This window comes from Streptomyces sp. NPDC051569 (genome assembly GCF_044454085.1).
GTDB lineage: Bacteria > Actinomycetota > Actinomycetes > Streptomycetales > Streptomycetaceae > Streptomyces.
In genome coordinates, this window is sequence record NZ_JBITDJ010000015.1 from 114,851 (window position 1) to 169,983 (window position 55,133).

Here is a 55,133-nt window from a genome sequence, read left to right on the forward strand (position 1 = left end):
CGCGGGCTGGGGGACGGAGCGGGCTGTGCGGCCTCACCCTGGTGGAAAGCGTCCCGGATGGCCTCCTCGGTCGCTTCGTAGGCGCGCTTCGTCGCCCGGAGCTTGTCCTCGATCCGGTCCACCCCGTCCGCGATCTTCCCGATGGCGTTGTCCCAGCTGTCGTGGAACTCGTCGCAGGCGTTGTCGAGTTCTTCGGCGCCCGTACTCTTCGGGCCGATGTCCTTCATGGACCGAAGAGCCGACCGCATATCGGTCTGACCGCTGTGCAGCTGCTTCAGCAGGTGGTCGAGGCCCCCAACCTCGACCTGGAAGTATCCGCCGCTCACATTGCCTCCCGATTGGATCAACCACTTTTTCTGGCCGTTTAGTTGGGGAAGATGTCAGGACAGGGGCGTAGCCGGATCCGTGTGCTCACCCGGGCCGAAACGCGTCGCGAAGGCGGCCGCGTCCCACCGGCCGTCCAGCCGGGGCGCCAGCCAATGCGCCGCCCGTGCACGGAAGTCCGGCGGCGCCAGCGCTCCCGCGCCCTGCGGTACGGCTCCGAGCAGCGGCGCCCCCGCCACGTCCGGCAGATCCGCCAGATTGCAGCGGGCCGCCAGGTCGGGTGCGGCAGGCCAGCTGCCGACCACGACACCGAGCGGCTCCAGCTCGCGGGCGCGCAGCGCCTCGGCGGTGAGCGCGGTCGCGTTGAGCGTGCCCAGCCCGGCCGGCGCCACCACGAGAACCGGAGCGCGCAGCAGCCGGGCGGCGTCCGCGAGGGTGGCGCCCGTCCCGTCGAACCGTACGAGCAGACCGCCCGCGCCCTCGATCAGCACCAGATCGTGCTCGGCGGCCAGCTTCTCGGCGGCCTCGGCCACCTCGTCCGGCCGTACCGGCGCGGCCCCGGCCCGGCGCGCGGCGGTCGCGGGGGCCAACGGGTCCGGGAAACGGGCCAGTTCGACCGCGGTGACCTTCCCGGCCAGCCGGGCCACCTCGGCCGCGTCGCCCGGCTCGCCAGGGCCGAGGCCGGTCTGCGCGGGCTTGAGTACCGCGACCGTGCGTCCGCGCGCGAGTGCCACCGCGGCGAGCGCCGCCGTGACGATCGTCTTGCCGATCTCCGTCCCGGTCCCCGTCACGATCACTACCGGCATGTCAGCCCTCCCGTGCCGCCGCGCCCACCGCGCGGCAGATCTTGGCGATGTCCTCGTCGTCCGTGACGTACGGCGGCATCGTGTACACCAGATCGCGGAACGGCCGCAGCCAGACGCCCTCGCGGACCGCCGCCCGGGTCGCGGCGGCCATGTCCACCTCGTGGTCGAGCTGGACGACCCCGATGGCGCCGAGTACCCGTACGTCCCGGACGCCCGGCACGCTCGCGGCTTCGGCGAGCCCGTCGCGCAGCCCTGTCCCGATCCGCTTGACCTCGCTCTCCCAGTCCTGGCCGAGCAGCAGGTCGATCGAGGCGTTGGCGACGGCCGCCGCGAGCGGATTGCCCATGAACGTCGGCCCGTGCGCCAGTACGGGCACCTCGCCGCGCGAGATGCCCTCGGCCACCCGCGACGTGCACAGCGTCGCCGCCATCGTGAGATAGCCGCCGGTCAGCGCCTTGCCCAGACACATCACATCGGGTGAGACGTCCGCCTGCCCGGCTGCGAAGAGCGTGCCCGTACGGCCGAAACCGGTGGCGATCTCGTCGAGGATCAGCAGCACGCCGTACGCGTCGCAGGCCTCGCGCAGGACGCGCAGATACGCGGGGGAGTGGAAGCGCATTCCGCCCGCGCCCTGCACCACCGGCTCGACGATGACGGCGGCCAGTTCATCCGCGTGGCGGGCGATCAACGCGCGCAGCCCGTCCGCGTACGTCTCCTCGTACTCGTCCGGTGGCGCGTCCGCGAAGATCTGGCGCGGCAGCACCCCGGACCACAGGTCGTGCATGCCGCCGTCGGGGTCGCACACCGACATCGGCTGCCAGGTGTCACCGTGGTAGCCGCCCCGCCAGGTCAGCAGCCGCTGCTTCGCGGGACGGCCCACCGAACGCCAGTACTGGAGGCACATCTTCACGGCGACCTCGACCGAGACCGAGCCCGAGTCGGCGAGGAAGACATGCCGCAGCGGCTCCGGGGTGATGTCGACCAGTCTGGCCGCGAGCCGGACGGCGGGCTCATGGGTGAGCCCGCCGAACATCACATGGCTCATACGGTCCAGCTGGCCGCGCGCCGCCTCGTTGAGCACGGGGTGGTTGTAGCCGTGGATCGCCGACCACCAGGACGACATGCCGTCGACCAACTCGTCATGCCCCTGGGCGGGTTCGGCGAGCCGCAGCCGTACCCCGGACGCGGACTCCACGATCAGCGGCTCCGTACGGCCCGGCATGGGACCGTACGGATGCCAGACGTGGTCGCGGTCCAGGGCCAGCAGTTCGGCCGGGGCGGGATTGCGCGGCTCAGGCATTGGGCGCGAGATCCGTACCGGCGCCACGGCGGCGTACGGTCACCAGATCCGTACGGGCCGACTGCTCCGTACGGGCCGCCGGGACCTCGTCAGGGACCGGTGCGCTGTCGTGCCCACCGCACGCCGCGTCCTCGAACCCTCCGCACGGGGCGTTCTCGTGCCCTCCGCAGGAGGCGCTCTCGCCGCACGGGCCGCAGCCGCCGCCCTCCCCACGGTGAGCGGGCAGCGTCGTCGTGTCCGCGCCCTCCACCTCGAAGCCGGCGTCCGCGATCATCTCCAGGTCGGCCCTGCCCTCCTGGCCCTCGCTGGTCAGATAGTCGCCGAGGAAGATCGAGTTGACCAGGTGCAGCGCGAGCGGCTGCATGGTGCGCAGATGCACCTCGCGCCCGCCCGCGAGCCTGACCTCCACGTCCGGGCAGACGAACCGCGTCATCGCGAGAATGCGCAGGCAGCGCTGAGGAGTGAGGTTCCACTCCTTGGCCAGCGGCGTGCCCTCGAACGGGATCAGGAAGTTGACCGGCACCGAGTCCGGGTCCAGCTCGCGCAGCGAGAAGACCACGTCGACCAGGTCCGCGTCGCTCTCCCCCATCCCGGCGATCAGCCCGGAACAGGCGGACAGGCCCGCCCCCTGGGCCTGACGCACCGTCTCCACCCGGTCGGCGTAGGTATGCGTGGTGGTGATGTCCCCGTAGGTCCCCTCGGACGTATTGAGGTTGTGGTTGTACGCGTCGGCGCCGGCTGCCCGCAGCCGCTCCGCCTGTCCGTCCGAGAGCAGTCCGAGGCAGGCACACACCTCGACACCCTCGTTCTGTTCCTTGATCGCCTCGATGGTCCCCGCGACCCGGTCGACGTCCCGGTCCGTCGGCCCGCGCCCGCTCGCGACCAGACAGACCCGCTTCGCGCCGCCGGCCACCCCCGCGGCCGCCGCCTTCGACGCCTCGTCGGGCTTCAGCCAGGTGTACTTGAGGATCTCCGCCGTCGAACCGAGCCGCTGCGAGCAGTACGAGCAGTCCTCCGGACACAGACCGGACTTGAGGTTGACCAGATAGTTGAGCTTCACCCGCCGGCCGAACCACTGGCGGCGTACCTTCCCGGCCGCGGCCACCACGTCGAGCAGCTCGTCGTCGGAGGTCGCCAGCACGGCGAGCGCTTCTTCGCGGGTCGGCAGCTCGCGCCGCAGGCCCTTCTCCACCAGCGTCTTCAGCAGATCCATGGTGCCGATCCTGGCTTACCCGGTACCCCGGGGCAAAGGAGGAAAGCGACAACACCGTCTGATCGAGATGTGTGCATGGCCACACCGCGACCCGGTCCGGCCGCGGTTAAAGTCTGTGCGCCGCCTACACGAAGGACCGCATCCATGGAGCAGGACCGGCAGGACCGGCACGATCAGCTGGGCCCCCTCCACCGGACCGGAGATCCGTTCGCGTGGACCGACGACGAGGCGCGCCACCGCGAGCGGTCGGGCCTCGTCCGTACGCTCCGGCCGCGCCCGGCCGACGCGGGCCCGCTGGACCTGGCGAGCAACGACTACCTCGGGCTGGCCCGCCATCCGGCGGTCACCGGCGCCGCGGCGGACGCCGCCCGCCGCTGGGGCGCGGGCGCGACAGGCTCGCGGCTGGTGACCGGCAGCACCGCGCTGCACGCCGAACTGGAGCGGGAGCTGGCGGACTTCTGCGGCTTCGAGGCCGCGCTCGTGTTCTCCTCCGGATACGCGGCCAACCTCGCCGCCCTGACCGCGCTCACGGCCCGGGGCTCGCTGATCGTGTCCGACGCGGGCAACCACGCCTCGATCGTGGACGGTTGCCGGCTCGCCCGCGCCGACACCGTGGTCGTACCGCACGCGGAGCCCGACGGCGTACGCAAGACACTCGACGCGCACAGCGGGCGGCGGGCGCTCGTGGTGAGCGACGCGGTGTTCTCGGTGGACGGGGACGCGGCGCCGCTGCGCGAGCTGGCCGGGATCTGCCGTACGCGCGGCGCGGCGCTGCTCGTCGACGACGCGCACGGACTGGGCGTGCTCGGAGCGGGCGGCCGTGGCACGCTCGACGCGGCGGGCATCGCGGGCACGGCCGGAGTGGTCGCCACCCTGACGCTCTCCAAGTCCCTGGGGAGCCAGGGCGGTGCGGTCCTCGGACCGGCCCGGGTCATCGACCATCTGGTGAACGCCGCCCGTACGTTCATCTTCGACACCGGACTGGCCCCGGCGGCGGTGGGCGCGGCGCTGGAGAGTCTGCGCCTGCTGCGCCGGGAACCTGCCCGCGCGCAGCGTGCCCGCGCGGTCGCCCGGGCCCTGCACGGGGGGCTGACGGCGGCGGGGCTGACCGCCGTGCGGCCGGACGCCGCCGTGGTCTCCGTGCGGGCGCCGTCTCCGGAGACGGCCGTGGCCTGGGCGGCCGACTGCCGCGCCGGGGGTGTGGCGGTGGGCTGTTTCCGCCCGCCGTCGGTGCCGGACGGGATCTCCCGGATCCGGCTCACGGCCCGGGCCGACCTGACGGATCGCCAGGTCGCTTCGGCGGTAAGGACCATCGCGGCGGCCGCACCGGCGGACGCGTTCGGCTGAGTCCCGGCGGAGTGCTTCCCGGTGGACTTCCTCCGGCGGACAGTCCCCGGGCGGACGGTCCCCGGCCGGTGCGAGTCGCGGGCCGATGCGAATCCCGGTTCCCAAATACGTTCTCGCGTAGCAGAGTTCACCGATTCGAGCGACAGATATGTCCATATCTCGGCGGATCGGCGGTGCGGAGTGCACCATAAGTGGCACTCTGGCGCGAGCACAGTCCGAGGCCGACCGCGCAGTCATCCGCTTCTGCGCCGGAGTCCGGTCCGGTGGGAAAGGGACAGCGTCGCCATGGCAGACCAGCAGGAAGCATCCATCACGCTGCCGAGTGAGACCGCGTCAGTACCCGCGGCGCGAAGATATACGGCGGACGTGCTGGCCGAATGGGGTATGTCCGGCGTGGCGGAAACTGCTGAAACGGTCCTCCTGATCGTCTCGGAGCTGGCGACCAACGCCGTACTGCACACCCTTGGCCAGTCGCCCACCTTCACCGTGGAGCTCCGGCTGGAGCGCCACGAGGAGTTGCGCGTGGGCGTCACCGACAGTCATCCGCGCTGGCCGCAGCGGCTCCCGGCGGCGGTGCAGCAGGACAACGGCCGCGGCATGGTCATCATCCGTTCGCTGACCGCCGCGTGCGGCGGCCGGCTGGCGATCGTGCCGACGCCCGAGGGCGGCAAGACGGTCTGGATCACCCTGCCGTGGACGGCGCCCGTTCAGAGCTGAACCGCTCCAGAGCTGAACCGCGGAGCTCCGACCAGCTCCGCGGGACACAGCACGCCGTACACAGCACGCCGTACACAGCACGCCGTACACAGCGCTCCATCAAGCACAGCGCTCCATCAAGAAGCGTCGCGCGGTGCACACCGGTACAGCGGGAAACGTCGCGCGAGACCGGAGCGGGACGCCCGACGCGCCGTCAGCACGCCTGTGGTGACGGCGCCGGCCCCCGCGTGCTCACCCCACCCGGCCGTACCAGACGCTCCGGGACCAGATCCGCTCCAGCCGCACCACGGCCCCGGTCTTCGGCGAATGCCAGATCTTCCCGTTGCCCGCGTAGATCCCGACGTGGTAGATGCCGCTTCCGTAGTGGAAGAAGACCAGGTCCCCCTTGCGGCGGTTGGCGGCCGACACGTGGCGCGTCTTGTTGTACTGCTGCTGCGCCGTACGGGGGAGCTTCTTACCCACGCGTTTATACGAATAGAGCGTCAGCCCGGAGCAGTCGAACCGGTGCGGACCGGTGGCGCCCCACTGGTACGCCGATCCCTTCTTCGAAGCGGCGATCTTCAGCGCTCCGGTCGCGTGGGCGACCGCTCGGGCCTCGGCGACGGCACCTGGTGCCAGCATCGTGCCGCCCATGGCGGCGAGCGTGAGGACCGATACCGCACCGGTCCGTGAGAGCAGAGACGGGACATGCGTCTGCGCAGTCATGCGGAACCCTTCGTCAGCCGCCTGTGAAGGATGACCTGTCGGGTTCGGACTGGCGAAGATGCCCGGCCGCGTCAACGGCTTCACCCCAAGGGACGGCCCACTTCGGGCCACCCCGTTCCGCTCGGGTCCTCCACTCCTGCCGATCCACTCCTGTCGACCCGACATCCGGAACGGCGGCAGGACTCGGCGTCCGCCCGGACCGCCCCGCCAGGGGTGGCGGGGGCTTGTCGTCCCAGGGATCTTGACGCAGGGACAGGTGGATTTCCGCGGCGAAACGACGATATGTGAATCTCATCACGTCTGACCCATTCGGGTGGCGAAGGGGCCTTCGGGGCTCAGCCCACGAGACCTGACGAGGCCCCCACCTGCAAGGGAGCGCGGCAGCCCCCTACGCGCCCGGCCGCTTTGCGCAACTTGAGTCCCCGGTTGCGTCCAGCCAGTTCATACGCTGAACGAGCGAGTCGTTCCCGTACGGACGCGTCCGTACGGGAACGTCAGGCGCTCACGGCGTCCCTTCCGGCGGCAGCGTGACCCGTCCCGCCCGCCGCTCCCCGTCCAGCACCCGCAGTGCGCGGGCCAGGGTCGCGGCGTGCAGGTCGGTCTCGCCCCGGGCGTGCATCGTCGTCAGGGCCTCCCGCAGCTCGGCCGCCCGGGCGACCAGCGCCTGCGCGGCGCGCAGCGCGCCGTACGTGTCGGTGCCCCGGGCCGGGTTGATCCGTCCCAGCAGATCGACGATCTGGAGATAGCTGTCGACGAAGTCCCCCTCGGCGCGGGTGAGGGCGGGCAGCGGCGGCAGTTCCGGCGGGAGCACCGGTCCCTCACCGGTCCCGGGAGCCGGCGAGAGATGTCTTGCGGTTCTGGATCACGTGGTCGATGAGGCCGTACGCCTGGGCCCCCGCCGCGTCGAAGATCTTGTCCCGCTCGATGTCCTCGTCGATCCGCGCCAGGCTCTGCCCGGTGTGGCGCGCCAGCAGCGAAGTGAGCAGGGCGCGCTGACGGAGCATCTCCCCGGCGTGGAGCACCAGATCGGACGGCTGCCCCAGGACGGGTTCCCCGGTGGCGGGTTGCTGGACGACCGTACGGGCGCCGGGCAGTGCCATCCGCTTGCCTGGGGCTCCGGCGGCCAGCAGCAGGGCGGCGGTCGACGCGGCCTGGCCGAGGCAGGTCGTCACCACGTCGCACGTGATGAGCTGCATGGTGTCGTAGATCGCGGACATGGCGCTGACCGGGCCGCCGGGCGAGTTGATGTAGAGGCAGATGTCCTGGTCGGGCGCCGCGTACTCCAGGTGCAGGAACTGCGCGATCACGTCGTTGGCCGCGGTGTCGTCGACGGCGGTGCCGAGGAAGATGATCCGCTCGCCCAAGAGCTTGGAGTACGGATCGAGGGTGCGGGTCCCGCTGGTCGTTCGCTCGGTGAATTCGGGCAGGACGTAGCGAGCCGAAGGGCGTGTCATGACGTACCTCTCCTCATGCACGGGTCTCTGCACAAAATGTACAGGACGTACAGGACGTTGCGAGGGAGAGACTGTTCCACTGATCGTCAGAAGACAACGGGACAGGGCGCTTTACGCCCCACGCTGAAAGTCCGCGTCACGTAACTCGTCCGGGCCCGAGCTGACGCTCCGGTGACCGGGCGCGGTGGGGAAGACGGCACGTGACAGCCGCCGAATAGGCTGGGGGACATGGCCTACGAGATTCCGGTGACGCAAGCCCGAGCAGAGCTCGCCGAACTGATCAACCGAGTTGTCTACGGCGGCGAGCGTGTGGTCGTGACCCGCCACGGGAAGCCGCTCGTCGCGCTGGTCTCCGCCGCTGACCTGGAACGGCTGGAGGGTGAGCAGGAGGCCGCCGAGGAGCGGGTGGTCAGTTCCGTCTCGGCCATCCGGTCCCTGTCGTCCGCTCCCGGCGAACGGCAGCGCTTCGGCATCGCGGCCGAGCACCGCCAGGAGCACCACGCGGAGCACCGATCCGAGGGATGGGCCGAGCAGCGAGAGGGTGGCGACCGGCCCCCGGCCCATGGCAGGTGAGGCGGAGGACCGGGCAGGGACGGGGCGGGAAGCGAAAGATCAGTTAACGCGGCCGAAAAACTTCCGCCCTAACGTGCGACCAGTCGGTTAGGGTCCCGCTGCGCCCGGCCGTCACCGGGCCGGAGACGATGAGGTGGAAGCGTGCAACTGACCCCGCACGAGCAGGAGCGTCTGCTCATCCATGTGGCCGCGGATGTGGCGGCCAAGCGCAGGGACCGCGGACTGCGGCTCAACCACCCCGAGGCGATCGCCCTGATCACCTCGCACATCCTCGAAGGCGCCCGGGACGGCCGTACCGTCGCCGAGCTCATGGCATCGGGGCGCAAGGTCCTCGGCCGTGACGAGGTCATGGAGGGGATCCCCGAGATGGTCCACGACGTACAGGTCGAGGCCACCTTCCCGGACGGTACCAAGCTCGTCACCGTCCACGATCCGATCGTCTGACGGGGGAGCGGCGCCGATGATTCCCGGAGAGATCCTGTACGCCGACGAGCCCGTGCGGCTCAACGAGGGCCGCGAGGTCACCCGGCTCACCGTCCTCAACACCGCCGACCGGCCCGTGCAGGTCGGCTCGCACTACCACTTCGCCGAAGCCAATCCCGGCCTGGACTTCGACCGTGCCGCCGCCCACGGGAAGCGGCTGCACGTCGCCGCCGGCACCGCCGTGCGCTTCGAACCCGGCGTCCCCGTCGCCGTCGCACTCGTTCCGCTGGCCGGCCTGCGGATCGTTCCGGGGCTGCGGGCGCAGACCGGAGGTCCCCTCGATGACTGAACTCTCGCGCGCCAGGTACGCCGATCTCTTCGGCCCCACCACCGGAGACCGGATCCGCCTGGCCGACACCGATCTGTTCGTGGAGATCGAGGAGGACCGCTCCGGCGGGCCCGGGCTCGCGGGCGACGAGGCGGTGTTCGGCGGCGGCAAGGTGATCCGCGAGTCGATGGGCCAGTCCCGTACGACCCGGGCCGAAGGCGCGCCCGACACCGTGATCACCGGCGCCCTGATCATCGACCACTGGGGCATCGTCAAGGCCGACATCGGCATCCGGGACGGCCGCATCACCGGGATCGGCAAGGCCGGCAACCCGGACACCATGGACGGCGTCCATCCCGACCTGGTCATCGGCCCCGAGACCGAGGTCATCGCCGGAAACGGGAAGATCATCACGGCGGGTGCCATCGACGCGCACGTCCACTTCATCTCGCCCACCGTGGTCGACCAGGCGCTCGCCAGCGGGATCACCACCGTCATCGGCGGTGGCACGGGACCGGCCGACGGTACGAAGGCCACCACCGTCACCCCGGGGTCCTGGCACCTGACCCGGATGTTCCAGGCGCTGGAGACCTTTCCCGTCAACATCGGGCTGCTCGGCAAGGGCAACACGATGTCCAGCGACTCCATGTACGCCCAACTGCGCGGCGGCGTGCTGGGATTCAAGATTCACGAGGACTGGGGCGCGACCCCCGCCGTCATCGACGCCTGTCTGCGGGTCTGCGCGGACTCGGGCGCCCAGCTCGCCCTGCACACGGACACGTTGAACGAGGCGGGCTTCGTCGGGGACACCCTGGCGGCGATCGCCGGACGCACCGTTCACGCTTACCACACCGAAGGCGCGGGCGGCGGGCACGCCCCCGACATCATCACGGTCGTCTCCGAGCCGCACATCCTGCCCAGCTCCACCAACCCGACCCGGCCGCACACCGTCAACACCATCGATGAACACCTCGACATGCTGATGGTCTGTCACCACCTGAACCCGGCCGTGCCCGAGGACCTCGCGTTCGCGGAGTCCCGGATCCGTCCCTCCACGATCGCGGCCGAGGACATCCTGCACGACCTCGGCGCCATCTCGATCATCTCCTCCGACTCCCAGGCCATGGGGCGGATCGGCGAGGTGATCATGCGCACCTGGCAGACCGCTCATGTGATGAAGAAGCGGCGGGGCGCCCTGCCCGGTGACGGCCGCTCCGACAACCACCGCGTCCGCCGCTACGTCGCCAAATACACCATCAACCCGGCGATCGCCCAGGGCATCGACGGGGAGACCGGCTCGGTCGAGACGGGAAAACTCGCCGATCTGGTCCTCTGGCAACCGGCGTTCTTCGGCGTCAAGCCGCAGCTCGTCATCAAGGGCGGACAGATCGCCTACGCGCAGATGGGCGACGCCAACGCCTCCATCCCCACCCCGCAACCCGTCCTGCCGCGCCCGATGTTCGGCGCGCTGGGCAGGGCAGCGGCGGCGGGCTCGGTCAACTTCGTCGCGGAGGCGGCGATCGAGGACGGGCTGCCCGAACGCCTGGGCCTGGAAAAGGCGTTCGTGCCGATCAGGAACACCCGGCGGATCACCAAGGCCGACATGCGGGAAAATGACGCGCTGCCGCGCGTCGAGGTGGACGCCGACACCTTCACGGTGACGATCGACGGAGAGCCCGTCGAGCCCGCTCCGGCCGCCGAACTTCCCCTCACCCAGCGTTACTTCCTCTTCTGATGAGCCTCCCGGTGGGTGGCGTGGCGCATTTCCGGGCCGGAGCCTGCCCGACGCGTGGCGTCGTACGTTCCCCGGGCGGGGCCGGCGGCGTCCGGTGGGGGCGATCCCCAGGCGGAGAAGCAGCCCCGCCGTCGGATCGGATGCACGTGGATGACGCCGGCGGCACAGTGCGTGCGCGCCCGACGCGCCCGCGGCCGATGTCACCGCACCGTCCCGCGCCGGGCGGGGCGCGCCGGACAGAGCGCGCCCGGCCCGCCGGAGGCCCCCGATGAGCCGGGCGGCGCTGCTCGTCCTCGCCGACGGCCGGTTCCCCGCCGGGGGCCACGCCCACTCGGGCGGCGCAGAGGCGGCCGTCAAGGCGGGACGGATCCGCGACGCCCGGGACCTGGCCGCCTTCTGCCAGGGCCGACTGCACACCACCGGGCTCACCGCCGCCGCTCTCGCCGCCGCGGCGGCGAGGGGGGTGGATCCGCTGGAGCTGGACGACGCGGCGGATGCCCGGACCCCGTCACCCGCGCTGCGGGCCACCGCCCGCCGGCTCGGCCGGCAGCTCATGCGCGCCGCCCGCGCCACCTGGCCCGGCGAGGAACTGGACGCGCTCGCCACCGCCCGGCCGCGCGGCGCACACCAGCCGGTCGTCCTCGGCCTGACCGCACGCTCCGCCGGTCTCACCCCCGAGGACGCCGCGCACTGTGCGGTGTACGAGACGGTCAGCGCTCCCGCCACGGCGGCCGTACGCCTCCTCAGCCTCGACCCCTTCGAGGCCACCGCAGTCCTCGCCCGCCTCGCGCCCGAACTCGACCAGGTCGCGGGACGGGCCGCGCGGGCGGCGTACGGCTCCGTCGACGCGCTGCCCGCCGCCTCCGCCCCGCTGCTCGACATCATGGCGGAGGGCCATGCCGCCTGGCCGGTACGGCTGTTCGCCTCCTAGGTCCCGGCCGGGCGATCCGGGCCCGGCGAAGACCGGCCGGACAGGGCCTGCCCCGAAGGGGGACGGCGCCAGGTCCCGGCCCAGCCTCCCACCCCTCCGCGACAGGAGCCGCACCATGCACCTCGACCACAGCCACACGCACACCGGACCCTCCGCCGTCAGCGCCGACGCCACGCGCCCCGACGGTAGCCGGCGCGCTCTGCGGATCGGCCTCGGCGGACCTGTCGGCTCGGGCAAGACCGCGACCGTCGCCGCGCTCTGCCGCACACTGCGCGACCGGTTCTCCCTCGCTGTCGTCACCAACGACATCTACACCCGCGAGGACGCCGAATTCCTGCTGCGTAACGCCGTCCTGCCGCCCGAGCGCATCCAGGCCGTCGAGACCGGGGCCTGCCCGCACACCGCGATCCGCGACGACATCTCCGCCAACCTGGAAGCCGTCGAAGACCTGGAGGACGCGGTCGGACCGCTCGATCTGATCCTCGTCGAATCCGGCGGCGACAATCTCACCGCGACCTTCTCCAAGGGCCTGGTGGACGCCCAGATCTTCGTCATCGACGTGGCGGGCGGGGACGACATCCCCCGCAAGGGCGGACCCGGTGTCACCACCGCCGACCTGCTGGTGATCAACAAGACGGACCTCGCGCCGTACGTCGGCTCCGACCTCGGCCGGATGGCCCACGACGCCAAGGAGCAGCGCGGCGAACTCCCCGTCGTCTTCACTTCCTTGAAGACCGGGGAGGGCGAAGAGGGCGTCGCGCCGATCGCGGACTGGGTGCGCGCGCTCCTCGCCGACTGGACCGCATGAGCGTCCACGCCACCGCCCGTATCGTCGCCACCCGGGCGGGGCTGCCCGTGCTGACGAGCGAGGGGCCGCTCGCGCTGCGCCGTACCCGTGCCGCAGGACCCGGCATCCGGGTCACCGTCGTCGGCGCGATGAGCGCGCCGCTCGGCGGTGACCGGCTCGCGATCGAGGCGGAGGTACGGGAGGGCACCCGGCTGACCGTGGACGCCGCCGCGGCGACGGTCGCCCTGCCCGGACGTTTCGCCGAACACGCCTGCTACGATGTCCGGTTGACGGTCGGGGAGGGGGCGGAGCTGCACTGGCTGCCCGAGCAGCTCATCTCGGCGTACGGCAGCGACCTGCGGATGCGTACGCGCGTCGAACTCGCCGCCACCGCACGCCTGGTGCTGCGCGAGGAGCAGATCCTCGGCCGTCACGGCGAGCAGCCCGGCACCCTCCTCAGCAGACTCACGGTCCATCGCGCGGGCCGGCCGCTGCTCGACCAGGAACTCGCCCACGGCCCCGGGGCTCCCGGCGGCTGGGACAGTGGAGCGGTTCTCGACGGACGCCGGGCCCTCGGACAACTACTCCTGGCAGGGCCTGAGTTCGAGGAGAAACCGGCCCGGTCGCGACTGCTGGGCGAGACCGCCGTACTCACCCCGCTCGCCGGGGCCGGCGTGCTGGTCACGGCCGTCGCGCCGGACGCGCTGCGGCTGCGGCGCGTGCTGGATGCCGTGCTGGACGAGATGGCCGGCGAGGCGGGGAACGAGATGACGCCGCCCGTTATGGCTTAGGTAAAGAAACGTCAAGAAAGGCTGTTGTCAGGGGACGTGGAGACGAAAGGATCCCGGAGAGTTCCAACGAACGGCGCCGCGTGAGCGGCGCGTCACCCAGGGGGAGGCTTCACGTGAGACGCACAGCGTTATTCGGCTCGGCCTGCACACTGCTCGCGGGCACGCTCATAGCCGGTGCGACGGCCGCTCCGGCGGCGACAGCCAGCGGCCCGCGGCACAGCGGGCCCACGGCACACAGTTCCTCGGCACACAGCTCTCCTTCGCCCGGCGCCACGGCACACGTAACCACGGCGCACGACACCGCGGCGCACGACACCGCGGCATCCGCCGCCGCGGCCCTCGGCGCCGCGATCGCCGCCCAGCGGGCCGCGAGGAAGGGCATCGACTGGCAGGACTGCCCGGCCGACTGGGCTTTCGAGAAGCCCATCCAGTGCGGTTCTGTGAGCGTTCCGCTCGATTACGCGAGGCCGTACGGGCGGCAGATCACGATCGCCGTCGACCGGATCGCCAACACGGGCACCAAGACCGAACGCCAGGGGGCCCTGGTCTACAACCCCGGTGGTCCGGGCGGTTCCGGCATGGCGTTCCCACGCCGGGTCATCACCAAGAACGCCATCTGGGCCGACGCCGCGAAGGCGTACGACTTCGTCGGCTTCGACCCGCGCGGAGTCGGCCACTCGACCCCCATCTCCTGCGTCGACCCCCAGGAGTTCGTCAAGGCACCGAAGCCCGACCCGGTGCCCGGGAGCGAGGCCGACAAGCGCGCCCAGCGCAAACTGGCGGCCGAGTACGCCGACGGCTGCGAGGAGCGCAGCGGCTGGATGCTGCCGCACATGACGACGCCCAACACCGCACGGGATCTGGATGTCATCCGGGCCGCGCTCGGTGAGAAGAAGCTGAACTACGTGGGCGTCTCCTACGGCACCTACCTCGGCGCGGTCTACGGCACGCTCTTCCCGGCGCATGTGCGGCGCATGGTCGTCGACAGTGTGGTCAACCCGTCGAAGGAGAAGATCTGGTACCAGGCCAACCTGGACCAGGACGTCGCCTTCGAGGGCCGCTTCCAGGACTGGCAGGACTGGGTGGCGCGGAACGACGCGGCTTTCCACCTCGGTAAGACGCCCACCGCGGTCCGGCAGCAGTGGGACAAGCTCCGCGCCGCCACCGCCGGAAAGCCCGTCGGCGGCGTCGTCGGACCGGCCGAGCTGATCGGCCTGTTCCAGAGCGCCGCCTACTACGACTCCAGCTGGGTGCCGGTCGCCACGGTCTGGAGCGCGTACGTCGCCGGTGACACCCAGGCGCTCGTCGACGCCGCTGCCCCGGACATGTCCGACACCAAGGGCAACGCCTCGGCGGAGAACAGCAACGCGGTCTACACCGCCGTCGAGTGCACCGACGCCAAGTGGCCCACCAGCTGGCAGAAGTGGGACCGGGACAACACCCGGCTCCACCAGGACCACCCGTTCCTCACCTGGGCCAACGCCTGGATGAATCTGCCCTGCGCCACCTGGGGCGTCAAGCAGCAGACCCCGGTCGAGGTCAAGACCGGCAAGGGCCTGCCGCCGGTGCTGATCGCGCAGTCCACCCGGGACGCCGCCACGCCGTACGCGGGCGCCGTCGAGCTGCACCGGCGTTTCCAGGGCTCGCGTCTGATCACCGAACAGGACGCCGGCTCGCACGGCATCACCAACCTGGTGAATCCGTGCGTCAACGACCGGGTGAAGTCCTACCTGCTGACCGGCGCGCTGGACCGCCAGGATGTGACGTGCGCCGCGCACGCCACGCCCAAGCCGTAGCGGTCGCAGTCCGAGGGGAGTGAGGGGCGGCCGGTCCGGCCGGCCGCCCCCTGCCGTCGCCGTATCCGCCCCTCAGCCGGCGCCTTGGCCCGTGCCTCGCCCCTGCCGCTCCAGCCAGGCGTCCTCCGCCCTGTAGTCGAACAGATCGCCGTACGCCCGGGCCATCGCGGGGAACGCTTCCTCCCAGCCGCGCCCGTCCAGTTGCCCGGTGATCCAGGCGACCGTCTCGGGCAGGGACTCCGCGTAACCGGTGACGGGCCGGTAGCCCAGCTCGCGTTCGGCGGCCGTCATGTCCAGGACGACGGGGTGGGCCGAGGCCCAGGGGGAGGCGCCGACGTCCCCCTCCGCCGGCGCTCCGGCCAGCAGTACCGTGTCGCTCTTCCGGCCCATCACCTGATCGATCGCCTCCGCGATCTCCGTGACGGTCGGTGCCTCCGGATCCACCGCGTTGAGCACCCGGGACCCCGGTCGCAGCGCCGCCAGCCTGATCAGCTCGGCGATGTTGGACACGTGGGCCGGATGAAAGCGGCTGAGGCCGCCGTACGCCAGCACCCGTCGGCGGCGGCCGTCCAGCAGCCGTTTCACGAAGAAGAGCTCGCGCGGTGAACGGCAGTACGGCCCGTGGATCGCACCCGCCCGCAGCAGTGTCGCCGGCAGTGCCTCGCCCGCCGCGAGCAGATCCCGCTCCAGCCGCGCTTTTCTCGTGCTGTACGTCGTCCCGCCCGGGGGCACGGTCCGCTGTGTTTCCCGGATCGGTACCGGAAACCGCGGCGCACCGTCCGGTTCGCCCTGGGTGTCGAAACCGTGTCCCCGGTCGTCCTCGTACACGGTGACACTGGAGATGACGACAGCGGAACCGATCCGGTCCGCGAGCCCGGTCAGCTGACGGGCGTGCGGCCGGCCGTACGCCACCAGGTCCACCAGCACATCGCAGCCGTCGCCCACGACGCCTGCCAGCGCCTCGTCGTCCTCCCGGTCGATCCCCACCGTCCGTACCTCTCCCGGCCAGCGCTCATCCCGGCCCCCGCCGCGCGAGGCCGCGCGTACCTGCCAGCCGTCCTCGGCGAGCGCCCGTACCGCGACCCGTCCGATCTGTCCTGTCGCGCCGATCACCACGGCGATGCCCTTGGTCATACGGGGACGCTAGAGGTGCGTGGATCCGCGCGCCCAGGGGATTTCGCCGGTGGCGGATCCGCTCTCAGCGGCGCGGGCGCGGGAACTGCGCCGCCTGTTCGGCTTTCACCTCGGCCGCGTAGCGGTCGACGTACTCCTGGCCGGACAGCCCGAGGATCGCGTACATGATCTCGTCGGTGACGGCGCGGATCGCCGCCTTCTGGTTCTCCAGGCCGGCGTAGCGCGAGAACTCCAGCGGTTCGCCGAAGCGGATGGTGACCCGCTTGATCTTCGGGACCTTCTGCCCCGGCGGCTGGATCTCGAAGGTGCCGACCATCGCGCACGGCACCACCGGCACCTGTGCCCTGATCGCCATCACCGCCACCCCCACCTTGCCCTTGTAGAGCCGGCCGTCGTGGGAGCGGGTGCCTTCCGGGTAGATGCCCAGGAGTTCGTCCTTGGCCAGTACTCCCAGCCCCTCCCGGATCGCCGCGCGACCGGCCTCCTTCCCGGAGCGGTCCACCGGGATCTGCCCGGCGCCCCGGAAGAAGAAGGCGGTCAGCCGGCCCTTGAGGCCGGGGCCGGTGAAGTACTCGGCCTTCGCCAGGAAAGTGATGCGCCGCTTGAGGATCGCCGGCATCAGGAAGTGATCGGAGAACGACAGGTGATTGCCGGCGACAATCGCCGGCCCGTCCGCCGGTATGTGCTCCAGGCCCTCGATCCGGGGCCGGAACAGCAGGCGCAACAAGGGCCCCAGGAGTACGTTTTTGAGCACGTAGTAGAACACGTGTTCGCTCCCCACTGCGCCAAATCCACTCCGGCGCCACATTGTGCCAGGTCAAGACGGGTATGAGAGCGCCCGGTCCAGGTGGGCGCCTGACCGACTGTAGTCGTGCCTGATCGCACTGCCGTCCGATGCCGATCCGTTTGACGGCGCGTCAAGCTGTCGACTCGTCAAGTGTGGTGCCCAGCGTGCGACTTGCGACATCCCCCGGTGACGAGTCGTTGAACTGTGCGTGTCGGCTCGAATCCCGCCGCCCCTCAGACCCACCGGGCGAAGCGATCGTCCGGGGCGTCCCGTACGTGATCCTCCACCAGGGAGAGCAGCGCCGTGAGCGCCGCGCTCGGGCGCCGGTCCGTGGCCGTCGCGACCGACAGGGACCAGTGCGGCTGCCCGTCCTCCAGCGGGAGCACCCGCAGCCCGGGATCGTCGCGCGGTACCGCGAAGGCCGGCATCACCGCCACTCCGAGACCGTGCCGGACGTACGCGGCGGCCGTGGACACGTCGCTCACCTCGACCGCGACGTTCCGCACCAGTCCCGCCGCCTCGATCTCCCGGTCCACGAGCGCGCGGTTCCCGTAGCCGGGGGGCGAGTCGATGAACGGCGAGTCGGCCAGCTGCGCCCAGGTGATCCGGTCCTGGTCCCCGTGCGGGTGATCGCCCGGCAGTACGGCCACCATCGGTACGGAGGCGAGCCGCCGCACGAGCAGCCGCGCCGGTGGCTGCCCGGTGAGCGAGAGGAAAGCCATGTCGAGTTCGCCGTCGAGCACGGACCGGGCCAGCCCCGCCGATCCGCTGGGAGCCGCCTGGAGCCGGATCGAGACGCCCGGGTACCGCGCGTGGAACCGCCCGAACAGCGCGGGCAGGTCGACGATGCCGACGGACGTCATGGTGCCCACCCTGACCGTGCCGCGCAGGCCGCCCCGCACCTGGTGCACCGCGTCCCGCGCCGCCTGGACGGACGCCAGCGCCGTCCGTGCCTCCGGCAGCAGCGCCCGGCCCGCGTCCGTGAGCGCCACCCGCTTGTTCGTACGGTCGAACAGCGCGGCGTCCAGCTCCCGCTCCAGGCTGTGGACGGCGGAGGAGACGCCGGACTGCACCACGTGCAGGCGTTTGGCCGCGCGCGTGAAATTCAGCTCTTCCGCGACGGCGAGAAAGTACTCGAGATGGCGTAGTTCCATACCGCAACCATCTCTCGGAGAGATGGGTATGAGCAAGAACAATCGTTGGACCGAATCGCCGCGCGGCGGGATTCTGAGGAGAGCAGCAGCACACGAGACGCCGCCGAGACCTTCTGGAGCAGCTCATGTCCGTCCTCTCCGTCGCCGAACGCCGCACCGGAAGCAGGCGCTCCGGCGTGCTCGCGCACGGCGCGGGATTCTGGGTCATCGCCTTCGCCTTCCTGGTCGCGATGGCGTTCGCCGCCGCGCCGACCCCGCTCTGGGCCATCTACCAGGCGCATGACGGCTTCTCGACCTTCATGGTCACCGTGGCCTTCGCCGCCTACGCCTTCGGTGTCGTCCTGAGCCTCTTCCTCGCGGGGCACGTCTCCGACTGGGTCGGACGACGTCGCGTCCTGCTGACCGCCATGCTCATCGAGATCGCGGCCGCCGTCGCCTTCCTCTCCTCGACGTCCCTGCCGGTCCTGATCGTGGCCCGCGTCATCGCCGGACTGGGCATAGGCCTGATCACCGCCACCGCCACGGCGCACCTGTCGGAACTGCACGCGGCGGCCCGGCCCGGTGCCGACCGTACGCGCTCCGACATGGTCTCGACCGCCGCGAACATGGGCGGCTTCGCCGTCGGTCCGCTCATCGCCGGCCTGCTGGCCCAGTACGTCAGCGGTCCGCTGCGCACCCCTTACCTGGTCTTCCTGGGGCTGCTCGTGCTGAGCGCGGTGGGCGTGGCGCTCGTGCCGGAAACGGTCGAACGCGCCGAAACGCGCCCCGCCTACCGGGTGCAGCGGGTCTCGGTGCCGGCCGACGCCCGGCCGAAGTTCTTCGCCGCCGCGGCCGCCGCCTTCGCCGCCCTGGCCGTGCTCGGCCTCTTCACCTCGCTCGCCCCCTCCTTCGTGGCCGTCACCATGCACCACCCGTCGCGTGCGCTGGCCGGCCTGGTCACCTTCCTGGTCTTCGGTGCCGCCGCCGGTGCCCAGCTCGCGCTGGCACGGCTGGCGCGGCTGCGGCAGCTGGGCGGTGGCCTGGCCCTCATGGTCCTCGGGCTCGCGGGAGTGACCGCGGGGGTCTGGGCGCCGAGCCTGACGCTGTTCATCGTCAGCGGCGTCGTCGTGGGCGCCGGGGGCGGGCTGCTGTTCAAGGGCACCATCTCCACCGTCGTCGGGCTGGCCGCGCCGCAGGCCCGTGGTGAGGCCCTCGCCGGAGTCTTCCTCGCGGCGTACGCGGGCCTGGCCGTTCCCGTCCTGGGCCTGGGAATCGCCACCCAGTACGTGAGCGGCCGAGCGGCGCTGGCCGGGTTCAGCGCGCTGCTGATCGCCCTGTGTGTCGCGGTGGGCCCCCGGCTGCTGACCGGAGGAGCGGCCCCCGTGGCGGCGGCCCGCTCCTGACAAGCGCGGAGGAACGCCCGCTCGCGCGGCCCGCGGCCCTCCGTGCCGGCCCGGTTCCCACCGGTGCGGCGCGGAGGGCCGCAGCCGCGAACCGCAACGCGCCCGAGCGGACCGTCATTACCGTCGGCCGCATGGGCCGAGGGGGATATGGTGACCGTCGCGAAAAATGCCAGGAGGGCGGCGAAAAATAACTAAGCATCTCCGTACGGAGATGCTTCTCCACGTGTGGGGGGACATGGCCCCCTCCTGGATATCAGCTCGGCGTGCCAGGCAAAGGGATGATGAAAGAAACGAGTACTCCGCGAAGTGGCCGCAAGATGCCGCTGCCGCTTCGCGGAGTACGGTGAAGATATCGAGGGCATGTCGCCGCCGGCCGGTGCGCCGGGGGCGCTCTCGACTGTTGACGAGGCCGGAGGCGCGGCCCTCCAGAAGGCGTGGCCACCATGAGGGAAACGGGTGGGACGACGACGTATGTCCGTGGCAGAGGAATCCTCGCAGAGCCCCGTAGGCGCGCTCGGGCGGGTCACCGTCCCGATCCCGTCGGACGGGCCCGGTGAGGTCCTGGTGGCCGTGCGGGGCGGGTCCGAGGCGTACGCGGCCTGGGCGGACCACCCGATCGGCCGAAACCTTCGCGTGATCGTCGTCGAGTCTATTTCGGCCCGCTCCGTGATGGTGGAGCCCTTTCCTTCCTGAAATACGAGGAATCATAGAGTTCGACAGGAGTCCATCATGCTCTTCTGGCATGTTCCCGCCCCTAATGAGGCGATGCTGATATCCGGCTCCAAGCGGCAGGCGCAGGACACGCAGTTCCGGATCGTCACGGGGCACGGAAGTTTCGTCCTCCCCATCAAGCAGAAGGCCCGCATGCTCTCCCTGGCGCTGCGGGAGGCGGAGATCGTCGAAGACTGCGTCACCCAGCAGGGAATCCGGCTCAACGTGCGTGCGGTATCCGTGTTCAAGGTGGGCGACGACGCCGTGTCCATCGCCAACGCCGCCCGCCGCTTCCTGGCCGAACAGGACCGGATGGAAGAGCTGGTGGGCCGGATCTTCGCAGGTCACCTGCGGTCCATCATCGGCGGACTGACCGTGGAGCAGATCATCCGTGAGCGCGACCGGGTCGCCCAGGAGGTGAAGCAGGGCAGTCACAGCGAGATGGAGAAGCTCGGCATCGTCGTGGACGCCCTCCAGATCCAGGAGATCGACGACGCCACCGGATATATCGACAATCTGGCGGCCCCGCACGCGGCGGCGGTCGCGAGCCAGGCGCGTATCGCCCACGCCAAGTCCGACCAGGAGGCGTCCGAGCGCGAGCAGCAGGCAGCCGCGCTCAAGGCCGAGTACGAGCGGGACACCGGCATCAAGCGGGCCGGCTTCCACGCGGAGACCGAGCAGGTCAACGCGCGCGCCGCCCAGGCGGGTCCCCTGGCCGAAGCCAGGGCCTCGCAGCAGACCATCGAGGAACAGACGGAACTGGCGCAGCGGCAGGCCATGCTGGCCGCGCAGCGGCTGGAGGCCGAGGTCAGGCGCCCTGCGGACGCCGAGGCGTACCGCCAGCGCACCCTGGCCGAAGCCGCCCGTGACCAGGCGAAGTTCGAGGCGGACGGCAGCGCGTACACCGAGCGGACCCTCGCCCAGGCGCAGGCCGACGCGAACACCGTGCGCGCCGAGTCCCTGAAGGACGGCAACCAGGAACTCATCGCGGCCAACCGGACCGTGGAGAACCTCCCGGCGCTCGCCGACTCGGCGGCCAAGGGCATGTCCGGCGCGAACATGACCGTCCTCAACGGGACCGACGGCGTCAACGACATGGCGGCCGGCCTGGTGGGCCAGGGCATGGCCATCCTCAACTCGCTCAAGCGCGGCGCCGACGGGGGGACCACCGCCCCGAGCAGGAACGGAAAGGCGGCGCTGCGCGTCACCGACTCCAAGTGACGAACCCCGCGGGGTGACGCGTCCTTCGGGATGACGCATCCCTCGGCCGGGCCCGCCCCGGACAGGTCCAGGACCTGTCCGGGGCGGGCGCCGTTCCCCCTCGGCCCGCGCGGCTGATCAGTCGCGCTGAGAAACGATCATCCCGATGGTGGCCAGCCCCAGCACCACCCAACCGAACCACAGCCAGCCGTTCCCGCCGAACGCCGCGGTGTAGCCCGTCGCGACGACCAGCGCCCCGACGCTCAGCGCGCTCATCGTCTTCGTGGATCCGGACATGGACGTCCTCCTCCTGGCCGCGGCCGGAAGGCATCGGCCGTGAGGCCCATCGTCGCCCGGGACCAGGGTTTCGCGCTACTGCCCCCGGGCCTGGAGTGAAGCCAGATAGGCGTTGTACTCCGCCAGCTCCTTGTCACCGTCCCGGTCCGCCGCGCGGTCGGAACGCCTCGCCTGGCGCTGGTCCGAGCGGTACCACTGGTAGACCAGGGCGATCAGCACCAGCACGGACGGGATCTCGCTGAACGCCCACGCGATGCCGCCCGCCGCGTTCTGATCGGTCAGGGCGTCGATCCCCAGCGAGGCCGGGGGAGTGCGGTACGCGTCGACCATCGGCTCGCTCGCCATCATCAGCGCGATCCCGAAGAAGGCGTGGAACGGCATCCCGGCGAAGAGCTCCAGCATCCGCAGCACATAACCGGGACGGTGCGGGCCCGGGTCGATGCCCATGATCGGCCAGAAGAAGATCAGACCGACCCCGAGGAAGTGCACCATCATCGTGACGTGCCCGGCCTTGGAACCCATGAGGAAGTCGAAGAGCGGGGTGAAGTACAGCCCGTACAGGCTCGCGATGAAGAGCGGGAGGGTGAAGGCCGGGTGCGTGATGATCCGTACGTACCGGCTGTGCAGCAGCGCGAGCAGCAGTTCGCGCGGGCCCTTGCGGCCGCGGCCCGCGACGGGCAGCGCGCGCAGCGCCAGCGTCACCGGCGCGCCGAGCAGCAGCAGGATCGGGGAGACCATGCTGATCACCATGTGCTGGACCATGTGCACGCTGAACATGACCATGCCGTAGTCGTTCAGCCCGGTGCACATCATCAGCGCCACGGACAGCACGCCCACGGCGAACGCGATGATCCGGCCGGCCGGCCAGGCGTCGCCGCGCCGGCGCAGCCGCAGCACGCCCCATCCGTACAGCGCGAGCGCGAGCAGGGAGCCGAGCAGGAAGAAGAGGTCCGGGGAGTATTCCAGTGCCCGTCCCAGCGTGAACGGCGGCAGATCCATCGTCGTGCCGTGCCCGCTGTGATCCATCCGTGTGCTCCCGGGGACGTTCCTGATACGCACCGGCGGCCTGATTCGTACCGGTTGTCCGCACCAGACTAGAACCGCCCCCGGTCGCGACTGCGACCGGGGGCGGTTCGTTCCGTATCAAAGATCAGGAGGGGGTCAGAGCACGCACTCCGCCTCGGCGTACCGCTCGGCGGGCACCGTCTTGAGCGTCTCCACGGCCTCGCTCAGCGGCACCATGACGATGTCCGTGCCGCGCAGCGCCGTCAGCATGCCGAATTCGCCGCGGTGCACCGCCTCGACGGCGTGCCAGCCGAAGCGGGTGGCCAGCACCCTGTCGTACGCCGTCGGGGTGCCACCGCGCTGGACATGGCCGAGTATCACCGGCCTGGCCTCCTTGCCGAGGCGCTCCTCCAGCTCGATCGACAGCTGCTGGGCCACGCCCGTGAAGCGCTCGTGGCCGTAGACGTCCTTGGTGCCGACGTCGAACTCCATCGAGCCCTCGCGCGGCTTCGCCCCCTCCGCGACCACCACGATCGCGAACCGCTTGCCGGCCGAGAATCGCTTGCCGACGAGCGCGGTCAGCTCACCGATGTCGAAGGGCCGCTCGGGTACGACGATCGCGTGTGCGCCCGCCGCCATCCCGGAGTGCAGCGCGATCCAGCCCGTGTGGCGGCCCATGACCTCGACGATCAGCACCCGCTGGTGTGACTCGGCGGTCGTCTTCAGCCGGTCCAGCGCCTCCGTGGCCACGCCCACGGCCGTATCGAATCCGAAGGTCACATCGGTCGACGCGATGTCGTTGTCGATGGTCTTCGGCACACCGACGATCGGCAGTCCGGCCTCGGAGAGGAGATGCGCCGCCTTGAGGGTGCCCTCACCGCCGATCGGGATGATCGCGTCGAGCCCCAGATCGGCCACATGCCCCCTGGCCCGCTCCACCCCGCCGCGCAGATGCGCGGGCTGGACCCGGGACGAGCCGAGGATGGTGCCGCCGAGGGCGAGGATGCCGCCGACCGCGTCCAGGTCGAGCTTGCGGTAGTCGCACTCCAGGAGGCCTTTCCAGCCGTCGTGGAAGCCGATCACCTCGTCGCCGTGGTCGACGACGGCGCGGTGCACGACAGACCTGATCACGGCGTTGAGGCCGGGGCAGTCGCCGCCTGAGGTGAGCACACCAATTCGCATAGCCCGGATTACCTTTGCAACGTGGGCCGACGGCCGGACACCGTCGTCCGGCCAGATCGTCGCCACCTTACCGGCGGGCGACGACGTGACCGAACCCGGCGTCCGACTGCTGGACTCCGACTACGGGACACGCCCCGGAGGGCGTCAGGCCGGCTGGACCGCCGAGGAGATGCGCTCGGAGCGCAGCGCGTCGTACCAGCGGTCGTCGGTCGGCGGCAGCGCGTTCACATCGAGGGCCAGCTTCAGCAGCAGGTCCGCGATCTGCGGGTTGCGCGCCATCACCGGGCCGTGCATGTAGGTGCCGAAGACGGTGTCGTTGTACGCGCCCTCGGTGCCGTCGCCCGTCCCGTTGCCCCGGCCCAGCCGGACCCGCGCGAACGGCCGCGCGGACGGGCCGAGGTGGGTGATGCCCTGGTGGTTCTCGAAACCGGTCAGCTGCGGCAGGTTCAGCCGCGGATCGATGTCGGCCAGTACGTCACCGACGCACCGCTCACCCTCACCGCGGGTGGACACCACGTCGAGCAGCCCGAGGCCGGCCTCGCGCTCACCGAGGTCGTTGATGAACTCGTGGCCGAGGATCTGGTAGCCGGCGCAGACCGAGAAGACGATCGCGCCGTTCGAGACGGCCCGGCTGAGCCCGCCGTCCCGGCGCAGCCGCTCCGCGGCGAGCCGCTGCGGCCGGTCCTCGCCGCCGCCGATCAGATAGATGTCACCGGAGGTGGGCACCGGCTGGTCGCTGCGCACGTCGACACGCGTGACGCCGAGACCGCGCTGCCGGGCCCGGCGCTCCACCACCAGGGCGTTGCCCTGGTCCCCGTAGGTGCTCAGCAGGTCCGGATAGATCCACACCAGCCGCAGGCTGTTGTCATTCATCTTCGATCGTCCTTCACGGGATCCTGCAGAGGATCCGGCAGGGTTTCCGTCGGGGGTTCCGTAAGCTCTCAAGGGGTTTCCCTGGGGTCTCAGTTGCCGACGCGGCGGCGCAGGTCCTGGAATGCCGTGTAGTTGGCGATCGCCTCGATCCGTCCGGGCGGTGCCATCTGCACCGCCTCGTCGGCCGTCTCGCAGACCCGGAATTCCAGGTTCGCGACTTCGAGACGTACGGCGAGGTCCAGCTTCCGGTCGCCGATGACGAAGATGGGGTGTCCCGCCAGCCGCGTGTAGTCGACATCCCACAGCCACGAGGTGTCGGTACCGTCCGCGCCCCGGGCGTTGACGGCCAGGATGACGGGGGTCGGCGGCTGGTCGATGAGGGAGAACGTCTCCAGCCAGCCCGCGGGGTTCTTCGCGAGCAGCAGCCGCAGGTCACGGCCGAGGAAGGAGACCACGTCGTACCGTCCCGCGACGGCCTGCACCTGGTACATGCGCTCCAGCGCCACCTGCGGCGGCACGCCGAAGGTCGCCGCGACGGCGGCGGAGGTGGCGGCGTTCGCCTTGTTCGCGCGGCCCGGCAGCTGGAGATGGATCGGCCAGGCGGAGCCGTGCGGGTCCAGCACGTGGTCGCCGTGGAGCGCCCAGCTCGGCGGCGGCCTGCGGAAACCGCACTCGCCGCAGAACCAGTCGTCGCCGGGGCGCTGCATCACACCGCCGCAGGAGGGGCACGACCAGGCGTCGTCCTTCCACTCCTGGCCGGCCGCCACCCACACCACATTGGGCGAGGAGGAAGCGGCCCATACGATCAGCGGGTCGTCGGCGTTGGCGATGACGATGGCCTTGGTACCGGCCAGCCCCTCCCGCCACTTCTCGGCGAGCATCCGGGTCTCCGCCGCGCGGTCGAGCTGGTCGCGGGAGAGGTTGAGCAGCGCGATCGCCTTGGGCGTCGTGTCGCGCGCCACACCGGCGAGGTACTTCTCGTCCACCTCGATCACGCCGAACTTGGCGTCGGAACCGCCCGCGAGGGCGGAGGTGATCCCGGCCGGCATGTTGGCGCCGAGCGCGTTGGAGACCACCGGCCCGGCGGCCCGCAGCGCCTCCGCGATCAGCCGCGTCGTGGTCGTCTTGCCGTTCGTCGCGGATACGAGGATGACGTCCAGGTGCTGCGCCAGCCTCCCCAGCAGATCGGGGTCGAGTCTGAGCGCCACCTTGCCGCCGATCACCGATCCGCTGCCGCGCCCAGCGGCGCGTGACACCGCCGCCGCCGCCTTGCCCGCCGTCACGGCCAGCTTGGCCCGCGGCGACAGCGGCTCCGTGTTGCCTGACATCGTCCTTGGTCCTCCTCGCATCGGTCCGTGGGTCAGCCTATCGAGATCCGGCCAGGCGCCCGAACCACGGCACCTGGCAGAAGGCGGAGGTCACTGTGGACCGTACCCTGAGCGTCATGCGAAACCGTCCCATCCCCGGCACCTCCGGTCGAGTACGAGCCATGCGCATGCTCGGCGATCCGGTGCTGCACGCGCCCTGTGAGCCGGTCACGGACTTCGGTCCCGCGCTCGCCGGCCTGATCGAGGATCTGTTCGCGACGATGTACGCGGCCCGGGGTGTCGGGCTGGCGGCGAACCAGATCGGCGTGGGACAGCGCGTCTTCGTATACGACTGTCCGGATGACGAGGACGTCCGTCACCTCGGACACATCGTCAACCCCCGGCTGTCCGAGGCGGGCGGGATCACGCTGCGCGGCCCCGAGGGCTGTCTGTCGCTGCCCGGCGTCGAGGCCGGAACCGAACGGTTCGACCACGCGGCGGTGGAGGGCTTCACCCAGGACGGGAAGCCGGTACGGATAGCGGGATCGGGCTTCTTCGCGCGCTGTCTCCAGCACGAATGCGACCATCTGGAGGGCATGGTCTACCCGGACCGGCTCACCGGATGGCGGCGGTCGAAGGCGCTGCGGGCCGTGCGCCGGGCCCCCTGGGGCACGGGTGCGTACGCCTGACCGGCGGACGGTCCCGCAGGCGCCCGCGCCCGGCGGTCCGGCCCGCTCAGAACCCCGGGCCGCCCTCGCGGTCGCCGACCGCGGCCAGCCGCCCCCACAGCAGGTCCGCCAGGCTGCTCACCAACTGCTCCCGTGAGCAGGGGCGTTCACCGAGCCACCAGTCGCCCGCCGCGTGCATCATGCCGACGATGCCGTGGCCCCAGACCCGGGCGAGCGGCCCGCTGTCCGGGCCGAGGTCGACCCGCTCCTCGATGACCTTGGCCAGCTCCTCACCCAGGCGGCGCAGCAGCGGCGCCGAGTGGCGGCCGACGTCGAAGCCCTGCTCCGGCAGCGGGGTGTCCTCCGCCGGATGCATCAGGAACCGGTAGACCTGGGGACGTGCCTCGATCGCGGCGAGGTAGGTGTCGAGGGTGGCCTCGACCCGCCGGCGCCGGTCGGCGGGCGCGTCGAGCGCGGTCCGCAGGGCATCCAGCAGTGCGTCGGTGTGGCGCTTGGCGAGCGCGCGGTACAGCCCGCCCTTGTCGCCGAAGTGCCGGTAGAGAATGGGTTTCGTGATGCCGGCTTCGGCGGCGATGGCGTTCATGGAAGCGTGCGGGCCGTCCCGGAGCACCACCCGGTCCGCGGCCTCCAGCAGCTGGCGCCGCCGCTGCCGGGCCGAACGCTGCTGCTCGGCCTGCTGCTCGGCCTGCTGCGCGGCCTGCTGTGTGGTCTCCAAGGTGTGTCTCCCCGCCCGTGCGATTGCCTGACGCCTACGCAACGTAACACCCTGCCCGTCGGCAACGCTGATCAAGCCGTGGTCGGTTGACATCTCCTACCTGCGAGTAACAGACTGCTGTTACCGTAAGTAACGCGCGTAGGGGACGGTGGCAGGGCACATGGCGGAGTTCACGCTCGATCTCAACGACGACCAGAAGCAGGTCCGTGACTGGCTGCACGGTTTCGCCGCGGACGTCATCCGCCCGGCCGCGGCCGAGTGGGACGAGCGTGAGGAGACACCCTGGCCGGTCATCCAGGAGGCCGCCAAGGTGGGCATCTACTCCCTCGACTTCTACGCCCAGCAGTTCTTCGACCCTACGGGCCTCGGCATCCCGATGGCGATGGAGGAGCTGTTCTGGGGCGACGCGGGCATCGCCCTGTCGATCGTCGGTACGGGTCTGGCGGCCGTCGGCGTCCTCGCCAACGGCACCGAAGAGCAGATCGGCACCTGGATCCCGCAGATGTACGGCGAGCCGGACGATGTGAAGGTCGCGGCCTTCTGCTCGTCCGAGCCGGACGCGGGCTCCGACGTCTCGGCCATGCGCACCAGCGCGGTGTACGACGGGGCGAAGGACGAATGGGTGCTGAACGGCACCAAGTCCTGGGCGACCAACGGCGGGATCGCCGACGTCCACGTGGTGGTCGCCGTCGTCGACGCCGACCTGGGCACGAAGGGCCACGCCTCCTTCATCGTCCCGCCGGGCACGCCCGGCCTCTCCCAGGGCCAGAAGTTCAGGAAGCACGGCATCCGCGCCTCGCACACCGCCGAAGTCGTCCTGGACGGCGTACGCGTCCCGGGCCACTGCCTGCTCGGCGGCAGGGAGAAACTCGACGAACGCCTCGCCCGCGCCCGCGAACGCGCTGCGGCGCCCGGCGGCGAGCGGGTCAAGAACGCCGCCATGGCCACGTTCGAGGCGTCCCGCCCGGCGGTCGGCGCGATGGCGGTGGGAACGGCCCGCGCCGCGTACGAAGTCGCCCTCGACTACGCGAAGACCCGCACCCAGTTCGGCCGCCCGATCATCGACAACCAGGGCATCGCCTTCCAACTGGCCGACATGCGCACCCGGATCGACGCGGCCCGGCTGCTGGTGTGGCGCGCCTCCTGGATGGCGGCCACGGGCAAGCCGTTCACATCCGCCGAGGGCTCCATGTCCAAGCTGTACGCCGGCGAGACCGCGAAGAAGGTCACGGGACAGGCCGTACAGATACTCGGCGGCAACGGCTTCACCCGCGAATACCCGGTCGAGCGCATGCACCGGGACGCCGCGATCTACACCATTTTCGAAGGCACGAGCGAGATCCAGCGCCTGGTGATCGCCCGCACCCTGTCCGGCATGCCGATCCGCTGAGGTCCGGGCCCGGCCGGGCCCGGACCCCGCGACAGCCGGGCGGGTCAGGCCGGGAGCTGCGCCTCGATGGCCGCGACGACCTCGGGGGCCTCGGGCTCGGTGGTCGGACGGAAGCGGGAGACGACATCGCCGCCCGCGCCGATGAGGAACTTCTCGAAGTTCCACGCGACATCCCCGGCCTCGCCGGCCGCGTCGGCCGCCTTCGTCAGCTCCGCGTACAGCGGGTGCCTGCTCTCCCCGTTCACGTCGGTCTTCGCCAGCAGCGGGAAGCTGACGCCGTACGTCGCCGAGCAGAAGGTCCGGATCTCCTCGGAGCTGCCGGGTTCCTGCCCCGCGAACTGGTTGCACGGCACGCCGAGGACGGTGAAGCCCCGGTCGCCGTACTGCTGCTGGAGCCGCTCCAGACCGGCGTACTGCGGGGTGAGGCCGCACTTCGACGCGACGTTCACCAGGAGCACGGCCTGGCCCTGGTAAGCGGCCAGGGAGGTGGGCTCACCCGTGAGGGTCTGCAGCGGGATGTCGTAAAGAGTCGTCATGGAGGTCTCCTCGGTACGGGCGGTCTCGCGCTCATTGTGGACCCGCGGGCACGAGCCCCGGCGCGCGGGCTGGTAGAGCTGGGACATGCGCGCATCACAGCTCAGTGACGGCCGGCTGCCCGGATCGGGACCGGAACAGGACGACGGCAACCGCCGGGCGGTCCGCTGCCGGATGTGCGGCCGGCCGCTCACCGGTGCGGCCTCGCGCCGCACCGGTCTCGGCCCCGCCTGCGACGCCAAGCTGCATCCGCCCGCGCCGGCCATCAGGACCCGGCGGCGCGAGGCCGAACAGGACCCGATCCCCGGTTTCTGACGCCGGAACCTCGCGTTCACCCGGTCATCCGGTCACCCGGTCATCCGGTCATCCGGTCACCCGGCCGCCCCCGCTACGGCGCGGGGGCGTGGCGCCGGAAGAGCCCCTCCTGCACCACCGACACCAGGAGCCGGCCCTCACGGTCGTAGATCCGGCCCCGGGCCAGGCCCCGGCCGCCCGTCGCGATCGGTGACTCCTGGTCGTACAGGAACCACTCGTCCGCGCGGAACGGGCGGTGGAACCACATCGCGTGATCCAGCGACGCCATGTCGAAGCCGCGCGGCCCCCACAGCGGCTCCACCGGGATCCGCACCGCGTCCAGGAGCGTCATGTCGCTCGCGTACGTCAGCGCGCAGGTGTGCACCAGCGGATCGTCGCCCAGCGGGCCCACCGCGCGCATCCACACCGCGCTGCGCGGATCCGCTTCCTCGATCTCCTCACGGGTCCAGCGCAGCCGGTCCACATAGCGGATGTCGAACGGCTGGCGCCGGGACATCCGCTCCAGGGGCTGCGGCAGCCCGCCCAGGTGCTCCCGGACCTCGTCGGAGACCGTGGGCAGCGACTCCGGGTCGGGGAGGCCCGGCCGGGGCGGCAGCTGATGCTCGATGCCGCCCGCCTCCGGCCGATGGAAGGAGGCCGTGAGATTGAAGATCGTACGGCCCTGCTGGACGGCGGTGACCCGGCGCGTGGTGAACGACCGGCCGTCCCTGACCCGTTCGACCTGGTAGACGATCGGGACGCCGGGACGGCCCGGCCGCAGGAAATACGCGTGCAGTGAGTTGACCGGGCGGTCTCCGTCGGTGGTGCGGCCGGCCGCGACCAGCGCCTGCCCGGCGACCTGCCCGCCGAAGACCCGCTGCAGCGACTCCTCGGGGCTGCGCCCCCGGAAGATATCGACCTCGATCCGCTCCAGGTCGAGCAGACCGACCAGCAGCTCGGCGGGGTTCGTCATGACCGCGTGTTCTCCCGTCGTGAATCGTCCGGAGTGACCCGAAGCATCCCGAAGCGTCGCGAAGTGTCTCAGTGTGCTCCGGAGAGCTGGCCCACGGCCGTGACCCGGACGATGGCCCGGCCCTCCTCGTCGGAGGCCGCCAGATCGACCTCCGCGCTGATGCCCCAGTCGTGATCGCCGTTCGGATCGGCGAAGGTCTGCCGGACGCGCCACAGGCCGTGCTCCGGGTCCTCCTCGATGGCGAGCAGCTTCGGGCCGCGCGCGTCGGGGCCGGTGCCCAGGTCCTCGTACTCGTCCCAGTACGCGTCCATCGCCTCACCCCACGTGTCCGCGTCCCACCCCGACTCACCGTCCAGCTCGCCCAGTTCGCCGACCCTGTCCAGCGCGGCCAGCTCCACCCGGCGGAACATCGCGTTGCGGACCAGGACCCGGAAGGCGCGCGCGTTGGCCGTGACCGGCCTGACCTGGTCGGCCTTCTCCTGCGCCTGCTCGGCCGTCTCCACCTCGGGGTTGGCCAGCTGCTCCCACTCGTCGAGCAGACTGGAGTCGACCTGGCGGACCATCTCGCCGAGCCAGGCGGTGAGATCCTCCAGATCCTCCGACTTGAGGTCGTCCGGAATGGTGTGCTCCAGCGCCTTGTACGCGCCCGCCAGATAGCGCAGCACAATGCCCTCGGTACGGGCCAGCTCGTAGTGGGACGTGAACTCGGTGAAGGACAGGGCCCGTTCGTACATGTCCCGGATCACCGACTTGGGCGAGACCGGGTGGTCGCCGACCCACGGATGACTCGTGCGGTACACGTTGTACGCGTGCGTGAGCAGCTCTTCCAGCGGCTTCGGATACGAGACGTCCTGGAGCCGCTCCATCCGCTCCTCGTACTCGACGCCGTCCGCCTTCATCAGGGCGACCGCCTCGCCGCGCGCCTTGTTCTGCTGGGCGGCGAGGATCTGGCGCGGGTCGTCCAGCGTCGACTCGACGACCGAGACCATGTCCAGCGCGTACGACGGCGACTCCTGGTCGAGGAGCTCGAACGAGGCCAGCGCGAACGTGGACAGCGGCTGGTTGAGTGCGAAGTTCTGCTGGAGGTCGACGGTGAGCCGGATGATGCGGCCCTCCGCGTCCGGGGTCGCCAGCCGCTCCACCACGCCGCCGTCCAGCAGCGAACGGTAGATGGCGATGGCCCGCCGGATGTGCCGCAGCTGCTGCCTGCGCGGCTCGTGGTTGTCCTCCAGCAGATGACGCATCGCCTCGAACGCGTTGCCAGGACGCGCGATGATCGACAGCAGCATGGTGTGGGTGACCCGGAAGCGGGAGGTCAGCGGTTCGGGGTCGGAGCCGATGAGCTTCTCGAAGGTGGTGTCCGACCAGGCGACGAAGCCCTCCGGGGCCTTCTTGCGGACCACCTTGCGGCGCTTCTTGACATCGTCGCCCGCCTTGGCGAGCGCCTTCTCGTTCTCGACGACGTGCTCCGGCGCCTGCGCGACGACGAAGCCCGCCGTGTCGAACCCGGCGCGTCCCGCCCGGCCCGCGATCTGGTGGAACTCCCGCGCGCGCAGGGTGCGGACGCGACTGCCGTCGTACTTGGTGAGCGCCGTGAACAGCACCGTACGGATCGGGACGTTGACGCCGACGCCCAGCGTGTCCGTACCGCAGATGACCTTCAGCAGACCGGCCTGGGCGAGCTTCTCCACCAGGCGGCGGTACTTGGGCAGCATGCCCGCGTGGTGCACACCGATGCCGTGGCGTACATAGCGGGAGAGATTGCGGCCGAACTTGGTCGTGAAGCGGAAATTGCCGATCAGCTCGGCGATCTTGTCCTTCTCCTCACGCGTGCACATGTTGATGCTCATGAGCGACTGCGCCCGCTCGACGGCGGCCGCCTGCGTGAAGTGCACGATGTAGACCGGCGCCTGCCGGGTCTCCAGCAGTTCGGTCAGCGTCTCGGTGATCGGGGTGACGCGGTACTCGTACGAGAGCGGGACCGGGCGCGTCGCGGACCGTACGACGGAGGTCGGCCGGCCCGTGCGGCGGGTCAGGTCCTCCTCGAAGCGGGAGACGTCACCGAGGGTCGCCGACATCAGGATGAACTGGGCCTGCGGCAGTTCCAGGATCGGGATCTGCCAGGCCCAGCCCCGGTCGGGCTCCGCGTAGAAGTGGAACTCGTCCATCACGACCTGGCCGATGTCGGCGTACTTGCCGTCCCGGAGCGCGATCGAGGCCAGCACCTCGGCGGTGCAGCAGATCACCGGGGCGTCCGCGTTGACGGAGGCGTCGCCGGTCAGCATGCCGACGTTCTCCGTGCCGAAGAGCTTGCAGAGGTCGAAGAACTTCTCCGAGACCAGCGCCTTGATCGGCGCGGTGTAGAAGGTGACCTTGTCCTGCGCCAGCGCCGTGAAGTGCGCACCCGCCGCGATCAGGCTCTTTCCGGAGCCGGTGGGGGTGGACACGATCACGTTCGCCCCGGAGACCACCTCGATCAGCGCCTCCTCCTGGGCCGGATAGAGCGTGATGCCCTGGCCCTCGGCCCAGGAGGAGAAAGCCTCGAAGAGGGCATCGGGGTCGGCATCCGGCGGCAGCTGATCGATAAGGGTCACGCCCCCATCTTGCCTTCCTTCCGCCCCGATGAGGGAACCGGACGTCCGGCCGAAGATCACGGACGATACGCTGCCGTGTCAACTGGGCCGCACCACGCGGGCCTTCGCCACCACTGCTTCGGGACGGGTACGACCATGATGGGACCGGCACACTCTCTGTCAGGGGCAGCGGCCTGGCTGGGGGTGGGCGCGGCGGCGGCCGCCGCCGGCCACGGCATGCCGTGGCCGGTCCTGGTCGTCGGCGCCCTGATCTGCGCGGGCGCCGCGCTCGCCCCTGATCTCGACCACAAGGCCGCGACGATATCCCGGGCGTTCGGCCCGGTGTCGAAGCGGATGTGCGAGATCGTCGACAAGCTCTCGTACTCCGTCTACAAAGCCACCAGGAAGCCGGGCGACCCCCGCCGGACCGGCGGCCACCGCACCCTGACCCACACCTGGGTCTGGGCGGTCGCGATCGGCGGCGGCGCCTCGCTGCTGGCGGTCACCGGCGGCCGCTGGGCGGTGCTCGCCATCCTCTTCGTACACCTGGTACTCGCGGTTGAGGGCCTCCTGTGGCGAGCCGCGCGGGTCTCCAGCGACGTCCTCGTCTGGCTGCTCGGCGCGACCAGCGCCTGGATCCTGGCGGGCGTTCTGGACCAGCCCGGCAACGGCGCGGGCTGGCTGTTCACCGACCCGGGCCAGGAATACCTCTGGCTCGGCCTGCCGATCATCCTGGGCGCGCTGGTGCACGACATCGGGGACGCGCTGACCGTGTCGGGCTGCCCGATCCTGTGGCCCATACCGATCGGCCGCAAGCGCTGGTACCCGATCGGCCCCCCGAAGGCGATGCGCTTCCGGGCCGGCGCCTGGGTCGAGCTGAAGGTGCTGATGCCGGCGTTCATGGTGCTGGGCGCGGTGGGCGGCGTCGCGGCGCTGGGATGGATCTGAGGCCGGATCCGGCGGCAGGACGCCCGGCCGTGACCGGTTCCGCGCGGCGTCCGCTGCTCTTCCTCGACGTCGACGGACCGCTCATTCCGTTCGGAGCGGCACCGGAACACATCCCGGACGGGTACCCGACGTACCGGACGGGCCCCGACCCGCTGGGCGCCGCCGCGAATCCGCTGCTGGCCAGGATCAATCCCGGGCACGGGCCCCGGCTGGCGGCGCTACCCTGCGAACTGGTGTGGGCCACGACGTGGATGTCTGACGCGAACGAGTACGTCGCACCGCGGCTCGGCCTGCCGGAGCTGCCCGTGATCGACTGGCCGGAGCCGACGGACGAGCGGGGCGGGCTCCACTGGAAGACCCGCCCCCTCGTCGACCGGGCGGCCGGCCGCGCGTTCGCCTGGGTCGACGACGAGATCACCGACGCCGATCGGTCCTGGGTGGCCGCACACCACCGAGGACGGGCCCTCCTCCACCGCGTCGACCCCCACCGAGGTCTTGACGACGGGGACTTCGCCGTTCTCGGTGAGTGGCTGCGCGCCAACTGAGCCCGCGCCCGGACGGAGACCACGCGTCGGCTCAGCCGTGCCAGGAGCGCCACAGCGCCGCGTACGCGCCGTCCGCCGCCACCAGTTCGTCGTGGCTGCCCAGCTCGCTGATCCGGCCCTCCTCGACCACCGCGATCACGTCCGCGTCGTGCGCGGTGTGCAGCCGGTGTGCGATCGCCACCACCGTACGGCCGTCCAGCACCCGGGCCAGCGAGCGCTCCAGGTGCCGCGCCGCGCGCGGGTCCAGCAAGGAGGTCGCCTCGTCCAGCACCAGGGTGTGCGGGTCCGCGAGGACCAGCCGGGCGAGCGCGACCTGCTGAGCCTGGGCCGGGGTCAGGGCCGTACCCCCGGAGCCGACCTCCGTGTCCAGGCCCCCGTCCAGCGCTCGCGCCCAGCAGTCCGCGTCGACCGCCCCGAGAGCCGCCCACAGCTCGGCGTCCGCCGCGCTCGTGCGCGCCAGCAGCAGGTTGTCACGCAGCGAACCGACGAAGACGTGGTGCTCCTGGTTGACCAGGGCGACATGCTCCCGCACCCGCTCGGCGGGCATCCGCGACAGTTCCGCCGCGCCGAGCGTGACCTGCCCCTCGCGCGGGCCGTAGATGCCCGCGAGGAGTCGGCCCAGCGTCGATTTCCCGGCGCCCGACGGGCCGACCAGGGCCAGCCTCGTGCCGGGAGCGACGTCCAGCGACACCTGGTGCAGTACGTCGACCCCCTCCCGGTACCCGAAGCGCACCCGGTCGGCGCTGACGTCCCGGCCCGCCGGCACGACCGACGCGTCACCCGCCGCCGGCTCGATGTCCCGCACACCCACCAGCCGGGCGATGGAGACCTGGGCGACCTGGAGCTCGTCGTACCAGCGCAGGATCAGCCCGACCGGGTCCACCAGCATCTGGGCGAACAGCGCCCCCGTGGTGAGCTGTCCGACGTCGATCCAGCCCTGCAGGACGAAGACCCCGCCGACCACCAGCACGGTCAGGAAGATCGTCACATGCGTGAGGTTGATCACCGGGAACAGCACCGACCGCAGCCAGAGTGTGTACCTTTCCCACGCGGTCCATTCCTCGATCCGCCGCTCCGAGAGCGCCACCCGGCGCGCGCCGAGCCGGTGCGACTCCACGGTCCTTCCCGCGTCGACCGTCTCCGCGAGCATGGCCGCGACCGCCGCATAGCCGGCGGCCTCCGCGCGATACGCCGAGGGCGCCCGCTTGAAGTACCAGCGGCAGCCGAGGATCAGCAGCGGCAGCGCCAGTAGCACCGCGAGCGCCAGCGGCGGCGCGGTCACGGTCAGCGCGCCTATCAGCAGCGCCGCCCACACGATGCCGATCGCGAGCTGCGGCACGGCCTCGCGCATGGCGTTCGCCAGCCGGTCGACGTCCGTGGTGATCCGGGACAGCAGGTCGCCCGTCCCCGCCCGTTCCAGCACCCCGGGCGGCAGCCCGACGGCCCTGACGAGGAAGTCCTCCCGCAGGTCCGCGAGCATCTCCTCGCCGAGCATCGCCCCGCGCAGCCGCACCAGCCGGGTGAACACGGTCTGGACGATCAGCGCGACCGCGAACACCGTGGCGGTCCGCTCCAGATGCAGATCGCGCACCCCGCTGGACAGATCCTCGACGATGCCGCCGAGCAGGAACGGCCCCACCATCGAGGCCACCACGGAGACCGCGTTGACGGTGACCAGCAGGATGAACGCCGTACGGTGCCGCCGCAGCAGCTCGCTCACGTAGGCTCGCACAGTCGCGGGGGTCCCGACCGGCAGGGTTGTCGCCGACCCCTGGGCCGCCGGGTCGTACTCCGGTCGCGCCACGCCGATCATGCTGATTCCCCGATTTCTTCCCTGGCCGGCGAGGACGCCGGCGCCATGAGCTCTTCCTGGTCGCTCTCGCGGGTGACGACCGCGCGGTAGCAGGCGTCGCGGAGCACCAGCTCGCGGTGGACGCCCACCGCGGCGACCTCGCCCTCGTGGACGAACACCACCCGGTCCGCGCGGTCCAGCAGCAGCGGCGAGGAGGCGAACACCACCGTCGTGCGCCCGGCCCGCAGCTCCTTGACGCTCTGCGCGATCCGCGCCTCCGTGTGTGAGTCGACGGCGGAGGTCGGCTCGTCGAGGACCAGCACCTCCGGGTCCGTGACCAGCGAACGGGCCAGCGCCAGCCGCTGCCGCTGACCACCGGACAGCGACCGGCCGCGCTCGGTGATCCGGGACCGCATCGGGTCCCCGGTGCCGTCCACCGACGCCTGGACGAGCGCGTCGAGCACGTCGCCGCACTGGGCGGCGGCCAGCGCCTTCCCCGGGTCGACCGCACCGGACGCCGGTACATCCAGCAGCTCGGCCAGAGTCCCGGAGAGCAGCACCGGATCCTTGTCCTGGACGAGTACGCAGGCCCGCGCCGCGCCGAGTGGCAGATCGTCCAGCGCCACCCCGCCGAGCAGTACCGACGGGCTCTTCTCCTCCTCGGCCGCGTGCCCGCCGAGACGTTCCGCGAGCCGTCCCGCCGCGTCGGGGTCCCCGCACACCACGGCGGTCAGCAGCCCCGAGGGCGCGAGCAGTCCGGTCGCCGGGTCGTACAGATCGCCGGTCGGCCTGGCGTCGTCGAGACTCCCGCGCTCCTCCTCGTACGAGGTCCGCTCCAGTGACAGCACCCGGGCCGCGCGCTTGGCGGAGGGCCGGGAGAAGGAGTAGGCCATCGCGATTTCCTCGAAGTGCCTCAAAGGGAAAAGCAGCAGGGTCACCGCGCTGTAGACGGTCACCAGCGCGCCGACGCCGATGCGCCCGTCCAGGGCGAGCCGCGCGCCGTACCAGACGACCGAGATCAGCAGGACACCCGGCAGCAGGACCTGGATCGCCGAGATCAGCGACCACATACGGGCGCTGCGGACGGCGGCCTCGCGCACCTCCTGCGAGGCCGCGCGGTAACGGCCGAGGAACAGTTCCTCGCCGCCGATGCCGCGCAGCACCCGCAGGCCCGCGACGGTGTCCGAGGCCAGCTCGGTGGCCTTGCCGGCCTTCTCGCGCTGGATGTCGGCCCGTTGCGTGGCGCGGGGGAGCAGGGGCAGGACGGCGAGGGCGAGCACCGGCACGCCCAGGGCGACGAGTATGCCGAGCGACGGCAGGTAGAGGACCAGGCCGAAGCAGATCAGCACGATCGCGATCGCGGCGGCCAGGAACCGCGAGAGCGCCTCCACGAACCAGCCGATCTTCTCGACGTCTCCGGTGGAGACGGCGACGACCTCGCCCGCGGCGACCCGGCGGGTCAGCGCGGAGCCCAGATCCGCGGTCTTGCGGGCCAGCAGTTGCTGGACGCGGGCGGCGGCGGTGATCCAGTTGGTGACGGCGCTGCGGTGCAGCATCGTGTCACCGACGGTGATCGCGGCGCCGAAGAGCGCGATCAGCCCGCCGGCGAGCGCGAGCCGGCCGCCGGAGCGGTCGACCACGGCCTGGACGGCGAGTCCGGCGCCCAGCGGAAGTCCGGCGATGCCCAGATGGTGCAGCAGACCCCAGGCCAGCGCCTTGAGCTGGCCGCCCAGTTGGTTGCGTCCGAGCCACAGCAGGAACCGGGGGCCCGACCGTGCGTCGGGGATCCCTGGATCGGGATACGGAAGATCGCGAATCTGCATGATGCCCCATGGCTCGTGGAGTGGCCGAACCCGTGCAACATTCGGCTTTCAGGACCTCAGGGGCAATCGATTTTCCGGGGCGGGAGCCGGATCGAGCCAGCGGGGGCAGGCAGGCCCGGTCTCGTACGGCATCGTGCGTCACCCGTACGGGCCATCCGCCGCCGCGCGTGCGGATCGTCCGCCGGGCGTGCGGACCGTCCGTCAGGCGCGGGGGGCTGCCCGTCAGGCGTCGGACCGTCCGTCAGGTGGGAGGTCCCTCCGTCAGCAGTGGCGCTCCGGGCTCCCGTCGACGAGGACCGACAGCAGCCCGCCGAGCACCTCGCGCTGCTCGGCCGTCAGGGGAGCGAGGACATCCTCCGCCGCCGACCGGCGTGCGCCCCGCAGGGACGCGAGGGTGGCCCGGCCGGTGTCGGTGATCTCGATGCGCACCACTCTGCGGTTGGTCGGATCGGGAACCCGCCTGACCCATCCGTTCCCCTCCAGACCGTCGACCAGACTGGTCACCGCGCGCGGCACCACATCCAGCCGCGTCGCCAGGTCGGCCATCCGTGGCGGCTGGTCGTAGGACACGACGGTCCGCAGCAGCCGCGCCTGCGCCGGGGTGATGCCGAGGGGATCCATCTGACGTTTCTGGATGCGGTGGAGGCGGCGGGTCAGGCGCAGCAGCTGCTCGGCCAGCACGCCGTCGGCGTCAGGGGTGTTCATGGCGGAATAATATCAGGACCAGGTTCATTGTGAGCATAGGTAACAGTGAGCTATGCTCTGCGAGGGCTTGGCTGTCGTCACCGTTGCCCGTCTCTGCCGAAGTTCCCTCACCCTTCGAAGGAGCCCATGAAGCCCGAATCATCCCCATGGACACCCTCTCCCCGCCCCGCCGTCGACGGGCAGGTCCAGCCGGAGCCCCCCGCCGAGTTGCGGCGCATCTTCGGCCTGTTCCGTCCCTACCGCGGCCGGCTCGCCATCGTCGGACTGCTTGTCGCGGCCTCGTCACTGGTGTCGGTGGCGTCTCCGTTCATGCTCCGCGCGATCCTCGACACGGCGATTCCGCAGGGCCGTACCGGACTGCTCAGTCTGCTCGCCCTCGGCATGATCCTCACCGCCGTCGTCAACAGCGTCTTCGGTGTGCTCCAGACCCTGATCTCGACCACGGTCGGCCAGCGGGTCATGCACGATCTGCGCACCGGCGTCTACACCCAGCTCCAGCGGATGCCGCTGGCCTTCTTCACCAGAACCAGGACCGGAGAGGTCCAGTCCCGTATCGCCAACGACATCGGCGGTATGCAGGCGACCGTGACCTCGACCGCGACCTCCCTGGTCTCCAATCTCACAGCCGTCGTCGCCTCGATCGTCGCGATGCTCGCGCTGGACTGGCGGCTGACCGCCGTCTCGATGGCCCTGCTGCCGCTGTTCATCTGGATCAGCCGCAGGGTCGGCCGCGAGCGCAAGAAGATCACCACGGACCGGCAGCGGCAGATGGCCACCATGGCCGCCACGATCACCGAATCGCTCTCGGTGAGCGGCATTCTGCTCGGCCGCACGATGGGGCGTGCCGACTCGCTCACCCGGTCCTTCTCCGACGAGTCCGAGCGGCTCGTCGACCTGGAAGTGCGCTCCAACATGGCCGGGCGCTGGCGGATGTCGAGCATCGGCATCGTCATGGCCGCCATGCCGGCTGCCATTTACTGGGCCGCGGGCATCGCGCTGCACGCCGGCGGTACCGCCGTCTCCATCGGTACGCTCGTCGCCTTCGTCTCGCTCCAGCAGGGCCTCTTCCGGCCCGCCGTGAGCCTGCTCTCCACCGGAGTGCAGATGCAGACCTCGCTCGCCCTGTTCCAGCGCATCTTCGAATACCTCGACCTGCCTGTCGACATCACCGAGCCCGAGCGGCCGGTCAGGATCGACAAGGTCCGGGGCGAGGTGCGCTTCGACGGAGTCGACTTCAGCTACGACGAGAAGGGCGGGCGGACGCTCGACGGGATCGATCTGACGGTCCCGGCCGGCGGCAGCCTCGCCGTCGTCGGGCCCACGGGCTCGGGCAAGTCCACGCTCAGCTATCTCGTGCCCCGGCTGTACGACGTGACCGGCGGGCGGGTCCTGCTCGATGGCGTGGACGTGCGTGACCTGGACTTCGGGACCCTCGCCCGGGCTGTCGGCGTGGTGTCCCAGGAGACCTACCTCTTCCACGCCTCCGTCGCGGAGAATCTGCGTTTCGCCAAGCCGGAAGCCACCGACGAGGAGATCGAGAAGGCCGCCCGGGCCGCCCAGATCCACGACCACATCGTCTCGCTCCCCGACGGCTACGACACCCTGGTCGGTGAGCGTGGATACCGTTTCTCCGGCGGCGAGAAGCAGCGTCTCGCCATCGCCCGCACGATCCTGCGCGACCCGCCCGTCCTGATCCTCGACGAGGCGACCAGCGCGCTGGACACCCGTACCGAGCAGGCGGTGCAGCAGGCCATCGACGCGCTCTCCGAGGGGCGCACCACGATCACCATCGCGCACCGGCTCTCCACCATCAGGGACGCGGAGCAGATCGTGGTCCTGGACGCGGGCCGGGTCGCCGAGCGGGGCACCCATGACGAACTGCTCGGGCAGGACGGCCGTTATGCCGGCCTGGTCCGCAGGGACAGCCGGCCGGCCCACGCCGACGGAGACCAGGATCTCGACGGAGACCAGGATCTCGACGGTGGTCCCGACCTTGACGGCGGTCCGCAGGACGGCGGCGGTACGGATCCCGGTGACGGTACGGATCTCGGCGGCGGTCGGGACCTGGACGATCCTGACCGTGACGGCGGCCCGCCTCCGGCCAGGAGTCTGGCGCCGGTCGCGCGCTGAAACGGCGGTGCCGCCACTCCCGTGGGACGGGGAGCGACGGCACCGCTTTCAGCGAGGCTGCGTCAGATGAGCCAACCCAGAAGGTGGACGACGCCGGCGAGCAGGTTGGTGATGACGTTCCCGTGATGCATGTGGTGGTTCTCCTTGTGCGTACCGCAGGTGTGGGACCGCGCGGTCGTGGTCTGCAGCCCGTCTCGCGCCCCGTAAGCATCACGTGACGCGGGGAGTTGCGGACGGAATCTGCCTACGATCACACGTTCCGACGAACATCCGATCCCACGTTCGTTTGTTCTGTCCGCGTGCTTCCGTGTCGTCGCACGTCAGGTGCCGGGATCGGTGATCACTCCGGGTTAGCGTGCCCGCATGACGAACGAGCCTCCGGGGGGCGTTCCCGGGCGCGGTCCCCGTCTGACCCGCCGCAGCCGGCTGGCCCTGATGGTGACCGCGGTCCTCGTCGTGGCAGCCGTGGTGCTGGTGCCCGTGGTGCTGCTGGGTGGCGGAGGCGGCGGCGGGAGGAAAACGGCGACAAGCCTGGTCGTCCCCGAGGGCCGGCGCGCCGACCAGGTGTACGCCTCCGTCGACCGGGCCCTCGACGTCCCGGACGGCACCACGCGTAAGGCGGCCGGGGCGACACGGCTGGGACTGCCCGAGGCCGCCGGCGGAAACCCCGAGGGATACCTCTTCCCGGCCACGTATCCGATCGACCCCACCACCACGCCGGCCAGCCTGCTGAGCTTCATGGTCAACACCGCGAACCAGCGGTTCGGGACGGAACGGGTCATCAGGGGTGCCGAACGAAACGGTCTCACGGTCTACGAGGCGGTCACCGTCGCCAGCATCGTGCAGGCCGAGGCCGATACGGCGGCCGACATGGGCAAGGTCGCCCGGGTCGTGCACAACCGGCTGGCGCGGAGCATGCCGCTCCAACTGGACTCGACGCTCAACTACGCGCTGCACCGCTCCGCCCTGGACACCACCCATGAGGACAGGAAGACCGACAGCCCGTACAACACCTACGAGAACGAGGGGCTGCCGCCGTCACCGATCGGCAACCCCGGGGACCAGGCCATGAACGCGGCGATCAACCCCACGCGCGGTGACTGGCTCTACTTCGTCACCGTCGCGCCCGGGGACACCCGCTTCACGCACAGCTACGCCGAGCAGCGCGAGAACGTCAGGAAATTCAACGAGAACCGCAGGAGTGCGAGCCGCGAGGCCAAGCCTTAGCCCTGTGAAGCTGAGCCCCTGTGAAGCCTGAGGCCCCTGTGAAGCCTGAGGCCCCTGTGAAGTCGGGGACGCGCCTGGTCCGGCACCGCCCGGGCTCTCGGCCCACGGCGTCCCGGAGCAACGCCTCTCAGGCCACGGCCGCTTCGCGCTCCAGGAGGCGCCTGATCTCCCGTACCGCCGCCCGCCCGGCCCGGTTGGCGCCGATGGTGGAGGCCGAAGGCCCGTATCCGACCAGATGGATCCGTTCATCCCGCGCGGCACGCGTCTCCTCGATCCGGACGCCGCCGCCCGGCTCCCGCAGCCGGAGAGGCGCCAGGTGCTCGATGGCCGCGCGGAATCCGGTCGCCCAGAGGATGACATCGGCCGCCACCGTCCGCCCGTCGTCCCAGACCACACCGTCCGGGGTGATCCGGTCGAACATCGGCAGCCGGTCGAGGATCCCCTCCTCGCGTGCCCGGGCGACCGCTTCGGTGAGCTGCAGCCCGGTCACCGAGACGACGCTCCGGGGCGGGAGCCCCCGGCGCACCCGTTCCTCGACGAGCGCGACGACGGCCCGTCCCCGCTCCTCGTCGAACGGCCCTTCGTTGTACACGGGGGGCCGGCGGGTCACCCAGGTCGTGTTCGCCGCCACTTTCGCGATCTCCATCAGATGCTGCACCCCCGATGTGCCGCCGCCGACCACGACCACCCGGAGCCCGGCGAACTCCTCCGGGCCCGGATAGCTCGCGGTGTGCAGCTGCCGGCCCCGGAATGCCTCCTGACCGGGATAGCTCGGCCAGAAAGGACGGTCCCAGGTGCCCGTGGCGTTGATCAGCGCCCGCGCCGACCACACCCCTGCGGATGTCTCGACCAGCAGCCGCCCGTCATGGCCCTCCCGTACCGCCGACACATCCACCGGCCGGTGGACCCGCAGGTCGAAGCGCTGCTCGTACGCGGTGAAGTAGGCGCCGATCACCTCGGAGGACGGCCGGCCGGCATCGGCATCCGTACTGACCAGTTCCATCCCGGGCAGCGCGTGCATGCCGTGGACCTTGCCGTACGTCAGCGACGGCCAGCGGAACTGCCAGGCGCCGCCCGGGCGCGGGGCGTGATCGAGCACCACGAAGTCGCGGTCGGGCTCGAAACCCGACCGCCGCAGATGGTAGGCGCTGGACAGGCCCGCCTGCCCGGCGCCGATGACCGCCACGTCGATGTCCCGTACCCCGAAGTCGTTCACGGTTCTACCAACAGCCTCGGGGCGGGGGATCTTCCCGGGCTTCCCGGGTCTTCGTTCGGGCTCCCCGCTCGAATCTCGATCCGGAAGAGCGGCACCGGTCCTCACCCGTGTGACGCGCCCCCGAGAGCAGGCCTGGTGGCGATGACGACCGTGGCCTCCAGTTCGCCGGAGCGGGCCACCCGCGGGATCAGCCCGTCGCGGGCGACGGTGTCGACGGCCCGCTCCGCCTGCCGCTCGCTCGTCTCGAACAGCAGGTGACCGCCCGGCGCCAGCCACAGCGCCGCCGCCGCCGTCACCCGGCGCAGCACGTCCAGCCCGTCCGAGCCCCCGTCGAGCGCCACCCGGGCCTCGTGTATGCGGGCCTCCGGAGGCAACAGCCCGATGTCGTCGGTGGGTACGTACGGCACGTTGGCGAGCAGGACATCGACGCGGCCCCGTAGTCCGGCGGGCAGCGGTTCGTACAGGTCGCCCTCGTACACCCGGCCGTGGGAGGGACCGATATTGCGCCGGGCGCACCGCACCGCGGCCGGGTCGATGTCGGCCGCGTACAGCTCCACCCGGTCCAGGGCCGGGACCAGCGCGGCGCCCAGCGCGCCGGACCCGCAGCAGAGGTCGACCACCACCGGGCGCGGCCGGGCCAGGGCGAGCGCGATGGCCTCGCCGACGAGGAACTCGGTGCGGCGGCGGGGCACGAAGACCCCGGGGTCCACGGAGATCCGCAGCCCGCGGAACTCGGCCCAGCCCAGGACGTGTTCGAGCGGCAGACCGGCGACCCGGCGGTCCACCATGGCCGCGAGATCGGCCGGTGTCCGTGCCGTGGAGATGAGCAGACGCGCCTCGTCCTCGGCGAAGACACAGCCGGCGGCCCGGAGCCTGGTGACGATGACGGAGAAGCCGAGAGGCGAAGAAGGGGGAGGCAGAAGTGACGGTGAAGCCGACATGGCAACCTTTCGGGACGCCCAAGGGCGCTCCCGCGGTCACCTACGCCAGGCGAACCGCACGGCCGTGAGAGGGGAGCACCCGACCTGATCCAGCGGTAATGGGTCCCACCTCCTCGGTTGCGCACTGCTGACGACGGCCTCACTGTACCCGAGCACGGGCGGCGGGGCAGGGGGTCCGCGCTCCCTCGTGGCATCACGGACCCCTCCCGCTCAGCGGCCGCGGGCGAACAACGGCGGGGCGCCCCCGGGCGCGGAAGCCGCCCGCCCGCCGCCCGCCCGCCGCCCGCCGCCGGGGCGCCCGCTGGCGTGGAACCGGCCGGCCGCGCCAGCAGGCCGCGCGCCGCCAGGTCCGGGGTCACCCCCTCCCCGAACCAGTACGCCTCCTCCAGATGCGGGTAGCCGGAGAGGACGAAGTGCTCGACCCCCAGATCGTGGTACTCCTCGATCCGGTCGGCGACATCGGCGTGGCTGCCCACCAGGGCGGTGCCCGCACCGCCCCGTACCAGACCGACCCCGGCCCACAGATTGGGTGAGATCTCCAGCTGGTCGCGCGAGCCGCCGTGCAGGGCGAGCATCCGCTGCTGGCCCACCGATTCGCTCCTGCCGAGCACCTGCTGGGCGGCGGCGACCGACTCCGGACCGAGATCGTCCAGCAGCCGGTCCGCGGTGGCGAGGCCCCCTGCTCCTCTACTCCTCCCGCTCGAATTCGGCTTCGGCCCGCTTCTCGTCCAGATCCGCCTGCGCGGCCCGGTAGACGTCCTCGACGAAGCGGTGCGCCCGGTCGGGATTGAGCTCGCTGGTGAGATCCTGCAGACGGTGGGTCCAGGTGTCGATGGGATCGCTCATATCAGCCTCCAGCCGCAGGTCTGTGGCGCCGAGGGGTGTGGTCCGCGACCCGTACGTGACCGTTCCGTGGCCCTGGGTGCGCGCCCGGAGTCAGGACCCGGCGCAGGGCCCTCGCCGCGTGAACAGGCGCCATGCGGGGATACGCGGTCGGCCGCTCCGGCGTGGTGTGACCTTGACGACCATCTTCCAGGACAAATGCCCCGTCCGCGCGCCGGGCCCACGGCGGATGACGCGTCCGCGCCACCGCTCGGGGCGGGCAGGGCCCTGTCGAGAAGGGGTCGGTCACGGGATATCTTGATGTCGAGCAATGTTGCAGACGTGGAGCGGAGCACCCGGTGACTGACTCGACCATCATCTATACCCACACCGACGAGGCCCCGGCCTTGGCGACGTATTCGTTCCTGCCGGTGGTCGAGGCCTATGCCTCGACGGCGGGGGTCACTGTGGAGAGCCGTGACATCTCCCTGGCGGGGCGGATCATCGCCGGCTTCCCCGAGTACCTGGAGGAGGGCCAGCGGATCGACGACGCGCTCGCCGAGCTCGGTGAGCTGGCCAGGACCCCCGGCGCGAACATCATCAAGCTGCCGAACATCTCGGCTTCCATCCCGCAGCTGAAAGCGGCCGTCGCCGAGCTGCAGCAGCAGGGCTACGCGCTGCCGGACTACCCGGACGACCCGAAGTCCGACGAGGACCGCGACATCCGCGCGCGTTACGACAAGGTCAAGGGCAGCGCCGTCAACCCGGTCCTGCGCGAGGGCAACTCCGACCGCCGCGCACCGGCGTCGGTGAAGAACTACGCCAAGGCCCACCCGCACCGGATGGGCGCCTGGGTCGCCGACTCGAAGACGAACGTCGCGCACATGGACGCCGACGACTTCCGCTCCAGCGAGAAGTCCGCGGTCATCGCCGACGCCGGATCGCTGCGCATCGAGCTGGCGGGGGACGACGGCGGCACCACCGTCCTGCGCGAGTCGGTGCCCGTGCTGGCCGGGGAGGTCGTGGACGCGTCGGTGCTGCGTGTGGCGGCGCTGCGTGAGTTCCTGAAGGACCAGATCGCCCGGGCCAAGGCCGAGGGCGTCCTGTTCTCCGTGCACCTGAAGGCCACGATGATGAAGGTCTCCGACCCGATCATCTTCGGCCACGTGGTGCGGGCCTTCTTCCCGAAGACGTTCGCCGCGTACGGTGAGACGCTCGCCGCGGCCGGTCTGAGCCCGAACGACGGACTCGGCGGCATCCTCAAGGGCCTGGAGTCGCTGCCCGAGGGCGCGGAGATCAAGGCGTCCTTCGAGTCCGAGATCGCCGACGGTCCCGCGCTGGCGATGGTCGACTCCGACCGGGGCATCACCAACCTGCACGTACCGAGCGATGTCATCGTCGACGCCTCCATGCCGGCCATGATCCGCACCTCCGGTCACATGTGGGGCCCGGACGGCCAGGAGGCCGACACCCTCGCCGTCATCCCCGACAGCAGCTACGCCGGGATCTACCAGGTCGTCATCGACGACTGCCGCGCGAACGGCGCCTACGACCCCGCCACGATGGGCTCGGTGCCCAACGTCGGCCTGATGGCGCAGAAGGCCGAGGAGTACGGCAGCCACGACAAGACCTTCGAGATCCCCGCCACGGGCACCGTGCGGGTCGTCGACGCCGGCGGCGACGTCGTCCTCGAACACGCCGTGAGCGCCGGCGACATCTGGCGCATGTGCCAGACCAAGGACCTGCCCATCCAGGACTGGGTCAAGCTCGCCGTCACCCGCGCCCGCGCGACCGGCGACCCGGCGGTCTTCTGGCTCGACGAGGGGCGCGCGCACGACGCGAGCCTCATCGCGAAGGTCAGGACCTACCTCGCGGAGCACGACACCGACGGTCTGCGGATCGAGATCATGGCACCGGCCGACGCGATCGCGTTCTCCCTGGAGCGCATCCGTCGCGGCGAGGACACCATCTCGGTCACCGGCAACGTGCTGCGTGACTACCTGACCGACCTCTTCCCGATCCTTGAGCTCGGCACGAGCGCGAAGATGCTCTCGGTCGTCCCGCTCATGAACGGTGGCGGACTCTTCGAGACCGGCGCCGGCGGCTCCGCGCCCAAGCACGTCCAGCAGCTCGTCAAGGAGAACTACCTCCGCTGGGACAGCCTGGGTGAGTTCCTCGCCCTCGCCGTCAGCTTCGAGCACCTCGCGCAGACGACGGACAACGCGCGCGCCCAGGTGCTCGCCGACACCCTCGACCGCGCGACCGGCACGTTCCTCAACGAGGACAAGTCGCCGAGCCGCCGGCTGGGCGGCATCGACAACCGCGGCAGCCACTTCTACCTGGCGCTCTACTGGGCGCAGGAGCTGGCGCGGCAGACCGACGACGCCCAGCTCGCCGAGGCGTTCGCCGCGCTCGCCAAGACGCTGGCCGAGCAGGAGCAGACGATCCTCGACGAGCTGGTGGCGGTCCAAGGCTCACCGGTCGAGATCGGCGGCTACTACCAGCCCGACCCCGCCAAGGCCGCGGCGGCCATGCGCCCGTCGACGACCTTCAACCAGGCCATCGCGACCCTCAGCTGACCTGCTGACGCGATAGCTGACAGCACCAGGTCCCGCCCCGGCCGGCACGCGCCCGGCCGGGGCGGACCTGTCTTCGCGGCGGCGTGACAGCCGAGGCCCCGCCTGCGACGGCGGCACACCGCTCAGGTCACGCGCGCTGACGTTTTCTCGAAGCAGACAACCCGCGCACGGCTGTCCGACGCCACCGTGCGCGTCATGGCGGGTGGCTCAGGACAACGCCGCCCGTCGTGGCGGGTGGCTCAGGACAACGCCGCCTGTCATGGCCGGCGGCTCAGGACAACGCCGCCTCTACCAGCCTGGCGGGAATCCCTCGCTTCGCCAGGTCTCCCCACCGGTGGTGACCATCAGCGCTTCGTAGCCGTCCTGCGCCGCGATCCAGGAGCGCGCGCCGGGCCCCATCGCGAAGGCCGCGGTGGCGAAGACGTCGGCCTGCGTGAGGTGGCGGCCGGTGACGGTCACGGACAGCGTTCCGGAGGCGGGCGAGCCGGTGCGGGGGTCGATGATGTGATCGCCTCGTTCGGCTGTTCCCGAGGTCGCGACAGCCCGGTCGCGACCCGTGACCACGGTGACCAACTGGTCCCGGAGAACGGGATGGGCGACGCCGACCCGCCAGGGAATCCCCGGGGACGCCTCACCGCGCATCTGCAGGTCCCCGCCTCCGTTGACACACGTGTTGTCTGCGCCGGCCTCGTGGAGGAGATCCGAGGCCCCTTCGACGGCCCATCCTTTGACGAGGCCGGAGGGATCGAGGCGGCCTTCGGGAGTGGTCGTGAAGAAGCCGTCGGTGACCCGCGCCGCCTCGGCGCAGAGTTCGAGGACTTCCGCCACCACGGCCGGGCACTGACCGAGGGTGGTCTCGGAGCGGGAGAGCCGGCTGATCGCGCTGTCCGGCCGGTAGGTGGAGAACAGCGCGTCGACATGGTGCAGCCACCCGACCGCTTCGGTGAGGGCGGTCCGGATGTCCCGGGTGACGGCATCGCGGATGTCGAAGGAGAACACCGTCCCCATGACGTGCTCCGTATGCCGCAGGCCTTTCCCCGGATCACGCACCCGCTCGGTCCAATGCGCTCTGCAGGGACTGCGCGTATCCCTGGCTGGTGTAACTGGCGCCGGAGACCGCGTCGATGTGCGCGCTCTGGGCCTTGAGCGCCTCATGGGTGAGCCGCGGCACGGCGAAGGCGGCTATCTCCCGGTCGCGGCCGTTCACCGAGGGCAGCCGGAGGGCCTTGACCGCGGTGATCCTTCCCTGGTGCACCGATACGGCCAACTGCACCGGCCCGTACCGCGTGTGGATCACGTCGCCGGTGAACGTGCCCTCCAGCGCGCTCCGTGGCCGCTGCTGCGAGGGGGCCGGGTGCGGGGGCAGTGCGAAAGGAGCCATGGAGCCGCGGTGCGGCTTCAAGGAAAGGAGCAGGACGACCACCGCGACGATGGACAGAGTGATCAGGGCTGTTCGGCGCATGTACGGCTCGGTCTCCTCGGTTGGGCCGCGGGGTCGGAACGGGTCGGAACGGGTCAGAACGCGAACGATTCGTGGTGGATGCGGCGGCCGGGCACGCCCGCCGCGCGCAGAGCCCGCCCCGCCGCCTCCGTCATACCGGGCGGGCCGCACAGGTAGACGTCGCGGTCGTTCACATCGGGGACGGCCCTCAGCAGGGCACGGGCCGTGAGCGGAACGGAGTCGTCTCCCGGCTCGTCGACCGAGTACAGGACGCTCGTGCCGCGCGCCGCGGCGATGCTGTCGAGCTCGTCGCGGAGCACCAGGTCCCGCCGGCGCCTGACCCGGTACATGAGGGTGACTTCGCCCGGCAGTGTTTCGAAGAGAGTACGCAGGGGGGTGATCCCGACCCCGCCGCCGATCAGCAGGGTCTTGCGACCGGTGCCGCGTGCCGCGGTGAAGCCGCCGTACGGCCCCTCGGCCCAGACCTTCGTCCCGGGCGCGAGCCGGGCGAGAGCCTCACTGTGGACACCGACCCCCTTGACGGTGATGCGCAGCGAGCGGGGGTGGGCGGGAGCGGACAGGGAGTACGGGTTGGCGGTCCACCACAGCCCGGGCGCGAGGAAACGCCAGCGGAAGAACTGGCCAGGTGCCACGGCCAGCTCTTCCAGCCGGTCGCCCGTCAGGAAGACGGAGACCACGCCGGCCGCCTCGGGCCGCACCTCCGCCACCCGCAGCCGGTGGCGCAGCGACCGGCGGACGGGTACCAGGAAACGGAACCAGACGAGGAGGGCGGCCACTCCGAGGTACAGGGCGTACCAGGCGTATCGCGCGGCGGGGTTCGTGGCGAAGTCCGCCCCGTTCGCGAGCTGGTGTCCGAAGGCGAGGAAAACCGCCAGATAGGTGGCGAAGTGCAGATAGTGCCAGGTCTCGTAGCTGAGTCTGCGGCGTGCCGCACGGGCGGAGACGACCGCCGTCCCGAGGAAGAGGAAGAAGGCCGCTGTGGCCGCGAGCATCTCCGGGTAATGCAGGACGAGCGTCCCGGTCTGTCCGACGAGGGTCGCGTGCGCCGTCAGCGAGTAGCCCCAGATGATCAGCAGGGTGTGCGCCAGGACCAGTGAGATGGTGTAGCGGCCGCCCTTCGCGTGCCAGCGGGCCAGCCGGTCGGTCCCGACGCCCTGGTCCAGGAGGGGGACCCGAGCCATGAGAGCGAGCAGGACCGCACAGGCGTAACCGGCGAGTAGCCCGGTGATGCGCCCCGCGCCGGTCAGCCACCCGGCCGCGCCGACCACCGAGCCGGTGTCGCTCCACCACAGTCCCAGGACCGCCGCCGCGCCCGACCAGATCATGGCCTGGGCCGCGTACGGGGTGGCGCGCAGCGCGCGCCGGCGGGCCAGGGAGCCCGAGGCGGTCGCGCGGCGCTCGTCCATGCGGGTCGTCACGGAGGTATCCCCTTCTCGGAAGCGGATCACCAGCCTCACAGGTCAGCCTCTGCGTTCCTTCTGAAGGGACACCCGGAGGGGGATTCAGAGGGGGATTCAGAGGAAACTCAGAGGTCACGCCGGCGGCGCCACCGCGCGCGACGGGGGATGCTGTACCCACCATGGACAACGTCACCCCGTCTCGCGTTCTGATCCGGCCCGACGGCGCACGGGTGCGTGTCCTGGTGGTGGACGACGAGCCCGATCTGACCGAGGTCTTGACCGGAGCCCTCCGCTACGAAGGGTGGGAGGTGCGTGGTGCCGGCGACGGTGCTTCGGCGATCGCCGCGGCGCGGGCGTTCCGCCCCGACGCGGTGGTGCTCGACTGGATGCTTCCGGACATGGACGGTCTGGTCGTGCTGCGGGAGCTGCGGACCGTCCTGCCAGAGGTGTGCGTCCTCTTCCTGACCGCGCGTGACGCGGTGGAGGACCGGATCGCGGGCATCACGGCGGGCGGCGACGACTACGTCACCAAACCCTTCAGCCTGGAGGAAGTGATCGCCCGGCTGCGTGGCCTGCTGCGGAGAGCCGGAATGGCCCGGGAGCCCGGCGGCAGCGGGCTCGTGGTGGGAGACCTGGTGATGGACGAGGACGCGCGGGAGGTCAGCCGGGCGGGCAGTCCGGTCGAACTCTCCCGCACCGAGTTCGAACTACTGCGCTTCCTGATGCGAAATCCGCGCCGGGTCCTGACCAAGGAACAGATTCTGGATCGTGTCTGGTCCTACGACTTCGGCGGTCAGGCCCACATCGTCGAGCTGTACATCAGCTATCTGCGCAAGAAGGTCGACGCCGGACGTACGCCGCTGATCCATACGGTGCGCGGGGTCGGCTACGTACTCAAACCGGACGTCACGTGAGGTGGATTCCCTCCCCGCGCACGCTGAGGGCCCGTCTCACCGCCGGTCTCCTGCTGCTGCTCACGCTCGCCTGCCTGACGGTCGGCGTCGCCTCCGTGGTGGCACTGCAGGGTTTCCTCGTCCAGAAACTCGACCAGCAACTCATCGCGACCGGAGGCAGGTTCGCCGCGAGTCTGGAGCACGAAGAGCACCCGGACGCGGACAACGGCCCGGACACGAGAGGCCAGTCGGACCACACCCTTGGCGCCCGGCTGCTCCACGGCGCCCCCACCGAGGCGGCCGTCGTACGCGACGACTCGGTCGCCCCTGTGCCGCTCACCACGGCGGACCGGCGCGCGCTGGCGGCCGTACCGGCCGATGCGAAGGGCCGGGACGTGCGGCTCTCCGCCCTCGGTTCCTACCGGGTCGTGGCGGTCGACGGGGACGACGGGGACGTACTGCTGACGGGACTGCCCATGCGCCCGGTGGAGGAGACCGTGCACCGGCTGGAGGCGGTGGAAGCGGTGGTGTTCGGCACGACGCTCGCTGTCACGGGAGTGGCGGGGGCACTGTGGGTGCGGCTGTCCTTGCGGCCCCTGAGCCGGGTCGCCGCCACCGCGACCGAGGTGACGCGGATGCCCCTGGCCAGCGGCGAGGTCGCCATGCCCGGCCCGGTACCGGACAGTGACCCCCGTACCGAGGTCGGCCGGGTCGGCGCCGCTCTCAACCATATGATCGGCCATGTCGGCGACGCGCTGGCCCGGCGGCACGCCAGCGAGGAACGGCTCCGGCACTTCGCCGCGGACGCGAGCCATGAACTCCGTACCCCGGTGTCCACCGTGCGGGCCCACGCGGAGCTCGCGCTCAGACACGCGGGCCCCCTGCCCGAAGAGGTCCGTCACGCCCTGCTGCGCATCCAGTCCGAGAGCGGGCGAATGGGTGGTCTCGTCGAGGATCTGCTGCTGCTGGCACGTCTCGACGCGGGTCGCCCGCTGGCGCGCGACAGCGTCGATCTCACCAGGCTGACCCTCGACGCCGTGAGCGACGCACGGGCGGCGGCGCCGGCTCACCACTGGCTGCTGGACCTTCCCGAGGAGCCGGTCACCGTCCTCGGGGACGAGCACCGGCTGCACCAGGTGATCGCGAATCTGCTGACGAATGCCCGCACGCACACACCAGCGGGCACCACGGTCACGGTGCGCGTCGCCGGAGGAGCGGAGCGGATCGCCGAACTGACCGTGGCGGACACCGGCCCGGGAATTCCTGAGGACATGCGGACCGAAGTCTTCGAACGGTTCACCCGCGCGGACCCGGGACGGTCACGCGCCGCGGGGAGTACCGGCCTCGGGCTGGCGATCGTCTCGGCGGTGATCGGCGCTCACCACGGCACCATCGACGTGACGAGCCGCCCCGGCCGCACGGTCTTCCGGGTCCGGTTGCCGACCGGACCGCCGCAGGGACCGTCCGGCGGATGAGCCGCACCGGAGCAAGCCCGGTCCGGGACGGAACCGGCGGGGCCGCCGCCTCGGAACGGGCCCGCACCGGCGCCGAGCGGCCCGGTGCCCCTGTCCGACACGGTCGCCTCGGGCAGGGAAAACCGGTCTCGCACGGCATTCGTCCGACAGGATGGCCACCGCAGTATTCCGTCCAGAGCCGCTGATGGGCAGGGGGGAACTCCGATCGCGCCGCGCCCTCTCCCGAAGGAGTTGACGAGTGATGACAACGATCAACGGTGTCCCGGCTCACGTGCTCTTCGTCCACGCGGTGGTGGTGCTCGTACCACTCACCTCGCTCGCCCTGGTCGCCTGCGCCGTATGGCCGTCGGTCATGAGGAGGTTCGGGCTGGCGTTGCCGGTGCTGGCGCTCGTGACACTGGTGAGCGTGCCCCTCACGACAAGCGCCGGTGAATGGCTGGAGAAGCAGGTGCCGGGCAACGCCTTGGTGGACCGGCACACCGGGCTGGGGGACGAGCTGCTGCCCTGGGTGATCTGCCTGCTCGTTCTGGCGGTGGCCGTCTGGTGGTTCTACCGTCGCGCCGCAGTGCTGTCCGCCGGTACGGCGTCCGCGGGTGGCCAGGCGGCTGTCGGTATGCGCCTGCGCGTCGCGGCAGTGGTCCTGGCCGTCGTCGTGGCCGCCGGTTCGATCGTGCAGGTCTACCGCATCGGAGACTCCGGGGCGAAAGCTGCCTGGCAGGACCGCGCCGTCGGCGTCGCCGGGCGGCCACCGTTCGGCGAGGCGGGGCACGACGTGTCGTGAATCGGCCGGACGTCGTCCTGACTCCGGGGGAAGGCAAGAAGCCCGCGATCGCCACGGGCATTTCACGGAGTCCGGGCGCCTCCAAGGCCGGGCCTTGGGTCAAGGCCCATCTGCTACCGCAGACTCGCCCAATGACACGCCGTGGTAAGGGAATCGCACGGTCCGTGGCTCTTCCCATCGGTCACCATTGACGGATTCCAGCCACGAACGTGCTCGGCTGAACAGGCAGGGAAAGGGGGAGCCTTTGGGCGGCTCCGTCCCCTAGGTTTCACCCCATGGCCTCATCCGTCGGTCCTGAAAACCGAGTTGCGGAGGCGCGGCCGCGTCTGGTGACCCGCCCGCTGCTGTTGCGCTTTGTGACGGTCGTCGGTTCCTCGGCGAGCTTCTACTTGCTGCTGGCGGTCGTCCCGGCGTACGCGCAGAGTGCGCCGGGCGGGGGCAGCGACAAGGCGGGCCTGGTCACCGGTGCGCTGATGCTGGCCACGGTGGCCGGGGAGCTGATAGCCCCATGGCTGGCCGCACGCTGTGGCTATCGCGTGATGCTGGGGGCGGGGTTGTTGTTGCTGGGTGCTCCGGCACTGGCCCTGACCGTGTCGCGGAGTATGACGTGCATCGTGGCGGTGTGCCTTGTCCGGGGGCTCGGCTTCGCGTTCACCCTGGTGGCGGGTGGGGCGCTGACGGCGTCACTGATCCCGCCCGAACGCCGCGGGGAGGGACTGGCCCTGATCGGCGTCATGGCCGGTGTGCCGTCGTTGGTGGGCCTGCCGCTCGGGGCCTGGCTGGCATCGCACACGGGGTACGGGCTCGTCTGCTGGGTGGCGGCACTGATCGCGCTGGTCTCCATCGCCGCCGTCCCAGGTCTGCCCGGCCGGGAAGCGGCGTCGGGGCCACCCCTGGGGATCTTCGACGGGGCCCGTTCCGGCGCGCTCGGCCGTCCCACGGCCGTGTTCGCGGCGACGGCGCT

At 71.1% G+C, this 55,133-nt stretch carries 52 protein-coding genes, 2 pseudogenes and 1 riboswitch (2 of these 55 running past the window's edge); of the genes and pseudogenes, 25 read left to right on the forward strand and 29 right to left on the reverse strand.

The window, feature by feature from the left end; all coding sequences use genetic code 11:
- The 4 genes in view from ACIBAE_RS21200 to bioB are tightly spaced (at most 54 nt apart) and all read right to left on the reverse strand, a layout consistent with a single transcriptional unit that may run on beyond the window.
- On the reverse strand, positions 1-326 hold the 5' portion of the coding sequence (locus ACIBAE_RS21200; protein ID WP_399287691.1) for a hypothetical protein. It extends 31 nt beyond the left edge of the window; 326 of the gene's 357 nt are visible here — the first part of the coding sequence; the start codon lies at positions 324-326; its stop codon lies beyond the left edge, outside the window.
- A gap of 54 nt (positions 327-380) precedes the next feature.
- Complete coding sequence (gene bioD, locus ACIBAE_RS21205) at positions 381-1,130, reverse strand: dethiobiotin synthase (protein ID WP_399287694.1); 750 nt, start codon at positions 1,128-1,130, stop codon at positions 381-383.
- A 1-nt stretch (position 1,131) separates the two neighbouring features.
- Positions 1,132-2,430, reverse strand: coding sequence for an adenosylmethionine--8-amino-7-oxononanoate transaminase (locus tag ACIBAE_RS21210; protein WP_399287697.1), 1,299 nt, complete (start codon positions 2,428-2,430; stop codon positions 1,132-1,134).
- Entirely contained in the window at positions 2,423-3,643 is a 1,221-nt protein-coding gene (gene bioB, locus ACIBAE_RS21215) for a biotin synthase BioB (protein WP_399287700.1), read from the reverse strand. Before bioB ends, ACIBAE_RS21210 begins: the two co-directional genes overlap by 8 nt.
- 144 nt (positions 3,644-3,787) lie before the next feature.
- Here bioB and ACIBAE_RS21220 point away from each other — a divergent pair, with 144 nt between their 5' ends.
- Both ACIBAE_RS21220 and ACIBAE_RS21225 read left to right on the forward strand, forming a co-directional pair.
- Positions 3,788-4,990 carry an 8-amino-7-oxononanoate synthase gene (locus tag ACIBAE_RS21220; RefSeq protein WP_399287703.1) on the forward strand — a complete coding sequence of 401 codons (1,203 nt, stop codon included), beginning with the start codon at positions 3,788-3,790 and terminating at the stop codon, positions 4,988-4,990.
- A gap of 285 nt (positions 4,991-5,275) precedes the next feature.
- A complete protein-coding gene (locus ACIBAE_RS21225) occupies positions 5,276-5,707 on the forward strand; it encodes an ATP-binding protein (RefSeq protein ID WP_399287706.1) in 432 nt (143 codons plus the stop codon).
- 231 nt (positions 5,708-5,938) lie between these two features.
- Here ACIBAE_RS21225 and ACIBAE_RS21230 read toward each other — a convergent pair whose 3' ends face one another.
- From ACIBAE_RS21230 to ACIBAE_RS21240, 3 genes are all read right to left on the reverse strand, one after another.
- Positions 5,939-6,412, reverse strand: coding sequence for a C40 family peptidase (locus tag ACIBAE_RS21230; RefSeq protein WP_399287709.1), 474 nt, complete (start codon positions 6,410-6,412; stop codon positions 5,939-5,941).
- Positions 6,413-6,415: 3 nt separating this feature from the next.
- Positions 6,416-6,611, reverse strand: a riboswitch (cyclic di-AMP (ydaO/yuaA leader).
- A 303-nt stretch (positions 6,612-6,914) separates the two neighbouring features.
- On the reverse strand, positions 6,915-7,223 hold the full coding sequence (locus ACIBAE_RS21235) for a hypothetical protein (RefSeq protein ID WP_399287712.1): 309 nt from the start codon (positions 7,221-7,223) through the stop codon (positions 6,915-6,917).
- A 7-nt stretch (positions 7,224-7,230) separates the two neighbouring features.
- On the reverse strand, positions 7,231-7,866 hold the full coding sequence (locus tag ACIBAE_RS21240) for an ATP-dependent Clp protease proteolytic subunit (RefSeq protein WP_399287715.1): 636 nt from the start codon (positions 7,864-7,866) through the stop codon (positions 7,231-7,233).
- A 228-nt stretch (positions 7,867-8,094) separates the two neighbouring features.
- Between ACIBAE_RS21240 and ACIBAE_RS21245 the strand changes: the two genes are divergently transcribed.
- The 8 genes from ACIBAE_RS21245 to ACIBAE_RS21280 all read left to right on the forward strand — a co-directional run bounded on the left by ACIBAE_RS21245 (position 8,095) and on the right by ACIBAE_RS21280 (position 15,230).
- Positions 8,095-8,439, forward strand: a complete 345-nt coding sequence (locus tag ACIBAE_RS21245; protein WP_399287717.1) for a type II toxin-antitoxin system Phd/YefM family antitoxin — start codon at positions 8,095-8,097, stop codon at positions 8,437-8,439.
- A gap of 141 nt (positions 8,440-8,580) precedes the next feature.
- Positions 8,581-8,883, forward strand: coding sequence for an urease subunit gamma (locus ACIBAE_RS21250; protein WP_399287720.1), 303 nt, complete (start codon positions 8,581-8,583; stop codon positions 8,881-8,883).
- Positions 8,884-8,899: 16 nt separating this feature from the next.
- The gene (locus ACIBAE_RS21255) at positions 8,900-9,211 is read left to right on the forward strand and encodes an urease subunit beta (RefSeq protein ID WP_399287723.1); all 312 of its coding nucleotides are present in this window, start codon (positions 8,900-8,902) and stop codon (positions 9,209-9,211) included.
- The gene (locus ACIBAE_RS21260) at positions 9,204-10,925 is read left to right on the forward strand and encodes an urease subunit alpha (RefSeq protein ID WP_399287726.1); all 1,722 of its coding nucleotides are present in this window, start codon (positions 9,204-9,206) and stop codon (positions 10,923-10,925) included. The genes ACIBAE_RS21255 and ACIBAE_RS21260 overlap by 8 nt, the downstream gene beginning before the upstream one ends.
- Positions 10,926-11,193: 268 nt before the next feature.
- Positions 11,194-11,856 carry an urease accessory protein UreF gene (locus tag ACIBAE_RS21265; RefSeq protein ID WP_399287729.1) on the forward strand — a complete coding sequence of 221 codons (663 nt, stop codon included), beginning with the start codon at positions 11,194-11,196 and terminating at the stop codon, positions 11,854-11,856.
- Positions 11,857-11,971: 115 nt separating this feature from the next.
- Positions 11,972-12,664, forward strand: a complete 693-nt coding sequence (gene ureG / locus ACIBAE_RS21270) for an urease accessory protein UreG (RefSeq protein WP_399287732.1) — start codon at positions 11,972-11,974, stop codon at positions 12,662-12,664.
- Positions 12,661-13,434 (forward strand): urease accessory protein UreD, encoded by a 774-nt coding sequence (locus tag ACIBAE_RS21275; RefSeq protein WP_399287735.1) that lies wholly within the window; start codon positions 12,661-12,663, stop codon positions 13,432-13,434. The genes ureG and ACIBAE_RS21275 overlap by 4 nt, the downstream gene beginning before the upstream one ends.
- Positions 13,435-13,547: 113 nt before the next feature.
- Positions 13,548-15,230 carry an alpha/beta hydrolase gene (locus ACIBAE_RS21280; RefSeq protein WP_399287737.1) on the forward strand — a complete coding sequence of 561 codons (1,683 nt, stop codon included), beginning with the start codon at positions 13,548-13,550 and terminating at the stop codon, positions 15,228-15,230.
- 72 nt (positions 15,231-15,302) lie between these two features.
- Here ACIBAE_RS21280 and ACIBAE_RS21285 read toward each other — a convergent pair whose 3' ends face one another.
- From ACIBAE_RS21285 to ACIBAE_RS21295, 3 genes are all read right to left on the reverse strand, one after another.
- Positions 15,303-16,364 (reverse strand): NAD-dependent epimerase/dehydratase family protein, encoded by a 1,062-nt coding sequence (locus ACIBAE_RS21285; RefSeq protein WP_399287740.1) that lies wholly within the window; start codon positions 16,362-16,364, stop codon positions 15,303-15,305.
- 64 nt (positions 16,365-16,428) lie between these two features.
- Positions 16,429-17,130, reverse strand: coding sequence for a lysophospholipid acyltransferase family protein (locus tag ACIBAE_RS21290; protein ID WP_399287743.1), 702 nt, complete (start codon positions 17,128-17,130; stop codon positions 16,429-16,431).
- Between the two features lie 254 nt (positions 17,131-17,384).
- The gene (locus ACIBAE_RS21295; RefSeq protein ID WP_399287746.1) at positions 17,385-18,305 is read right to left on the reverse strand and encodes a LysR family transcriptional regulator; all 921 of its coding nucleotides are present in this window, start codon (positions 18,303-18,305) and stop codon (positions 17,385-17,387) included.
- Between the two features lie 125 nt (positions 18,306-18,430).
- Between ACIBAE_RS21295 and ACIBAE_RS21300 the strand changes: the two genes are divergently transcribed.
- The 3 genes from ACIBAE_RS21300 (at position 18,431) to ACIBAE_RS21310 (ending at position 21,619) form a co-directional block, all read left to right on the forward strand.
- Positions 18,431-19,687: an MFS transporter gene (locus tag ACIBAE_RS21300; RefSeq protein WP_399287749.1), complete on the forward strand. Its 1,257-nt coding sequence runs from the start codon at positions 18,431-18,433 to the stop codon at positions 19,685-19,687.
- A gap of 471 nt (positions 19,688-20,158) precedes the next feature.
- On the forward strand, positions 20,159-20,380 hold the full coding sequence (locus ACIBAE_RS21305; protein WP_399287752.1) for a hypothetical protein: 222 nt from the start codon (positions 20,159-20,161) through the stop codon (positions 20,378-20,380).
- 36 nt (positions 20,381-20,416) lie between these two features.
- Positions 20,417-21,619: an SPFH domain-containing protein gene (locus ACIBAE_RS21310; RefSeq protein WP_399287755.1), complete on the forward strand. Its 1,203-nt coding sequence runs from the start codon at positions 20,417-20,419 to the stop codon at positions 21,617-21,619.
- A 117-nt stretch (positions 21,620-21,736) separates the two neighbouring features.
- Here the strand turns inward: ACIBAE_RS21310 and ACIBAE_RS21315 are convergent, their stop codons facing one another.
- The 5 genes from ACIBAE_RS21315 to ACIBAE_RS21335 form a co-directional block, all read right to left on the reverse strand.
- Positions 21,737-21,895, reverse strand: coding sequence for a hypothetical protein (locus ACIBAE_RS21315; protein ID WP_399287758.1), 159 nt, complete (start codon positions 21,893-21,895; stop codon positions 21,737-21,739).
- Positions 21,896-21,970: 75 nt separating this feature from the next.
- Positions 21,971-22,921 carry a cytochrome c oxidase assembly protein gene (locus ACIBAE_RS21320; RefSeq protein WP_399287761.1) on the reverse strand — a complete coding sequence of 317 codons (951 nt, stop codon included), beginning with the start codon at positions 22,919-22,921 and terminating at the stop codon, positions 21,971-21,973.
- Between the two features lie 135 nt (positions 22,922-23,056).
- Entirely contained in the window at positions 23,057-24,082 is a 1,026-nt protein-coding gene (locus ACIBAE_RS21325) for a 6-phosphofructokinase (RefSeq protein WP_399287764.1), read from the reverse strand.
- A gap of 144 nt (positions 24,083-24,226) precedes the next feature.
- Positions 24,227-24,955: a type 1 glutamine amidotransferase gene (locus ACIBAE_RS21330; protein ID WP_399287767.1), complete on the reverse strand. Its 729-nt coding sequence runs from the start codon at positions 24,953-24,955 to the stop codon at positions 24,227-24,229.
- A gap of 89 nt (positions 24,956-25,044) precedes the next feature.
- Positions 25,045-26,283: a MurT ligase domain-containing protein gene (locus tag ACIBAE_RS21335; protein WP_399287769.1), complete on the reverse strand. Its 1,239-nt coding sequence runs from the start codon at positions 26,281-26,283 to the stop codon at positions 25,045-25,047.
- Between the two features lie 116 nt (positions 26,284-26,399).
- On the opposite strand from ACIBAE_RS21335, the gene def reads away from it, so the two are divergent.
- Positions 26,400-26,951, forward strand: coding sequence for a peptide deformylase (def, locus tag ACIBAE_RS21340; protein ID WP_399287772.1), 552 nt, complete (start codon positions 26,400-26,402; stop codon positions 26,949-26,951).
- A gap of 46 nt (positions 26,952-26,997) precedes the next feature.
- Here def and ACIBAE_RS21345 read toward each other — a convergent pair whose 3' ends face one another.
- Positions 26,998-27,666, reverse strand: a complete 669-nt coding sequence (locus ACIBAE_RS21345) for a TetR family transcriptional regulator (RefSeq protein WP_399287775.1) — start codon at positions 27,664-27,666, stop codon at positions 26,998-27,000.
- Positions 27,667-27,826: 160 nt separating this feature from the next.
- On the opposite strand from ACIBAE_RS21345, the gene ACIBAE_RS21350 reads away from it, so the two are divergent.
- Positions 27,827-29,056, forward strand: coding sequence for an acyl-CoA dehydrogenase family protein (locus ACIBAE_RS21350; protein WP_399287779.1), 1,230 nt, complete (start codon positions 27,827-27,829; stop codon positions 29,054-29,056).
- A 44-nt stretch (positions 29,057-29,100) separates the two neighbouring features.
- Here ACIBAE_RS21350 and ACIBAE_RS21355 read toward each other — a convergent pair whose 3' ends face one another.
- Entirely contained in the window at positions 29,101-29,592 is a 492-nt protein-coding gene (locus ACIBAE_RS21355; RefSeq protein WP_399287782.1) for a glutathione peroxidase, read from the reverse strand.
- 85 nt (positions 29,593-29,677) lie between these two features.
- Between ACIBAE_RS21355 and ACIBAE_RS21360 the strand changes: the two genes are divergently transcribed.
- Entirely contained in the window at positions 29,678-29,905 is a 228-nt protein-coding gene (locus ACIBAE_RS21360) for a DUF6011 domain-containing protein (RefSeq protein ID WP_399287785.1), read from the forward strand.
- Between the two features lie 73 nt (positions 29,906-29,978).
- Here the strand turns inward: ACIBAE_RS21360 and ACIBAE_RS21365 are convergent, their stop codons facing one another.
- Both ACIBAE_RS21365 and ACIBAE_RS21370 read right to left on the reverse strand, forming a co-directional pair.
- On the reverse strand, positions 29,979-30,857 hold the full coding sequence (locus tag ACIBAE_RS21365) for an acyl-CoA thioesterase (RefSeq protein WP_399287787.1): 879 nt from the start codon (positions 30,855-30,857) through the stop codon (positions 29,979-29,981).
- A 68-nt stretch (positions 30,858-30,925) separates the two neighbouring features.
- Positions 30,926-33,511 (reverse strand): DEAD/DEAH box helicase, encoded by a 2,586-nt coding sequence (locus ACIBAE_RS21370; protein ID WP_399287790.1) that lies wholly within the window; start codon positions 33,509-33,511, stop codon positions 30,926-30,928.
- Between the two features lie 75 nt (positions 33,512-33,586).
- Between ACIBAE_RS21370 and ACIBAE_RS21375 the strand changes: the two genes are divergently transcribed.
- Together ACIBAE_RS21375 and ACIBAE_RS21380 are read left to right on the forward strand one after the other, a co-directional pair.
- Entirely contained in the window at positions 33,587-34,378 is a 792-nt protein-coding gene (locus ACIBAE_RS21375; protein WP_399287848.1) for a metal-dependent hydrolase, read from the forward strand.
- Positions 34,379-34,407: 29 nt separating this feature from the next.
- Positions 34,408-34,923, forward strand: a complete 516-nt coding sequence (locus ACIBAE_RS21380) for an HAD domain-containing protein (protein ID WP_399287792.1) — start codon at positions 34,408-34,410, stop codon at positions 34,921-34,923.
- Positions 34,924-34,954: 31 nt separating this feature from the next.
- Here ACIBAE_RS21380 and ACIBAE_RS21385 read toward each other — a convergent pair whose 3' ends face one another.
- The 3 genes from ACIBAE_RS21385 to ACIBAE_RS21395 form a co-directional block, all read right to left on the reverse strand.
- A complete protein-coding gene (locus ACIBAE_RS21385; RefSeq protein WP_399287795.1) occupies positions 34,955-36,736 on the reverse strand; it encodes an ABC transporter ATP-binding protein in 1,782 nt (593 codons plus the stop codon).
- Positions 36,733-38,538, reverse strand: a complete 1,806-nt coding sequence (locus ACIBAE_RS21390; RefSeq protein WP_399287798.1) for an ABC transporter transmembrane domain-containing protein — start codon at positions 38,536-38,538, stop codon at positions 36,733-36,735. Before ACIBAE_RS21390 ends, ACIBAE_RS21385 begins: the two co-directional genes overlap by 4 nt.
- A gap of 261 nt (positions 38,539-38,799) precedes the next feature.
- Positions 38,800-39,243 carry a MarR family winged helix-turn-helix transcriptional regulator gene (locus ACIBAE_RS21395; protein ID WP_399287801.1) on the reverse strand — a complete coding sequence of 148 codons (444 nt, stop codon included), beginning with the start codon at positions 39,241-39,243 and terminating at the stop codon, positions 38,800-38,802.
- 126 nt (positions 39,244-39,369) lie between these two features.
- On the opposite strand from ACIBAE_RS21395, the pseudogene ACIBAE_RS21400 reads away from it, so the two are divergent.
- A pseudogene (locus ACIBAE_RS21400) lies at positions 39,370-41,184 on the forward strand (ABC transporter ATP-binding protein); the annotation flags it as partial.
- A gap of 552 nt (positions 41,185-41,736) precedes the next feature.
- Entirely contained in the window at positions 41,737-42,600 is an 864-nt protein-coding gene (mltG, locus tag ACIBAE_RS21405) for an endolytic transglycosylase MltG (RefSeq protein WP_399287804.1), read from the forward strand.
- Between the two features lie 127 nt (positions 42,601-42,727).
- On the opposite strand, the gene ACIBAE_RS21410 is transcribed toward mltG, so the two are convergent.
- The 4 genes and pseudogenes from ACIBAE_RS21410 to ACIBAE_RS21425 form a co-directional block, all read right to left on the reverse strand.
- On the reverse strand, positions 42,728-43,816 hold the full coding sequence (locus tag ACIBAE_RS21410) for an NAD(P)-binding domain-containing protein (RefSeq protein WP_399287806.1): 1,089 nt from the start codon (positions 43,814-43,816) through the stop codon (positions 42,728-42,730).
- Positions 43,817-43,917: 101 nt separating this feature from the next.
- Positions 43,918-44,757, reverse strand: coding sequence for a putative protein N(5)-glutamine methyltransferase (locus ACIBAE_RS21415; protein ID WP_399287809.1), 840 nt, complete (start codon positions 44,755-44,757; stop codon positions 43,918-43,920).
- A 210-nt stretch (positions 44,758-44,967) separates the two neighbouring features.
- Positions 44,968-45,434 (reverse strand): annotated as a pseudogene (locus tag ACIBAE_RS21420) (LLM class flavin-dependent oxidoreductase); the annotation flags it as partial.
- 10 nt (positions 45,435-45,444) lie between these two features.
- Positions 45,445-45,603 carry a hypothetical protein gene (locus ACIBAE_RS21425; protein WP_399287812.1) on the reverse strand — a complete coding sequence of 53 codons (159 nt, stop codon included), beginning with the start codon at positions 45,601-45,603 and terminating at the stop codon, positions 45,445-45,447.
- A gap of 335 nt (positions 45,604-45,938) precedes the next feature.
- Between ACIBAE_RS21425 and ACIBAE_RS21430 the strand changes: the two genes are divergently transcribed.
- Positions 45,939-48,158, forward strand: a complete 2,220-nt coding sequence (locus ACIBAE_RS21430) for an NADP-dependent isocitrate dehydrogenase (RefSeq protein ID WP_399287815.1) — start codon at positions 45,939-45,941, stop codon at positions 48,156-48,158.
- Positions 48,159-48,446: 288 nt separating this feature from the next.
- On the opposite strand, the gene ACIBAE_RS21435 is transcribed toward ACIBAE_RS21430, so the two are convergent.
- Genes ACIBAE_RS21435 through ACIBAE_RS21445 form a run of 3 tightly spaced genes read right to left on the reverse strand, consistent with a single transcriptional unit; the run spans position 48,447 to position 51,038 of the window.
- The gene (locus tag ACIBAE_RS21435; RefSeq protein ID WP_399287817.1) at positions 48,447-49,166 is read right to left on the reverse strand and encodes an FAD:protein FMN transferase; all 720 of its coding nucleotides are present in this window, start codon (positions 49,164-49,166) and stop codon (positions 48,447-48,449) included.
- Between the two features lie 34 nt (positions 49,167-49,200).
- Positions 49,201-49,620 (reverse strand): FMN-binding protein, encoded by a 420-nt coding sequence (locus ACIBAE_RS21440; RefSeq protein WP_399287820.1) that lies wholly within the window; start codon positions 49,618-49,620, stop codon positions 49,201-49,203.
- Positions 49,621-49,673: 53 nt separating this feature from the next.
- A complete protein-coding gene (locus tag ACIBAE_RS21445; protein WP_399287823.1) occupies positions 49,674-51,038 on the reverse strand; it encodes a ferric reductase-like transmembrane domain-containing protein in 1,365 nt (454 codons plus the stop codon).
- A gap of 161 nt (positions 51,039-51,199) precedes the next feature.
- On the opposite strand from ACIBAE_RS21445, the gene ACIBAE_RS21450 reads away from it, so the two are divergent.
- From ACIBAE_RS21450 to ACIBAE_RS21465, 4 genes are all read left to right on the forward strand, one after another.
- Positions 51,200-51,934 (forward strand): response regulator transcription factor, encoded by a 735-nt coding sequence (locus ACIBAE_RS21450; RefSeq protein WP_399287826.1) that lies wholly within the window; start codon positions 51,200-51,202, stop codon positions 51,932-51,934.
- On the forward strand, positions 51,931-53,388 hold the full coding sequence (locus ACIBAE_RS21455) for a sensor histidine kinase (RefSeq protein ID WP_399287829.1): 1,458 nt from the start codon (positions 51,931-51,933) through the stop codon (positions 53,386-53,388). Before ACIBAE_RS21450 ends, ACIBAE_RS21455 begins: the two co-directional genes overlap by 4 nt.
- Positions 53,389-53,629: 241 nt before the next feature.
- Complete coding sequence (locus tag ACIBAE_RS21460; RefSeq protein WP_399287831.1) at positions 53,630-54,169, forward strand: DUF2231 domain-containing protein; 540 nt, start codon at positions 53,630-53,632, stop codon at positions 54,167-54,169.
- Positions 54,170-54,444: 275 nt separating this feature from the next.
- Positions 54,445-55,133: the 5' portion of an MFS transporter gene (locus ACIBAE_RS21465; RefSeq protein WP_399287834.1), read on the forward strand. Its footprint extends 547 nt past the window's final position; only the first 689 of its 1,236 coding nucleotides appear in the window; its start codon is at positions 54,445-54,447; its stop codon lies off the right edge, out of view.

Excerpts from the sequence above, each read along its gene's own strand:
- ACIBAE_RS21360 (WP_399287785.1), top strand. The coding sequence starts at position 29,678 with ATGCGCGCATCACAGCTCAGTGACGGCCGGCTGCCCGGATCGGGACCG.
- ACIBAE_RS21315 (WP_399287758.1), bottom strand. The coding sequence starts at position 21,895 with ATGTCCGGATCCACGAAGACGATGAGCGCGCTGAGCGTCGGGGCGCTG.
- ACIBAE_RS21210 (WP_399287697.1), bottom strand. The coding sequence starts at position 2,430 with ATGCCTGAGCCGCGCAATCCCGCCCCGGCCGAACTGCTGGCCCTGGAC.
- ACIBAE_RS21260 (WP_399287726.1), top strand. The coding sequence starts at position 9,204 with ATGACTGAACTCTCGCGCGCCAGGTACGCCGATCTCTTCGGCCCCACC.
- ACIBAE_RS21385 (WP_399287795.1), bottom strand. The coding sequence starts at position 36,736 with ATGATCGGCGTGGCGCGACCGGAGTACGACCCGGCGGCCCAGGGGTCG.
- ACIBAE_RS21440 (WP_399287820.1), bottom strand. The coding sequence starts at position 49,620 with ATGCGCCGAACAGCCCTGATCACTCTGTCCATCGTCGCGGTGGTCGTC.
- ACIBAE_RS21330 (WP_399287767.1), bottom strand. The coding sequence starts at position 24,955 with ATGAATGACAACAGCCTGCGGCTGGTGTGGATCTATCCGGACCTGCTG.
- ACIBAE_RS21355 (WP_399287782.1), bottom strand. The coding sequence starts at position 29,592 with ATGACGACTCTTTACGACATCCCGCTGCAGACCCTCACGGGTGAGCCC.
- ACIBAE_RS21230 (WP_399287709.1), bottom strand. The coding sequence starts at position 6,412 with ATGACTGCGCAGACGCATGTCCCGTCTCTGCTCTCACGGACCGGTGCG.
- bioD (WP_399287694.1), bottom strand. The coding sequence starts at position 1,130 with ATGCCGGTAGTGATCGTGACGGGGACCGGGACGGAGATCGGCAAGACG.
- ACIBAE_RS21365 (WP_399287787.1), bottom strand. The coding sequence starts at position 30,857 with ATGACGAACCCCGCCGAGCTGCTGGTCGGTCTGCTCGACCTGGAGCGG.
- def (WP_399287772.1), top strand. The coding sequence starts at position 26,400 with ATGCGAAACCGTCCCATCCCCGGCACCTCCGGTCGAGTACGAGCCATG.
- ACIBAE_RS21240 (WP_399287715.1), bottom strand. The coding sequence starts at position 7,866 with ATGACACGCCCTTCGGCTCGCTACGTCCTGCCCGAATTCACCGAGCGA.
- ACIBAE_RS21295 (WP_399287746.1), bottom strand. The coding sequence starts at position 18,305 with ATGGAACTACGCCATCTCGAGTACTTTCTCGCCGTCGCGGAAGAGCTG.
- ACIBAE_RS21375 (WP_399287848.1), top strand. The coding sequence starts at position 33,587 with ATGATGGGACCGGCACACTCTCTGTCAGGGGCAGCGGCCTGGCTGGGG.
- bioB (WP_399287700.1), bottom strand. The coding sequence starts at position 3,643 with ATGGATCTGCTGAAGACGCTGGTGGAGAAGGGCCTGCGGCGCGAGCTG.
- ACIBAE_RS21275 (WP_399287735.1), top strand. The coding sequence starts at position 12,661 with ATGAGCGTCCACGCCACCGCCCGTATCGTCGCCACCCGGGCGGGGCTG.
- ACIBAE_RS21265 (WP_399287729.1), top strand. The coding sequence starts at position 11,194 with ATGAGCCGGGCGGCGCTGCTCGTCCTCGCCGACGGCCGGTTCCCCGCC.
- ACIBAE_RS21390 (WP_399287798.1), bottom strand. The coding sequence starts at position 38,538 with ATGCAGATTCGCGATCTTCCGTATCCCGATCCAGGGATCCCCGACGCA.
- ureG (WP_399287732.1), top strand. The coding sequence starts at position 11,972 with ATGCACCTCGACCACAGCCACACGCACACCGGACCCTCCGCCGTCAGC.
- ACIBAE_RS21255 (WP_399287723.1), top strand. The coding sequence starts at position 8,900 with ATGATTCCCGGAGAGATCCTGTACGCCGACGAGCCCGTGCGGCTCAAC.
- ACIBAE_RS21350 (WP_399287779.1), top strand. The coding sequence starts at position 27,827 with ATGGCGGAGTTCACGCTCGATCTCAACGACGACCAGAAGCAGGTCCGT.
- ACIBAE_RS21245 (WP_399287717.1), top strand. The coding sequence starts at position 8,095 with ATGGCCTACGAGATTCCGGTGACGCAAGCCCGAGCAGAGCTCGCCGAA.
- ACIBAE_RS21320 (WP_399287761.1), bottom strand. The coding sequence starts at position 22,921 with ATGGATCACAGCGGGCACGGCACGACGATGGATCTGCCGCCGTTCACG.
- ACIBAE_RS21460 (WP_399287831.1), top strand. The coding sequence starts at position 53,630 with ATGACAACGATCAACGGTGTCCCGGCTCACGTGCTCTTCGTCCACGCG.
- ACIBAE_RS21220 (WP_399287703.1), top strand. The coding sequence starts at position 3,788 with ATGGAGCAGGACCGGCAGGACCGGCACGATCAGCTGGGCCCCCTCCAC.
- ACIBAE_RS21425 (WP_399287812.1), bottom strand. The coding sequence starts at position 45,603 with ATGAGCGATCCCATCGACACCTGGACCCACCGTCTGCAGGATCTCACC.
- ACIBAE_RS21225 (WP_399287706.1), top strand. The coding sequence starts at position 5,276 with ATGGCAGACCAGCAGGAAGCATCCATCACGCTGCCGAGTGAGACCGCG.
- ACIBAE_RS21335 (WP_399287769.1), bottom strand. The coding sequence starts at position 26,283 with ATGTCAGGCAACACGGAGCCGCTGTCGCCGCGGGCCAAGCTGGCCGTG.
- ACIBAE_RS21310 (WP_399287755.1), top strand. The coding sequence starts at position 20,417 with ATGCTCTTCTGGCATGTTCCCGCCCCTAATGAGGCGATGCTGATATCC.
- ACIBAE_RS21415 (WP_399287809.1), bottom strand. The coding sequence starts at position 44,757 with ATGTCGGCTTCACCGTCACTTCTGCCTCCCCCTTCTTCGCCTCTCGGC.
- ACIBAE_RS21450 (WP_399287826.1), top strand. The coding sequence starts at position 51,200 with ATGGACAACGTCACCCCGTCTCGCGTTCTGATCCGGCCCGACGGCGCA.
- mltG (WP_399287804.1), top strand. The coding sequence starts at position 41,737 with ATGACGAACGAGCCTCCGGGGGGCGTTCCCGGGCGCGGTCCCCGTCTG.
- ACIBAE_RS21300 (WP_399287749.1), top strand. The coding sequence starts at position 18,431 with ATGTCCGTCCTCTCCGTCGCCGAACGCCGCACCGGAAGCAGGCGCTCC.
- ACIBAE_RS21285 (WP_399287740.1), bottom strand. The coding sequence starts at position 16,364 with ATGACCAAGGGCATCGCCGTGGTGATCGGCGCGACAGGACAGATCGGA.
- ACIBAE_RS21435 (WP_399287817.1), bottom strand. The coding sequence starts at position 49,166 with ATGGGGACGGTGTTCTCCTTCGACATCCGCGATGCCGTCACCCGGGAC.
- ACIBAE_RS21395 (WP_399287801.1), bottom strand. The coding sequence starts at position 39,243 with ATGAACACCCCTGACGCCGACGGCGTGCTGGCCGAGCAGCTGCTGCGC.
- ACIBAE_RS21325 (WP_399287764.1), bottom strand. The coding sequence starts at position 24,082 with ATGCGAATTGGTGTGCTCACCTCAGGCGGCGACTGCCCCGGCCTCAAC.
- ACIBAE_RS21305 (WP_399287752.1), top strand. The coding sequence starts at position 20,159 with ATGTCCGTGGCAGAGGAATCCTCGCAGAGCCCCGTAGGCGCGCTCGGG.